Origin of the sequence: Planktothrix prolifica NIVA-CYA 540 (genome assembly GCF_963864145.1) — a bacterium.
GTDB classification, from domain to species: Bacteria; Cyanobacteriota; Cyanobacteriia; order Cyanobacteriales; family Microcoleaceae; genus Planktothrix; species Planktothrix agardhii.
The window spans coordinates 603,540-660,276 of record NZ_CAWLTW010000001.1 but is presented as its reverse complement, the minus strand read 5'-3'; the positions used below and the strand labels follow the sequence as shown (position 1 = coordinate 660,276).

Genomic DNA, 56,737 nt, shown 5'->3' with positions numbered 1-56,737 from the left:
ATTCAACCCGGACAACACCTAATTTTGCGTCAGGTGAGTTGGAAGGAATTTGAAGCCATTTTAGAGGAAATGGGAGAACATCGCGCTTCACGGGTCGCTTACTATCAAGGAGTGTTAGAAATTCGGATGCCATTACCAGAACATGAAACAAAAAAAGAATTAATTAGCGATTTTGTAAAAATTCTATTGGATGAATTAGAGTTAGATTCACAAACTTTTGGATCGACAACTTTTAAGCGACCAGAAATGGCAGCAGGTATCGAACCAGATAACTGTTTTTATATTCAAAATGCTGCTTTAATGATCGGAAAGCAACGAATTAATTTATCTGTTGATCCTCCTCCTGATTTAGCTATTGAAGTCGATGTTACCTCAAAAACTAAACTCGATGCTTATTTAACTTTAGCTGTACCCGAATTGTGGATTTATACAGAAGGAAAACTACAAATTTTTGTTCTACGACAAGGAGAATACTTGTCAATAGAAACTAGCCCTATCTTTGGAAATTTGCCAGTTATAGACAGAATTTTACAGTTTTTACAGGAAAGTGAAATTAGAGGAGATAGTGCAGCAAGGCGAGGATTTCGGCAGTGGGTGCGATCGCAATTCAATCGTTAATTTTAGACTTGCTATAAATATATTATTGTCAAAAAAATAATTAACCTAATCTTAAATCCAGTAGAGACGTTCCATGGAACATCTCTACATTTAGATTTCGTTTAAACTTAAGATTTTTCTGAAGAAACTTTAGCCCGTTTTTTACGAAAAATTCCCGTCATATTAATTCCGGTGACAATCATGGCAATTAATCCTACACCAATTAAAGCAACGTAAATTGGTTTTCCCACCGAGCCAAAATAAGCACCTTGATGAATTGTGAGTAAAAATTCAGCCGATTCATCTGACACACCCAACCAATTTGTACCGATTGCATATAGAATCCCTGTTGAAGCACTTAAAAACAAAGGTAATAATAAAATGGGTGCTAAAATTTGATGAACTTTTCTAGCATTCAATGGAGAATCTTTAGCAGGATTTTTACGTTTTTTTTGCGTTAACCGAACCATTGTCAATCCCGTGACCAGCATGGCTATTAGCCCTAAACCTACCGATAATACATAAATAGGAACTAAGGGTTCTCCTAAAAATTCTCCTTGATGAATGATCAGCAAAATATCCGCTTTTTCTTCTGATAATCCCATCCAACTCCTTCCCAGGCGATAAGCCATTCCTGTGAAAGCAGTTAAAAATAAAGGAATAAATATAATCGGTGCAATTTTACGATGCAGTTTCCAAAGTTGATGGGATTTAAAAAACTGTAGATTTGCCATTATTATTAACCTAAATAATTATATACTTGTAGAGATGTAAAGTTTCTACGTCTCTACAGTTAGGGACAGGAGAAAGGGAATGCCTCTTAATATAACAGCAGAAAGACGATTATCCTAGCCCTGGGTTTTAGAATAAACCTAAAAAGTGACAAACTGGTGACAAATTTAGATACTACCCATTAAATTGTATGGTTTTAATTGGGTATTAGCTGTGGGCTAGAGTGGGAAAACGCACAGAAAAACAGCTACCCTTTCCTAACTGACTGGTGGCTGTGATTTCTGCTTGATGATTTTGGGCTAAAGTTTGAGCGATCGCTAACCCTAACCCAGACCCTCCTTTTCTGCGATTTCGAGCTTGATCAGCACGCCACAACCGATCAAAAACAAAAGGTAATTGTTCAGAAGAAATTCCGATTCCGGTGTCTTCTATTCGTACCCAAACCCATTTCTCTTGCTGCTCTAAATATACTGTTACTTTCCCCCCGGTATCAGTATAATAAATTGCATTTTCTATTAAGTTTAAAAATAATCGCCAAAGTTGATTTCCCTCCCCTTTTATTTTAATTTCATTATTCATATCTAAGATTAATTGCACCCCCTTTTCTTCAGCTTGATACAGGAGAAATTCCACCAAATCTTCTAATAGTTCATTCATGGGAATAATTACTAAATTCGTTGTTATCGGAATAGAATCTTGATCTGTGCGAGCCAAAAGTAATAAATCTTCTACTAAGCTGGTCATTTGATTGACGCCACTGGCGATCGCTTTTAATTTATCAATATCAGCAGGATGAATTCGTTCTGGATGACTCTGCATAACTTCCACACAAGTCCTAATTCCCGCTAAAGGATTTCTCAATTCATGAGAAGCATCGGCGGTAAATTGTTTGAGTTTTTCAAAACTTTGTTCAATCGGTTTTAAAGATTGTTTTGTTAACCACATTCCTCCAAAAGCAGTTAATCCTGATACTAATATTCCCCCTAACATCATTCCTAATCTTAATTTTATCAACACCCTTTCCACGGGTTTTGTAGACTCACTGACCCGTACATAACCGATAATCTGTTTTTGTAATTCTGATTCTTTATTAATCTGTAAAGTTAGAGTACGAATTTTTTTGCCGTCAACTATATAAGTCCAATGATAATGGGATAAATCAATAGGAGGAAACACTTTTCCAGTTTTAGCAATCAGTTGGCGGTTTTGATCAAACCATTCAATTCCTTGACTGGCTTGCTGAATATTTTGCCAAGGAATATCTAGATCACCATCATCATCTAATCCTCTAAAATCATCGGTTTCAAATGCTTCTTTATGTTCTTTAACCTCTGATAAACTATGGGTAGCTGCATCTGCTAATATTAACAATTGACGATCTAATTGTTGATATAAACTCAGGGAAAAAAACTCATAAACGGTAATCATTGATATTCCTGAAATTGCCATCATCACTCCTAAATAGGAAAGCAATAACCGCCAACTTAAATATCTAAATTGAGGGTTAATTTCCTTGCGTTTTGAGCCGATATCCCAAACCATAAACTGTTTCAATTAATGTAGAGGGTACACCAACTATTTTAAGTTTTTGTCTTAATCTTTTGATATGGGTTTTCACCGTATCATCACCCGGAATATCCTCAAAAGACCAGAGATGCTCTAAAATTATTTCCCTAGAAAGCACTCGTCCGTGGCTGCGTAAAAATAACTCTAATAAACCATACTCTTTAGGTGTTAAAGATAAAAGTTTTTCTGCATAAGTGACTTCACAACTATTCGGATCTAAACGAAGACTTCCCCATTCTAACACCGGAGGTAAGGCCGAATTTCCCCGTCTTAATAAAGCCCGAACTCTTGCTAATAACTCCTGTAAATCAAAGGGTTTAATCACATAATCATCCGCTCCCACATCTAAGCCTAAAACTTTATCAGCACTGGTATCTTTTGCCGTTAACATCAATACGGGTGTAGTTTTCCCCTGTTGTCTTAATCGTTGGCAAAACTGAATCCCACTCAGTCCGGGTAACATCACATCTAATATAATTACATCATAAGCAGCCGATTCTGCAAACTCCCACCCCATCTGACCATCATGAACGACATCCACCACATAATGATGATCCATTAACGCTTCTGCTAAGGCTTTCGTAATCCGTTCATCATCTTCAACTAATAAAATTCTCATCTTTCCCCATTTTAATTTTAGATAAAATTAAAACTATTTTTTTATAGTATAGCAAAACTTCACCGAAAATGTTGATCAAAAATATCCTAGCTGAAAGTTTAATTCAGATTATTAGAGATTAATTATTATGAACATCAGTCAAAAGTTAACACATTTTTAAATTAACAACTGAACCAATTACAGCGATCGCCGGAGCTTCAAAACCCGTTTCTGCTACTTTTTGAACAATCGTTTTTAAGGTGGCAATTAACTCCTCCTGCTCCGGTCGAGTTCCCCAACGAATTAAGGCGATCGGAGTCTCTAGGGGCTGTCCAGCATTAGTTAACTGTTGAATAATATAGGGTAAATTGTGAACCCCCATATAAATTACAATAGTTTCTGAACCCTTGGCGATCGCTTCCCAATTCACCTGCGGGCGATATTTTCCGGCGGTTTCATGACCCGTTACAAAGGTAACTGACGAACTATGATCTCGATGGGTTAAAGGAATTCCCGCATAAGCAGGCGCCGCAATTCCCGAAGTAATTCCGGGGACAACTTCCACAGAAACTCCGGCTTGAATTAAGTCTTGCATTTCCTCCCCACCGCGACCAAAAATAAACGGATCTCCTCCTTTAAGTCGCACAACAACATCGTGAGTTTGAGCCTTCTCAATTAACAGTTGAGTTGTTTCTTCTTGCAATAATGAATGTTTCCCTCGCCGTTTTCCGGCATTAATTTTTTCAGCTTTAATATTAATTAAATTCAAGATTTGATCACTAACTAAGGCATCATAAATTACCACATCTGCTAATTCTAATAAAGTTTTTCCTTTAACGGTTAACAGACCGGGATCTCCCGGCCCAGCACCAACTAAATATACTTTACCTAAACTTTTTTTAGATTGATTCATTTTACTCAAATTTTAGTTAGTTAGCAATTTTTGGGAAATAGAAGAGGATAAGTATAGAATAATACGAAACGGTTGAATTTTTAGGAGAAAATGATTTAGATTTAGACATTGATATTGATTTTATATTTTACCGAGAAAACTTCATGGATTCCATCAATTCAGCATCAAGAGGACAACGGACTTGATAAAAGTTGGGAACAGGAGGTAGAATCGGAGTTGGAGCAGTCATCGAGGAGTTAGGACTTTTACAAATTCCTCCCACCAGTACGACAGAGTTATTTGTTTTAATCTTAAATAAAGCTCCAGAGTAACTAACCCGACGCCAAATAATCGGAATGGCTTCAAAAAATACCTGATCCGATTCTACCGTCATTTTAAATTTATAAGTTCCGATTCCTTTTGAAGTCCCCCGATATAAGTTTTCTAGGTTAGGTGTAAATTTACCATGGGTTTTAAATTGTTGATCTTGATTTTTAATCAAAGTTTTTAAAATCGATCTACCTTGGGCTTGATGACCACGGCGAATTTTATTGTCGAACCGGAATAAACCCAAGATAAATAGGATTAAAAGCACACCAAAAAAAGATAAATACATCCATTTTTTTGGGGGATTTAAAAAAGTGAATTTAGACATATTTTTAATTATTAACTCAATATAAACAGATAGTCAATCTCATTTAATGATTCAAAGTTTACACTAGAGATTTTGAGTGAAAAAATTACTGATAGTCACTATAATATAATTTACAGCAACTCAAGTTAAAATTTTCTCGGTGAGTATAGAAGCTCATAGCGAGTCGCTAACAGTTAAAAGCAAGATGAATATTGATCAACTTGAAATTTTACTAGCGGTAGCAGAACAAGGAAGCTTTTCAGAAGCAGCATTGAGTTTAAGTACCTCTCAATCCTCCGTCAGTCGGGCGATCGCAGCTTTAGAAGATGAACTCGGCATTCCCTTACTACTGCGAGGACGCTTTGGCGCTCGTCCTACCCTGATCGGAGAACGGGTGATCTTACACGCCAGTAAAATCCTAGAACTGCGTGAAAAAATCGATCATGAAGTCAATTTAGAAAAAGGTTTACATCGAGGGAAAATTCGAGTTGCCTCCTTTCGTAGTGCAGCAACCCATATCCTTCCCTCAAAAGTGGCCCAGTTTCGCAGTCGTTTTCCTGACATAGAAATCACCATTACCGAAACCGATCCCCTAGGGATTGAACAAAGTTTACGCACAGGCCAAGTAGATATTGGGTTACTTCCCTTACCCCGTTCGGAAGAATTTGAAACTTGGGAAATTGCTAGAGATGAATATGTAGTTTTACTTCCCAACCTCCCTAGCTCCCCGTCTACAGCAGGTTTGGGGGGAGCGGGTCAAATTCCCGAAATCCTAAGCTGGGAAGAACTCTCGACCTACTCTTTTATTTTATTCAATTATGCCGAATGTACTTCTGCGGTGCGGGAACATTGGTCAAAATGGGGACAATCGTTAAAAGTCGCCTATCAAATTAAAGAAGATTCAACGATTGTCAGTATGGTAGCTCAGGGATTAGGGGCCGCCATTTTACCCCGTTTAGCTGCTTTACCCATTCCTACCCAAGTCCAAGTCAGAGCCTTACCTGTTCCCCTAGAAAGAGTCATCGGAGCCGCCCTCTGGTCAAATGGCTTCCATGTCCCTGCGGTTTTTGCTTTTCTGGACGTCCTCAGAGGAACCGGAATATTTTCCAAGTAGACTAAGGCTCGTCCACCGACTGATAACTGATTACTGTTAACTGAATACTGTTAAGTAGATTTCCGCTTTGAGCCAATCATACGTTCAATACTCATCGCCCCCACACCCAAAATTACTAAGGCCATCCCATAGATTTGTTGTTGCTTAATCGCCTCACCAATAATCCAGAAGGCAAACAACGCGGTTAATGCTGGCCCGGTTGTCCCAATAATGGAGGCTAAGGAAGCTCCCGCCGAGCGAATAGCGAAATTATTTAATAAATAACTCGATAGAGTGAGAACACCTAAAACCACACCCCCAATCATTAATCCATTCCAAACTCCCGGTTCAATATTAACCCCCAAACTATCGGGTAGTATCATTAAACTCACAGAAGAAAAGACAAAAATTGATGCAAAGTTCACCAAACTAAAGGGAATAGGATGGAGTTTTCCCGCAGCCACCTGAGTTAGCAAAACATACCCGGCAAAAGCCACACCCGCACAGATCGCAGCAATCACTCCCACCTGTACATTGCCCATGGCAATATTAGGATTTCGGGCTGGTAAACAGAGAATCCCTCCAGCCAGAATAATAATCATGGCAATCACCCGAATTAGGGTCGGTCGATCTCCAAATAAACCCCAAGAGGCAATTACCGTCACAATCGGATAGATAAAGAAAATCGTAATCGCAATTCCGGTAGGAATCTGACCAATGGCTACATAGATAGCGACTTGAGATAAAAACAAGAAAAATCCACTACCAATTACCGTCAACATTAAGCGACGATCACCGGACTGAAGAAAACGTCGCAGATCGCCCCACACCGGAGGATAAAGGAACGTTGCCACAATCGGCATTAGTGCCATGACCACAATCATGCGGAGTAACAAGATTAATAAAGAATTCCCGATCCCCGGAGAAATAATTCCTTCTAAGGAAAATATGCCAAAGATTTCTCGGGGTTGTGGCCCTTTGAGAATAATCTTTAAACAAACGTTAAACAACGATAGAGATACCGCCGAAAGTAACGCCAAAAATAAACCCACTTGCACTGGAGAAGACTTAGGTTTAGGACTAGCAACGGATTCCGCGCGATTTGTGAGTCCCGTATTTCCAGGGGGAAGGGCCTGATGACCGTCGCCCGGAAGTTCCCGTCTGGAATTATCCCCCCTTATGGTGGGTTGTTCCACCTGTTCTTGCAAACGATGAACCAGGGTTTCCAGCAAGGCTTCAACCTGCTGTTCCAAGGTTTGCATATTGTTCAACCGTTGAGACAGGTTACTTTGATAGTGACCTAACTCCTCCTGTAAACTTTGAAAAGTTTGGTTCAGACTGGTTTCCAAAACCGCTTCCAACTCTCGATTATTGAAGTTTTCTGCATCGAGATCCTCACCTGGAAGCCGTCCACTCGAATCAGCCGCTAATAAAGGCGGATCACTGGCTGCTTTAATTTGATTAATGCGTGCGATCAAAGATTGCTCCACATCACGCGCCACAATTTGAGTCAGTTGTTTAAGCCAAGCTCGATTGGGAGGAACGCGATCGGACAGTGTTTGTAACTGCTGGGATTGCAATCGCCGATATTCCGTTTGTAGATTTTCAATATCCTCAACTAAGCGAACTTTATCCGTTTCCAGTCGTTGGATATCCGACAGATATCTTTCCTTAATCTGGTGATGGAATGTTTCTAATTCCTGTATCACCGAACTTAGGATTATTTCTGCGGATGTGCTTTCTCCCGATCCTAAAGGTGGCGGTTGATTGTCCTGTGTCCCCATTCGTGATTAACCTCTTATTGATCTGCTGATTCAGCTATGACGCCACTCATACCAACGCTGCATACCGGGTTTCACAATTTACAGACTAGAAATCCTAGTCTCTACCGATAAAGGCACAACGGGAAAAATGGCAAAGCCAGGGAAGAATTATCCCCAAAAACCTAAACTAAACAATAGCTCACTGAGCGTCTAAAGACACGCTAGTTTCCAATGTGCCACATTTTATTTATAGTCTATTGAATATTTTAAATAGAATCCCACTAATTATAGCGGCACTAGGAACAGTAATCACCCAGGCTAAGGCAATAGAACGAACGGTATCCAAGCGTACCTCTTTTCCCCCCTGTACCAATCCAATTCCCACCACACCCCCCACCAACGCATGGGAGGTAGAAGCGGGTAATCCTAAACGGGATGCCAATAATACGGTGGTAGCCGTGGCCAATTCCGCACAAAATCCCTGACTCGGAACGAGGGAAATAATATTTTCTCCGACAGTTTTAATCACATTTTTACCCCAAATGGCGAGTCCGGTAACAATCCCACTCCCCCCCAACAGTAAAATCCAAATCGGGATTTCAATATCGTCTAGGGGAACTGAACCCGTTTTAATTACGGCTAAAATCGCGGCTAAGGGAGCGATAGTATTTCCTACATCATTTGACCCGTGGGCAAAAGCTACAAAACAGGCACTAATTACCTGAAATCCCGCCATTTGTTTTTCGATCCCAGGGAATTTTTCCGGTATGGAATTAGAACTAGAATCCTGCTGCTGTTGATCTAATTGTCGCCAACTAACCCAAGTTAAACTGATTGCAGCGATCACCCCAATCCCCACAGGAATATCATGAACGGGTAACGTCCACCCCCATTGGGTTAAGATTTTTTGCAAGGGCGAACTCAAAATTGGGAAGACAATCACCCCAAAAATTCCGATTAAGATACTACTTAACCAGGGAATCCATTCTTGAATTTGGCGCTCGGGATCGGGTTGGTCTAAAATCCAATATTTGATCAGTTTGTAAAATAACGCTGCAATTAAACCACTGATCACCGGAGTGACTAACCAAGTCAGGGAAATTAAACCGATAGTTTGCCAGTTTACCGCCTTGACCCCAGCAGCAATACAACTAAATCCAGCGATCGCTCCCACCACCGCATGGGACGAAGATACGGGTAATCCCTGACGGGTGGCAATTTGTAACCATAATCCCGCCGAAAGCAATACCGATACCATCCCGATCACAAAGACTTGAGGGGTGGAGCTAAAAACTTCCGGGTTAATAACCCCCGTGGCTAAGGTTTTAGAGACTCGCTCTCCAAAAAATACCGCCCCGCTAAACTCTAAAATCCCGGCGACGATAATTGCTTGTTTCAGGGTCAACGCCTTGGAACCCACCGACGTCCCCATCGAGTTTGCCACATCATTAGCCCCTAGATTACAGGCAACATAGAAGGCTAACCCGCACAGCAACACAATTTCAACGATGATTGGAATGGATTGTTCTAACATCTTTGTGAATCCAGGTGAATGCTATGGATTTTACAGTCCTTTTCGATCTATAATCAGATCTTGTGAGTTTTGGAAAATTATCATGAAAGCGGGAGAAATTATCCGTTCTATTGAAACGGAAGAAATCGAAAGCCTCCGACAGCAACTCAATAAACCCGATCTTCCCGATATTTATGTCGGTGATACGATCAAGGTTGCGGTGAAAATTCAAGAGGGTGGCAAAGAGCGAATTCAGCCCTATGAGGGGGTTGTGATTGCTAAACGTCATGGCGGAATTAACGCCACCATCACTGTGCGGAAGATTTTTCAAGGAGTAGGAGTTGAGAGAGTTTTCTTAATCCATTCTCCGAGAATTGCGGATATTAAAGTTATCCGTCGAGGTAAAGTCCGACGGGCGAAACTATTCTATCTCCGCGATCGCATTGGTAAAGCCACTCGCGTTAAACAACGGTTTGATCGGAGTCTGTAATTTGGGCAATGCCAGAGATTCCATGATTCCCCTGGTGATGATCGGAAAAAAAGTTTAACTAAAGTCTGTAATTTGTGTTAAGCTAAATAAGGTGGAAGATCAGCCACTCCGCTATGCGCTCTTAGTTCAGTTGGTAGAACGCAGGTCTCCAAAACCTGATGTCGGGGGTTCAAGTCCTCCAGGGCGCGCTGGATACCTCCAATGCCCAGACGCAAGATTACTTTCGTCTGGGCATTGTTCCGAAAAGCAACAAATCGGGACATTGTGTTGATGGGTTCAGTATGATAGTTTTAAAAGTTTGGGCGGCTGTGTGACCCTCTTCCAGCTAAGATCAGGATCAGATACCGTAAGATCGCAAGGGGAGTTCATGGTGGTCAACAAGAAAGAAGAAGTTGCAATTGAAGGAACGACTTCTGGCTTTAACGCTTCTACGTTCCTCAAAGAAACGAAAGAGGAATTAGACAAAGTGGTCTGGCCTGGCCGACAGCAACTACTGAGTGAGTCGGCAGGGGTATTGTTGATGATCACTCTCTCGGCTAGCTTGATCTATTTAGCAGACAACTTCCTTCGTTGGGCGTCGGGGCAAATCTTCGGATGACTTTTACATCAGACGAATCACAACATTCAGACCTCATGGCAGATACGGACGAACGTTCCCAGGAGTTTTCACCCGGAGAGCGACGTTGGTATGCTGTTCAGGTAGCTTCTGGCTGTGAAAAACGAGTCAAAGCGAACCTGGAACAACGGGTACAAACCCTAGATGTTGCGGAACGAATTTTGAAGGTGGAAATTCCCCACACCCCAATGATTAAACTGCGGAAAGATGGCAGTCGTCAACATGGTGAGGAGAAAGTGTTTCCAGGTTATGTTCTCATCCAGATGAGACTAAAATGGAATAACGAACTCAATCGCTGGGAAATTGACGATGAAGCTTGGCAGGTGGTCAAGAACACACCGCACGTTATCAACTTCGTTGGGGCGGAACAAAAACGGCATTCCGGTCGGGGTCGAGGTCACGTTAAACCTCTACCACTGAGCAATGCTGAGGTGGAACGAATCTTCAGACAAGCGCAACAACAGGAACCGATTGTCAAGGCAGCAATGGCGATTGGGGATCATATCACCGTGCTTTCAGGGCCTTTTAAAGACTTTGAAGGAGATGTGATTGAAGTTAGTCCAGAGCGGAGTAAGCTTAAAGCTCTACTTTCGATTTTTGGACGGGATACTCCAGTAGAATTAGAGTTTAATCAGGTTGAAAAACAAGGCTAAGGAATGGCAAAGAAAGTTGTAGCAGTTATTAAGTTGGCAATTACTGCGGGCAAAGCCAACCCTGCACCCCCAATTGGCCCAGCCTTGGGTCAACATGGGGTGAATATTATGGCGTTTTGCAAAGAGTATAACGCCAGAACCGCAGATAAAGTAGGTCTTGTAGTTCCGGTAGAAATTTCGGTTTTTGAAGACCGGAGTTTTACCTTTGTTCTCAAGACTCCTCCGGCTTCGGTATTAATTCGTAAAGCCGCTGGAGTTGAACGGGGATCGGGAGAACCGAACCGCAAGAAAGTCGGCCAAATTACGCAAGCTCAGTTACGAGAAATTGCAGAAACCAAAATGCCCGACTTAAATGCGAATGATGTGGAAGCGGCCATGAAAATTGTGGCTGGAACCGCCCGCAATATGGGTGTGACCGTTGTTGATTAAGCTTATTTGTGACTGATCACCAAAAAACGAGCGAGAAGCCCCTGGCTTTAGACATGGGGAGGAAAGTGGCTGCGGTTTCAACCGCCTTCAATATTTCCTGATCTAACTGATTGAAAAGTTGAGTTAGAATAGATCGTAAGTAAAACAACCATCTGCGTGTTGAAACACTCTAGTATCGGAGAAATCCCGGCACAGTGAGCCACCACACTCCTTGAGGAGTAGTAAGCCTGTATAACTGACAAGTAATGGCAGAGTGTGAAGCGTACCTATCTGGCGTTGTGATGGTCTATGAAAACAAACACAATTTAAAAGTAAGCGCAATTGCAATATCTTTTATAAGGGTAGTTGTTTTGAGCGTGTAGAGGTGATTTGATAGCGCCTTTGAGAGTTTTCGGATTCATTCAAGAATCCCCGTGGCTTCAGCCCTGGGGAGTATCAAGGCATTCAAACTGTTGGTGGTCTCAATAAGCAGCCTATTGGCAACAAGTCAATTAATTCCTAGTAGTTTAGGGAATTTCCGTTAACCCTTTATTGGGGGAGAGGTACATCTTCGTTATCACCCCAGGAGATATAGAATAGAATGGCAAGACAAGAATCCCGTCGATTACGAGAACTAAGAAAAAAGGTTGAAGACCGACCTTACGAACCTTTAGAGGCGATTAATCTGTTGAAGGAAACCGCTACAGCTAAGTTTCCTGAATCAGCCGAAGCCCATATTCGTTTAGGTATTGACCCCAAATATACCGACCAACAACTCCGAACAACGGTAAGCTTACCCAAAGGTACGGGTCAAGTGATACGGGTGGCGGTATTAGCAAAAGGGGAAAAAGTCACCGAAGCTCAAGCAGCCGGGGCTGATCTGGTTGGATCTGAAGATTTAATTAATGATATCCAGAAGGGAATGCTGGATTTTGATTGCTTAATTGCCACACCGGATATGATGCCTCAAGTGGCTAAACTGGGGCGTTTATTGGGGCCGAAGGGCTTAATGCCTTCTCCTAAAGGGGGAACGGTGACAACGGATGTGGCAAAGGCGATCGCCGAATTTAAGGCTGGGAAGTTAGAATTCCGGGCTGATCGTACCGGGATCGTTCACGTTATGTTTGGGAAAACTGCATTCTCCGCAGCAGATTTGCTGGTGAACCTATCTACCCTACAAGACTGTATTGACCGCAACCGTCCCTCTGGGGCTAAAGGTCGTTACTGGCGCAGTGTGTTTGTCGCATCCACCATGGGGCCGTCTATTGAAGTAGATATTACGGCACTGCGGGAACTGAAAATTGCGGACATTGTTTAATCAAAGGATTTCAGCCATCCTGTAGGTGTAATTCGCCTAGAGGATGTTCTGATTTCCTTGGTGATCTAGTCGGAATTGGGGGTTGACAAATCCAATAAAATATGCAATGATTAAAGACTGCGTATTTAAACCAATAAACGACTAACTCACCGCAGACAGCAGGAGCGAAACGCTTAATTTCCTGCCGAGGTTCAATAAGTTTAAAGCTAAACAATCAGGTTACAGACCTAACTAATCTGTCTGTGTTGATGATTTATGTTTAAGTTTTAAGTTTTGACCTCGGTGAAAAAACCGAGGTTTTTTATGGCGAAATCGCTGCTGTTTTATCGGGGAAGGAGTCAACCGTTGTGGATCATTACATCGCCTTGAGGAGATGAAAATGGGCTGCAATGCTACACGGAGGTTCAACAAGAATGGGAAGAACCCTAGAAAATAAACAAGAAATTGTTGCTGAACTTAAGGAAACCCTTAAAGATTCACAACTGGCTATTGTGATTGACTATAACGGTCTGTCCGTTGCAGAAATCACTAATTTACGGCAACAGTTGCGTCCTTCAGGTAGTGTTTGCAAGGTAACAAAAAATACCTTAATGCGAATTGCCATTCAAGGTCAAAGCAACTGGGAGCCGTTGAATGGGTTGCTCAAGGGTTCTAACGCCTTTTTATTAATCAAGGAAGATTTCGGTAGTGCCATCAAAGCCTACCAAGCCTTCCAAAAGGCTTCTAAAAAGACGGAAGTTCGCGGCGGCGTCATGGAAGGCAGGCTGCTGAGTGAAAGTGACGTTAAAGCATTAGGAGATTTACCCTCCAAAGAGCAACTTATGGCTCAAATTGCTGGGGCTATCAATGGTGTGGCGACTCAACTGGCCGTCGGTATCAACGAGGTTCCGGGATCTTTGGCACGGGCACTTAACGCCTATGTCGAAAAAGATCAAGATAGCTCAAACGACGAAGCTGCTTAGTTTTTATCTGGCTTTGGCAACAAGTCTCAAATACAAACCGTTACATTGTCTAGGAGTTTAAGAAATGTCTGCAACTACTGATCAAATTCTGGAACAACTGAAATCTTTAACGCTGTTAGAAGCGTCTGAATTAGTCAAACAAATTGAAGAAGCTTTTGGTGTGAGCGCGGCGGCTCCTGTGGGTGTTGCGATGGTTGCTCCTGGTGCAGCAGCCCCTGTGGAAGAAGTTGAAGAAAAAACTGAATTTGATGTCATCTTGGAAGAATTCCCTGCTGATAAGAAAATTGCCATTCTGAAAGTGGTGCGTGAACTGACTGGTTTAGGTCTGAAAGAAGCTAAAGATTTAGTGGAAGCAGCACCCAAAGCGGTTAAACAAGCTACTAATAAAGATGACGCTGAAAATACCAAGAAAAAACTTGAAGAAGCTGGTGCTAAAGCTTCCATTAAATAGTTTTAACGGAGTTTTGTTTTAGTTTTTTATTCATCCCTAACCTGGTTTCTGATTCAGAAATCAGGTTTTTTTGCTTGATGAAAAATAGAAAAAGAGACGCGCCGTGGCCCGTCTCTACAATCAATTAAAATTAATCCTTTTAATCTTCAGGTTGCTGTACAACTAATACGGAACATTTGACATGGTGAACCACATAATTACTCACACTTCCTAAAAACAATTCTGCCAATTCTGAACGGTTACGTCTGCCCACAATCACTAAATCAGCACCCCATTTTTTGGTCATTTCTCGTATCCAATATCCCGCTTCTCCCACTTGATATTCCGTTTCAATAGAAACTCCCTGCTGTTGAGCATAACTAACAAAGGTGGCTAACCACCCAGAGACTTGATTAATTTCTTTTTCAATTAATTCATGTTGAATTTGTGCGACTTGGTTTAACCGTTGACCATATAAATCCCCCGGAGAACCCAAAATCATCGGTGATACACTAATACAATGAAACAGTTTTAACTGACTTTCGTACAGTTTGGCTAGTTGTAAAGCTTGATCAAAAACAAACTCTGCTTGGGGAGTTCGATCAATTGATACTAAAATTTTTTGATAAGCCATATTCTTGTCCTCCTTAACTGGTTTAATTCCGTTATTGGTCGAGTTCTAAAATCTCTTGTCTAAAAATGTTTAATTTCCCACTTCCTATTTTAAACTAAACATGATATTTTTTCGTAAAAGAATGCTATATTTGAAGGTTGGGCGATCGCTAACCCGGTTCACCCTCGTCTAAACTAATCTGTTTTGTTTTCTTAGGATTATGAGTCAAAACTACCGCATTACTCTCCTTCCTGGCGATGGAATCGGCCCTGAAATTATAGCGGTGGCGGTCGATGCGTTAAAAGTCGTTGGCAACCAACTGAATATTACTTTCGATTTTCACCAAGCATTGATGGGAGGGGCTGCCATTGACGCCACCGGAGAACCCCTTCCCCCAGAAACCTTAGAACATTGTCTCAAGAGTGATGCGGTGCTGTTAGCGGCGATTGGCGGATACAAATGGGACAATTTACCCCGCCATCAACGGCCAGAAACCGGGTTATTAGGGTTACGGGCGGGATTAAAATTATTTGCTAATTTGCGTCCCGCTACCATTTTACCTCATTTAATTGATGCTTCTTCTTTGAAAAAAGAAATAGTAGAAGGGGTGGATATTATGGTTGTCCGCGAACTTACTGGGGGGATTTATTTTGGACAACCCAAGGGCATTTTTCAGACGGAAACCGGAGAAAAACGGGGTGTTAATACGATGGCCTATACCGAATCTGAGATTGATCGGATTGGCCGTGTCGGATTTGAAACCGCCCGGAAACGTCGGGGGAGACTTTGTTCTGTGGATAAGGCAAATGTCTTAGATGTGTCTCAGTTATGGCGGGATCGAATTATCCTACTTGCCTCTGAATACCCCGACGTTGAATTATCTCATTTATATGTTGACAACGCGGCTATGCAGTTAGTTCGCGCCCCGAAACAGTTTGATACGATTGTTACGGGGAATTTATTTGGTGATATTCTCTCCGATGCTGCGGCTATGTTAACCGGAAGTATCGGGATGTTACCGTCTGCCAGTTTGGGGGAATCTGGCCCTGGGGTATTTGAACCCGTTCATGGTTCAGCCCCCGATATTGCGGGACAGGATAAGGCTAATCCCCTTGCCCAAGTCCTGAGTGCGGCGATGATGTTACGCTATGGTTTAGATCAACCCGTGGCGGCGGATAAACTAGAAAATGCGGTTTTAAAAGTCTTAGATTGGGGATATCGGACTGGTGATATTATGTCTGAGGGGATGAAATTAGTCGGTTGTCAGCAAATAGGAGAAATATTGTTAAAAGCCCTAGAAGAAAACTATAGCAATTAAAAATAATAAAGAGCGCTCTCCCCCTTTCAGTTCAACAGAGCGCTCAGTCCCCAAAATTTCATCACAAAAGTATTTTATCATAGCGGCCTCGAAAACGATACTCCCCTAGGGTAGAAAATTTTAGATAGCATCCATTTCATGAGTACAATAGCAGGCGCGTCCCTGCTGTTTAGCTAGATACAAGGCTTGATCCGCAGCCCCAATTAAAGCAGAGGGGGAGATTTCATCGGAAGGGATGGTACAAGCTATTCCTAAACTCAAAGTTAGCCATTGACTGACCCTGGAATTGGCATGGGGCAATTGCAGTTGTAGCATAGAATTTTGAATGTGTTGCGCCAGCTTAATCGCCTGATTCCAAGAAGTATGCGGCAAAATAATTGCAAATTCTTCGCCACCATATCGAGCAACCAAATCCACAGGATCTCGTAGAATATTCTCAAGGGCTTGAGCGACTTTTTTCAAACAGCTATCTCCGGTAAGATGTCCATAGTAATCATTGTATTGTTTGAAATAGTCAATATCACATAAAATCAAAGCTAAAGAACTTTTTTCCGCCTGTAAATCTTGCCATTGTTGTTCCAAATATTGATCAAAACGGCGACGATTGGCAACTTGAGTTAAACCGTCAATGGTAGCTAGGCGTAGTAATTGTTGGTTAGCAATTTGTAATTCTTGATAGATTTTAGACTGTTGAATTGCGATCGCTAATTGTTCTGAAATTGCACAGGTTAACTCGATTTCCGATTCTTTCCAACCATTCAGATTTTGATATTTAAGTAATCCCAAACAGCCCCAAATTTCAGAGCCAACCCGCAAAGGAATCGGCAACCAATTTCCTAAAATTCCGGTTAAATGTTGAATTTCCTCGGAAGTAAGAACATTAAAATCATCACTTTCTAAACAATATGTTTGTTGCATCGGAGAAAAAACTGGAGGAATAATAGAGTGATGATCACCAAAGCAAGCCACCTCTTGCCATTGTTTTTGCTGGGGAAGATATTGCAAAATACAAGCCCTATCCAAGCCTAATACACTAACAATTTCAGTAATAGCCATTGAAAAAATTGTATCCAAGTCTAAGGATTGACGAATTACTTGAATCACCTGATTTAAAATTTGGGCGCGATGAGCTTGATCTTGAATTTCTTGATAGAGGTGACCTTGTTGAATTGCAATTCCCACCTGTTCTGATATTTGTCGCAATAAGTTGGCTTCCCATTTTAACCAATGGCGTAAACCCTGATTTTTATCAACTTCTCTTAACAATATAGCAACATCATATCCTAATAAGGTTTTAACATTATTACTGATAAATGTTATTGGATATTTGGGTTGTGGTTGACAACTAAAAATCACCACTTGGCTATTTTCAAGGAGTTGTTTAACCCGTTCCTGAGTTTGGAAAGAACGATTCAGGAGCTTATGATTGTTTGACTTTGGTTCAATTAGATCTGCTGTTTCATTTTGAGAATCTGGGTATTTCATAAAATTAATTTGACGGATAATCCACCCGGTTAATGTTTTAATCAAACTCAGACATTTATGAACTAATATTGATCAACCCAAAGTGATTACTGTCATTTAGATTTAAAAATGTCAGTATTTTACAGAGTAATCAATGTTAGCTTTAATTTTCTGGGTTTTTCCTCTATCTAGGGCTAGGAAAATGGGCTTATTTTTGGGAAAAAATAAATTTTCAGATGAAGACTATTACCCCAGAGTCAAACCTGGAGGAAAATTGGTTGCTATAGAAAAAAGAATAGATGTGACAGGCACTATTATGATCAAACTTCAAGCTGGACTTGATTGGCGTTGATCCTAGCATACCAACGAGAATAATGGAGAATAGGGGATTCGAACCCCTGACCTCTGCGGTGCGATCGCAGCACTCTACCAACTGAGCTAATTCCCCCCGTGCGAGTCAAAGGATCAAAGTGTGAGGAATGATCTCTGACTCCAATTTACTATTGTAACACAACTAAACTTGAGATTGCAAAGGTTCCTATAAAAAATTTTTTTGCATCCGCTCCAATTCCAGATCACTGAACCGATCAACGGCCCAATTTGCCCAGCGTTGCAGGATATGGAGGGGATAGGTATGGGCGACACCGATAACTTGCATTCCGGCTCGCCTCGCCGCCATGATCCCCACGCAGGTATCCTCTACGGCTAGAGATTCCGATGGCTGTAAATTTAGGTGAGGGTAGGCTTGATTTAATCGTTGTAGACCAAATAAATAGCCTTGGGGTTCGGGTTTGCTCAGGGTAATCTCATCCCCGGCCACAATAATGGGAAAATAATCTTTCAGGCCACTACGAGTTAACACCAGTTCCACTTCCGCCCGTAACGCCCCGGTAACAATTGCTAATTTCAGATCCGCCGCTTGCAACTGTTGAAGCAATTTCTCCAGACCTGGATAGAGGGGCAGTTGTGCTAATTGTTCTAAATAATTTCGATAGCTAATAGATTTACGTTGAATTAATTGATCTAAATAGGCATTAGTAACGGCGCGACCTCGATAGGTTAATAGGTCAGTTAAACAGGCGCGATCGCTTCTTCCTAAAGAAAATTTGCGAATTTCTTCGGGTTGAGAACGGAGGTTTTCTGTCAACAAAAGTTCTGCTATGAGTCGTTCATGGATGGACTCATCGTTAATAATAATTCCATTAAAATCAAATAGAACTGCCTTTAAACCCATGGTTTTCCACTACCCTTGATCTAACGTTCTGTGGCTAACCAAGCCCGGAGAATTTCTCCCACCGACCAGGCTTGGGCAATACAACCCCGGGGGTGCATCGGGGCGTTACCATCAAAAATTTCGCTAATTGTTCCCAGTCCCCCCGTGGTCAGGTGGTTGATCATGGGCTCTAGGAAACTGCGGGCAAGATTGGGATTTTGAAACACCCGTAAATGGGCGATGACAAAAGGCCCTAAAAGCCAAGCCCAAACCGTTCCTTGATGATAGGCACTATCTCGTTGTACCGGATTTCCTTCATAATATCCCCGATAGTTCAAATGATTTGGGGCCAGCGATCGCAATCCTGATGATGTTAACAAAAACCGTCCGCAGGTTTCAACGATGGCTTTTTGTTGTTCGTGGGATAGGGCACTATGGGGGAGGGAAACGGCAAAAATTTGATTGGGGCGTAGGGAAGCATCATCGCCATAAATCCCATCAATGACATCGTAACAATAGCCCAGTTCAGGACTCCAGAAGCGTTCAAACCGAGCTAAGGCGCGATCGGCCAGGGCATCATATTCTTGATAGGGTCTACCAATTTGACGGGCAAATTTCCCCATAATTCGTAGGGCGTTATACCAAAGGGCGTTAATTTCCACGGGTTTCCCGATGCGGGGAGTTACAACCCAGTCGCCGATTTTGGCATCCATCCAGGTTAACTGCGATCCCTGTTCCCCCGCGTATAGTAAACCATCGGCGGGATCGAGGTGGATATTGTAGCGAGTTCCGCGACAGTGATATTGAATAATATCGGCTAGAACAGGAAATAAATTTTCGACAATATCAATATCTTCGGTGAGGTCATAATATTGACGAATCGCCTCAAAATACCACAGGGTCGCATCAACGGTATTATAGTCCGGGGTTTCTCCCTCGTCGGGGAAACGGTTGGGCAACATTCCTTCCTTCACATACTTGGAGTAGGTATAGAGGATGGCACGGGTAATTTGGAGGCGTCCGGTGGTGATGGTAATACCGGGTAAGCTAATCATGGTGTCCCGTCCCCAATCCCCAAACCAGGGATATCCAGCAATAATGGTTTTACCGATCGGATTTTCAGGAATACCCCGATTAACTACAAATTGATCGGCCGCAAATACTAACTGTTGTAACCCTTCGGGTACTTCCCTAATATTGACTGGACAGCTATCTTGCCAAAATCCTAATAATTTGCGTTCGTAGCTACGACGGACTTCTAGGGCGGCTTCCCCGTTTAAACTGGGGTTAGCTTCGGTACTTGCGACAAAAATTATGGATTCCCCAGGATGCAAGGTGGCGGTAAAGGTGGCAATATGGAGGTGATCTTCGTGATCCATGAGGCCGCGATCGCGTTCCCTAGATAAATCAAAGTTATAACACCATTGATGGGTAGGTTGTACCGTCGCCCGATCCGTTAATAAATAGAAGGGAGTAGCCTGGGGAAAGGCGGTGACACAAACCCCGTTTTCCACCGCTTCCACTTGCATTTTCCAATTCCCAGCATGGGTATCGCTATGATAATCTCGATGATTGACTAGGGTTTTGAGTCTAAGGGTGATTGGCCCAGAGGCGCGAGTTAAGTTATAGCGAACATAAGTAATATTAGCCTCGGGCTGCATCCAAATTCGTTTTTCTAGGATGGCATCGGCGCAGGCAAATTTCCAGGTGGGTATGGTACGTTCTAGGTAAAATTTTTCAATATGATAATGTCCATAACCATTAATTGCACCGCCTCTCCAACGATTTGTATAAAGGGGATAAGTTTGTTCGTGATATTCTACAATTTCGTCTATTTTTGTGACTAATAAAGTCCGTCCTAATGGGGGGTTTAAAGCCGCTACTAATAAACCATGATAACGGCGTGTCAGTAAGCCTGCTATTGTTCCCGAAGCATAGCCGCCGATGCCATTGGTAACTAACCATTCTCGTGTTTCTGAACTCGGTAAATCACCGCAAATTTCTCGTCCAAAATTAATAGTCATACCCAATCAGTAATCAGTAATCAGTTAAAGAGTATACAGTTAATTTATTAATTCTTAAACTGGTAACTGATAACTGGTGATTTAATTATAACGTTTTATTGTCAAAATTAAAACCCCCACTTTGTGAAATCGAATACGGATTAAACAGATTACTCAAGTCTGACGGAATATTGCAGAGTATCAAAAGTTTTTTTAGGATCTGTGTTCCAGAGTATAATTAAATTTGTATTTTTATTGTCTGGCAATTGCTCAAGATTTAGTTTTATGACAAAATCTAACCTTTTGGCTCCTTTACCTATTTTAGAAGACTTGCGTTCTGGTCTTCCTAATTTTTGTGGCTGGGAAGCTGAAATTCAAGCCTTAGTTAATCATAATCATCCTATATTTTTGTCTCAAACTAATTTAAAGTTAGATCAAATTAAAGCGGGTTTTGCCTGTGGGTTACATTTTCATCAACCCACTATTCCAGGGGGCGTTAATGGGGAATTAATCAGCAATCTACAATATATGTTTGAACATCCCCAAGAGGGAGATAATCATAATGCGGAAGTTTTTGCTTGGTGTTATCGTCGGATGGGAGAGTTTATTCCTCAATTAATATCCCAAGGGTGTAATCCTCGAATTATGTTGGATTATTCGGGGAATTTGTTATGGGGATTACGCCAAATGGGCCGGGATGATATTCTCAATGATCTGAAAAAAATTACCTGTGATCCAAAATATCAACCCTATGTAGAATGGTTGGGAACTATGTGGAGTCATGGGGTAATTCCTTCGACTCCTATTCCTGATATTTTACTCCAAATTCAAGCTTGGCAACATCATTTTGCCAGTATTTTTGGAGAAGATGCTTTAAAGCGAGTTAAGGGTTTTTCCCCTCCAGAAATGCACTTACCCAATCATCCTGATACCTTATATGAGTATATTAAAGCCTTGAAAGCCTGCGGTTATCGTTGGTTATTGGTTCAGGAACATTCTGTCGAAACTTTAGAGGGTTTGGGATTACCCCACGACCAAAAATATATTCCTAATCGTTTAATTGCCCGCAATTCTAAGGGGGAAACCTTGAGTATGATTGCTTTAATTAAAACTCAGGGATCGGATACTAAATTAGTTGCCCAAATGCAGCCCTATTTTGAAGCGAAAACCAAGGAAAAACAATCTATTTCTGGGGTTAATATTCCGCCGTTAGTTTCACAAATTGCTGATGGAGAAAATGGCGGGGTGATGATGAATGAATATCCTCGTGATTTCTTGCGGATTTTCTATGAATTGCGGGATCAAAATAATGGGGTGGTGGCAATGAATGGAACCGAATATTTAGAAATATTAGAAGCGGCGGGGGTGAACCCAGAAGATTATCCGACTTGTCAAGCGGTTCAGCAGCATAAAATTTGGCAAAAAGTTGATCCAGTTGTTGGGCTTAAGCCCCTCTTAAATCATCAAGAATCTGTGGAAGAAGCGATCGCAATTTTAAAACAAACCGATCACCAATTTCAAATGGAAGGTGCATCTTGGACAAATAATTTAAGTTGGGTTCAAGGTTATGAAAATGTGTTAGAACCGATGAAACAATTAAGTATTGCCTTTCATCAAAAGTATGATTCTCTAGTTAAAGAAAACCCAAATATTACTAAGGAATCTCACTATCAACAAGCACTATTGTACAATTTGTTATTACAAACCAGTTGTTTTCGCTATTGGGGACAGGGAACCTGGACAGATTATGCTAAGGAAATCTATCGTCGGGGGATAATCAGTAATCAGTAATCAGTAATCAGTTATCAGTCATCAGTCATCAGTCATCAGTTATTAGTTATTAGTTATTAGTTATCAGTGTAAGAGTTAAGGCTTGCATTTTTTATTTACTAAGATAATAGGTAAAGACGCGCTAATCGCTGCGCCCTTGCCACGTCTAACCACTGATAACTGATAACTGTTTACTGATAACTATTTACTCCGGATGGGTTTTTCCAATCATAATCATTAGGAAATTTAAAATTAATAAAAGAAACGGAAATACTCATTTCTAAACCTTTAACATAATGCCACCATCCCACAGGAAGAAAAATCACTTCCCCAGGGTGTAAGATCACATCAATAGATCGAACATTTCGATATAATGGATAACGATTATAGTCAGGATTTGCCGGATCAATGGGACTAAATACCCCGATATTATTATAAATAAATGGGGTCTGTTCAGGGGAAATCATTTTAATTAATTTTCGCCCAGAAACTTGAGCTAAAAAGATATTAATGGTATCATGATGTAAGGGGGTAACAGTTCCGGCTGAACCAAACCAGAAAAAGGTTTTTCCCACTGTTTGTGCTGGGTCTAAATATTCGGGAAATACCTCCATATCCTCAAAAAGTCCCTGCATTTCTTCACGATTCAGGGTATTATTGTTGGCAACCATATAGTAATCATTGGTTTCTCCAGCCCGCACTACCCAATCAATATAATCTCCAAATAACATCGTTTTTCGATGCTGTTCTAAATTAATTTCATAATTCGGGTCGGAGTCACGATTTCCCTGGACTTGAATACTAACATTGCCATAGTTTTCTTTTAAATAGTCTGGTGTCCATCGTTCCATTGCTTCCCAATTTTTCATGATACCTGTTAAAATAACGGGTTTATTTTGGGAATAATATTGGTCTAAAAATTCATCTTTGGATAGAAACGGAATCCGAGGAATACTATTATAATTAGATCCTAAAGCTGATAATTGGTTTTGAATTTGTAGAATAGATTCTAATTTTTCTAGCTTTTGTAAAACCTCCTGTGCGGCTTGAAAATAGGGTTGGTTAGCGAGGTTTGTGACTTCCTCAACGGCTAACTTAACATCAATCCCATTTTTAACCATACATTCAATTAAGGCATCATCGGATTTATGCAGAAACTTATTAGCTGCAATCCATTTTTTCCAACCATCAGGAAGCGGAGGAGGTTCAGGAATTTCCGGGGGTTGAGGATGTTGAGGAGACTCTGTTACAGGGGATTGAGGAAGCCATTGCAAGCTGACTTGTTGGCCATCATTTAAGGTGATTTGTAAGGGGGGAAGGGTGATTTTTAAGGGTTGAATATCGGTCATATTAATAATAAGAGATTTTAATAAAAATCTGACTCGTGAAAACCGGAAGTAAGAATATATTTTAATTATATCCTAATTATTCTCAGTTGTCTACAAGAATTAGTGATTATTTAAGCATTCAATCCATTTTCTAGTACCGAAATGTAGGCAAGATTGAGATGCAATTTGGGCAGATTGAGTCAAAGCGGTGGGGAAGTTTTCAGATAGAATAAAATGGCAAAATGCTCCATGAAAAATATCTCCCGCACCTAAAGTATCAACTGATTGAATCGTGGGAATGGGGATACTACCGTTTCCTGCTTTGAGACTAATATATTGAATCGGTTTTTCTCCTTGGGTAATGGCAATATTAGGAATATTCATAGCTTGAAGATAGGCAAAAACATCTTCAGAGGTTTGACAATCGGGCGGATAAAAATTATTAGAACAAATGGCATAGTCAATATCTGGTAAAATAGTTTCTAAGCCTGTTTTCCAACTTCCGCCATCTAAAATAATAGGAATTTGTTTGATTTTTGCCTGTTGAATTAAACTTTGGCTGATGGGAATTTGATGACCGTCGATTAAAATAATATCAATATTGTCTAAATATTGGGATAAATTTGAGTGGTTTGAGATTTGAGATTTTGTAGCATTAATTGAGATAACGGTGCGCTCTCCGGTGGTATTATTTACCATAATAGATGAAACAGGAGGTGCTTCTAAACGAGTTGAATCTAAGTCTATAATATTAACAGAATATTGTTGTAAATCTTTTCTAATTAGTTGAGTTAGGTCATGGCTTCCTAATCCACCTAATAGTATGGATTGGTTGCCTAAACTATTAAAAGTAACGGCGGCATTAGTCGCTGGCCCTCCGGCTGCAACGGTATAATCAGAAGCAACAATTTTTTGATTTTCCTGGGGATATTGAGTAATGGAATAAATCAAATCGAGTGTAATCAATCCAACAAATAAACCTTTAACCATGGGATTATTTAAACCAAATTCAAATCAAAACTCTAAGAAATTATATGTTTTCTTGTATTTTTAAATAAAGGGCATAACAACTATAAAGTAGTTGTGTCAATTCTCAAGGATATCTGATATTATCCTTGAATAAGTGTATTTTATATCACATTTATATTTCTGTAGAGCCTTAAATTTAAGATGACCAATCAAGCTGGAACCCTTTATATTGTAGGAACTCCCATTGGGAACCTAGAAGATATCACCTTGCGGGCGATAAAAATTTTACAAAGTGTCGATTGGATTGCCGCCGAAGATACCCGTCATACGGGCAAGCTATTACACCATTTTGAGATTAAAACTCCCCAACTCAGTTACCATGAACATAATCAACAACGCCGGATTCCGAGTTTGGTGGAATCTCTGAGTCAGGGACATACAATTGCCTTGGTTACGGATGCGGGAATGCCAGGAATTTCTGACCCCGGATATGAACTAATTAAGGCTTGTATTGAAGCAAATATTGCTGTAATTCCGATTCCGGGAGTTAGTGCTAGTATAACAGCTTTAAGTGCGGCGGGACTTCCCACAGATCGATTTATTTTTGAAGGGTTTTTACCCACCAAAAACAAAGAACGTCAACAGCGTTTAAGCGCTTTACAAACCGAATCTCGCACCCTGATTTTATATGAAGCACCCCATCGTCTTGTGGAAACCTTAGAAGATTTAGCTCTAATTTTAGGCTCAAAACGGTCTATTGTAATTGCACGGGAATTAACAAAAATCCATGAACAATTTTGGCGAGGAACCTTGGAAAATGCCGTACAATACTATCAAGATCACAACCCCAAAGGTGAACTAACATTAGTTATTGCGGGTGTCACCGAAACCCCAACCGTGATCACCGAAGATCAAATTAAGGCCGAACTCCAATGTCTACTCCAACAAGGGATTACCCGTTCTCAAGCCAGTCGCCAACTCGCAGACGCTACCTCCTTACCCCGTCGTCAAATCTATCAAATTGCTTTAACTTTACCCGATGTGGAGGAATAAATATGTTGGTATAATTATCGTTAACTTAAAAAACTTCGTTGTTGGGATGAATGCCCACTTCTGCTATCCTAGATTTATTTTCCTATTGTCTCTAATATGGCTTATATTACCCAACGTCGTCGTTCCGTTAGAAATTCTACTGTTCCTAATCGTTCTTTAAGGCGATCGCCTGTTAGAGTTAGGACTAGAACACCTCATAGATTAGCCAAATTAAACTACCCTCGAATTATATTTTTAATTGCCCTATTACTAACCGTTAATTGGACAGTCGGAGCACTGTCAAAGCTATTATTTCCACCTGCAAAACCGCAACCCCAAACTCAGAATATTACCATTTCTGCCCCAGCGGCGACCGAAACCGATAAAACCGTAGTTTATAATATTAAAACTCCTCCTAATTTAGCCCCCAATCAAGACTTACAAACTATTATTGATGGTGCAGTTGATATTGCCAAAAACCAAGGATTACCCACAGAATCCCTATCTATTACATTAATTGATGTTAGTAAACCTGCTACCCATAACATCGCCGGATATAACAATACTAAACTCAGATTTCCCGCCAGTGTTGCCAAATTATTTTGGATGGTTCAATTTTTTGGCTATGCAGAAAAAGGATATATTCCCAAGGAATCCCCCTTTTATACCGACCTATCCCAGATGTTGCGAATTTCCGATAATGATTCAGCCAGCCGCATTGTTGATGCGATTACCCAAACCGAATCAGGAGAAAAATTAGACAAATCCGAATTAGATAAATGGGTAGAAAAACGCAGTCAAGTTAATCAATTCTTTGAGAAATCCGGTTATACTGGAATTAATTTAACCACTAAAAATTATCCAATTACCGGAATAGGAGAAGAACCCACAGGTCGAGATTTACAATTACGAGAAAATCCCGCCTATTCCCAAGGAAATCGCGTCACCACCGACCAAACAGCCCGATTAATGTATGAAATCTACACAAAACAATCTATTTCTCCCTTAGCTAGTACCAAAATGGCATATTTATTAACCCGTGATTTAAACCCAAAAGCTTGGAAAAATATTGATTCTAACTCCGTTGCTGGATTTTTAGGAGAATCCTTACCTCCCGATATTTACTATGCTTCTAAAGTCGGTTATACCAGTCGTTCTCGTCAAGAAGTCGCCTTTGTTAGAACCTTAAACGATAAAGCAATTTATGTCTTAACCGTATTTGGAGATGATCCCGCCTATTCAAAAAATGAACAGGTTTTCCCCGACATTTCTCGTTATATTTTTAATCGTTTAAATCAAACCCCCTTAAAATCCACTTCCGAAAAAATAACTCAATTCAATCAATTATCCTTTCCCATGGTAGGAATGAATAATTAAACCGTAGTAAGCCCTTCAGGGCTTAATCACAATCATTGTAGTAAGCCCTTCAGGGCTTAATCTTATGAAAAAAAACAAAATCATTGATCAAATCTGTCCCCATTGTCAGGGAAAAGGCTATATAGAAATTCGAGATTGTTCCGGGGAAATTCAACGGGAAGAAACCTGTGTTTTTTGTACAGGAACAGGGAATAGGGAACAGGGAACAGGGAATAAACTGATAACTGATGATGCGGATACTTGATCACTGATTAAGTGGTGTATTCAGCATTAATTTTTACATAGTCATAACTTAAATCACATCCCCAGGCTTTACCAACACCGGAGCCATTGCCAATTTTAACTGAAATTAATACCGTGTCTTCTTTGAGATATTCTCCTGTTTTGGCTTGCTTTAAATACTCATTAGCCGCATTCCGATCAAAAGGTAAGGGTTGACCCTGCTGCATTAAGACAAAATCCCCTAATTTGATTTCTAAATCATTCTGATCAAAATGGACTCCCGCCCGGCCAGCAGCCGCCGCAATTCTTCCCCAGTTAGGATCATGACCAAAAATGGCGGACTTCACCAAAGAAGAACCTACAATGGTTTTAGCCACTTTACAAGCCGAGGCTTCATCTTCTGCCCCCGAAACTTGAACTTCAATTAAACAGGTGGCCCCTTCCCCATCCCGGGCGATCGCTTTGGCCAAATATTCACAAACGGCCGTTAACATTCCTTCTAATTTTTCCGCTTCTGGCCCCATAGCCGTAATCGCTGGAGTCCGAGACGCCCCATTTGCCAAAGCAATTAAACAATCATTCGTACTCGTATCGCCATCCACAGTAACTTGATTAAAACTCCGGTTAGCCGCACGACTTAACATTTCTTGCCAGAGGGCAGGAGAAACCACCGCATCGCAGGTGACAAAAGCTAACATAGTTGCCATATTGGGGTGAATCATCCCCGAACCTTTACAAATTCCCCCCACTCTCACGGGACGATCCCCAAACATGGTTTCTAAGGCAATGGTTTTCGGGACTAAATCCGTAGTCATGATCGCCTTAGCCACGGCCGCGTTACCATTCTCTGACAATTCCTCAACTAACTTGGGAATCCCAGCCTTGAGGATATCCATTTTAATCCGTTGACCGATGACTCCAGTAGAAGCCAGTAAAATCGTTTCCGGTGCAATATTCAGGACTTGGGCTAGGGCTTGGGCCGAGTCTACCGCATCCGTCCAACCCGCGGCTCCTGTAGCGGCATTCGCCTGTCCTGAATTGCATAAAATGGCTTTGGCGCTGGGTTTTGCTTGTAGTTGTTGACGACAATAATCAACACAGGCGGCTCTAACTTGACTGGTGGTAAATACCCCGGCTGCGATCGCATCTACATCAGAGACAATTAAAGCCAGATCCGGTAATCCCGATGCTTTCAATCCCGCAGTAATTCCCGAAGCCCGATACCCTCTAGGGGCAGTCACCCCACCCTCAATAACTTTCCAATCTGACATGATTTCCCTTTCCGTTTCCAATATTACTGAGAAGGGATTATATCAAGAACAAGGGTGAGAAAACTTAAATTGATTATCATAGCTTGGGAGGGACGCTACCCCTATAAATAAAATCAACTATAAATATTTCTTCATTACTTGTTGTTTGAGATTAGCAGATTCATCTACAATCTTCTGATTTTTAGTAATTTCTCCCTCTAATTTCTCTACTTCTGAAACTAATTTTTCTTGAATTGATAAAGGTGGAAGTTTTACTTTAATTTCTTTTATTTTACTTTGTGAAAGATTATCTCTTGCTATTCCAGTTCTCAAACTTAAAAGATACTCATACATAGTTTGTAACTGTAAATAGAGAAATTTCGACAAATATTTATTATTTGGCATAATACCACAGATAGCTTGATTGGAACAAGCTTCGATTTTTAAAATACCTACTTTACCTGCCGTTGCTCCATACATAGCTAGTAAAACTGTTTCTTTAGGAAATATTTTAGCGTTGGAATTTTTTAAGCCTAACTCAGTAATGAAATTATCGGCAATCCAAATTTCTCCTTTAGAAACCTCACCACTATTGATCCAAGGAATTGTACCTCCTGTATAATATTCATTTACAGTTGACAAAGGTGTACCGCCTGATGAAGTTTCAGTTAGACTACCAATCTTAATGTCCTCATATTCAGAATTTTTAATAACCTTATTAACTCTGTCACTAATTTTTTGTTTAGCGTACTGAATCGCCTCTTTCGCCTTAATTACAGATTGTTCAATCGCTTCACATTCATCTACTATCTGCTGCTGTACTTCTAAAGGTGGTAAGGAAATTTTAGTCACTCTCACTCTTTCAGTATTCAGATTTTGCACGACTCCACCAGCCGCACTTTCTGAAAATTGCTGTTGAGTATCTTTATAAGATAGAATCTCGTATAAATAATCCTTATTTAGTTTTTCGCTAAACTTAGATAGCAGTAGCCAACCATCATGAATACAACCAGATATTTTCATAATATAAGGTCTGCCAAAGCTCATAGAATTAGACAAAATAAAGTCTCCTTCATTTACTTTTCTTGATTTTTCAGAGCCTTCTAAAGTTATTTTTTCTGCTGTTTGAGTAACATATTTTGAACCTTCACTAACATCACCTATTTTAATCCAATTTATACCGTTTATATCTGTTGTAATATATTTATCAATTGGTCTAGGTGATGCACCTCTAACAATTTCACAAACATTCTCTAACTTCACTAACTCCCATTGAGTTTCAATTTTTATATTCTTTTTAGGAGTAAGTGAAAAAGCCTTATTAAAATCCTTACGAGAAAAGTCTAATAAATCTACCAAACTAGCATAAGTAATATATTCAAGATTTGGCGATTCAGCATCTTCACCATTACCGTTAAAATTTTGTTGAATCCAATAATTAATCTTTTCAGGATTATAGCGATTATCAGGATCAAAAAGTGGTGTAATATGACTACCAGTAAGAAATTTTAAACCTTCATTACCCTTAGCATTACTCCACTCATAACCAAGAAATTGTTTTTGTTCCTTATTATCCGCAGGACTTTTAACAATAAGCACTTTTTGAGGATTATTAAAAGCCAAAATGAAATAATATAACTTATCTTTTTCAATCCCTTGCAGATATTCCAAAAACCGCTTATTCAGTTCAACATCTTGTTCTTGAACCGAACAATCCTTAAAAGACTTTCTTTTTTTAAAATTAACAATATCGGTATTTTTATCAAAATCATTTTTGTATTCCTTAAACAAATCATATTCTAATAACCGTTCTGAAGGAACCCCCAATAAAAGCGTTTGATAATCTTCAAAATCCACTTCAATATGCTCACAATACTTTTTAACAGAATCAATATCTAAATACATTCCTCCGCCAGATTTTAACTCCTCTTCCCAATTTTCAAAGAAATCTAAAACCCGATTTTCGTATTGTTCCGCAGGTTCAGGACGTTGAGACTTTCTTCGCAAAAACAACACAACCGTATTTGTCCCAGTCTTGCTAAATGTATTACTACCTAATTCTACAATTGAAACAATATCAAAATATTTCAATAAAATTTCTCTAGTAGCAATATGGGTATTATCAGAATTGGAAAGCACCGATGAAGGTACAATAATCCCCGCCACTCCATTAGGTGCAAGTAGTTGTTTAGCCCGTTCAATAAAAAAGCATTGAATATTTTTATTACCTAAATCAGAAATAGTTTCAAAAAGTTCATACTTTTGTCTTTGTTCTTCAGATAAAGTATCTAAAAAATCTTCCACAGCAAAAGGTGGATTAGCTACTAAAATATCAAAACTTTCTAGCTTAATTTCCGATATATTATCAAGAGCATCATGGGGCAGAATATTAATCCCTTCCTGTCCATACATAAAGGCTGATACCTTAGCAACTTTAGAAAGACGAGATTCCTTTTCTATCCCATAAATATTTTTGAAAAAAGTAGATGGTTCTATTTGTCGGTATTTCTGAATAAAAGGTTTTGTTTGAATTGCTAACTCAGTCAAAAAATGTCCTGCACCGCAAGCAAAATCTAGCACCATAGGTAATTCAGACTTTTCTCTAATTACACTTTCTAAAGGCAAAGCCATACAAATAAACCGAGTAATCGGAATCGGTGTAAAAAACTGTCCTTCAGATTGTTTAATGCCATTATCTAAAAAGAATTCAAACATATCCCCTAAAAACTGATTCTGTTCTTGATTTTTTAGACGTAAATCTTGCCACATTTGGACAATTTCTAGCAATACTTTAATATTTTTATCAAATAACTTCTTATTATAGACATCAATAAAAGCGAAATCATTATTAGTAAAAAACTTTAGTTGGCGAAAGTAATCTTTAATTTGCTTTTTAATCGCATTGCGCTTTTGTTTTGCTGCCCAAAAAGCACCTTCAATTTCTTCATTACTAATATAAGTAATTTCTTCGCCTAAATATTTTTCCATGCCATATTTATACAGCCCTTGCAAACGGTCTATAAAATCATAATAATTATCATAAGCTATTCCTTTCCAATAAAATTTGAGTTCTTGAGGATGTTGAGTTTCATCGACAATTTTACACAGGAAAAGATTAACCAAAATATCAAAAGCGTTTTCTCGACCAGAAACATTATGCTTTCTAAGAATAGTTCGGAAAACGTGATATTTTCCTTCTTTATCTTTGGCATTAATTGGTGCAAGATCATCAATTGTGTATTTATCTTTACCAATCTGATAGGCAGGAATATTGTCCTCAAAAATTCCCTTAGTAGTTGCTTCTAATTGATAGGTTTCTTGCCAAACTTTGAAACGTCCTCTGACATCTTTTGCTTTCTCAAAGCTCAGTAATTTAATGTCATCTGCTAAAATTTTAGGGTTATCTTTGTGAGATATAACGTAATGTTCAAAAATACAATTATTATCGAGCAAATCCGAAGTATAGAGACATAAAAATTCAGTTTCTTGAATTTGTTGAGCGTAGGAAAATAATTGTCCGCCATCAGTTTGAGTATCTTTCCAAGCTTTCTCAAACTCTTTACCTGCGGTTTTGCACTCTATAATCAACATCGGTTTATCTTGTTGATTTTTAACTAAAATATCCGCACGTCCTCCACTAGCACCATGTCCAACTTTCCATTTAGGTTCAAGTTCTAAGTGTTCAGGTTTATAACCCTTTACTAAAAGGCGATGTACGCATTCAAAGACCACAAAATTTTCATTTTGAGAGAAATTACAAGTCTGACGCTCATTAACCGTTAATCCTTGATCTTCAGGATAAATTAGTTCTTTTTTATCAAAATTAACCTTAAGAATCCCGTCTGTGTGAGGGAAATACTTTGATAATACATTTTTATTCTGTTCAAATCCTAGCGATATTAAAAGGAATTTAAAGTTATCTTGATTAATCATTGTTTAATATTGACCGTGATTGTCTCATTATATATTCGTTTGTACCAAAAGATTTCTGATCAAATATTTGGCTAAGGTAGCGAAGACTGAAATCCCTGACTTGTTTAAAAAGTCTACGTTTTACCAGATAGATGTTAAATTTAAGATAAATCTAGCCTGAACGTAATTCCACCAAAAAATACTGATCCTCAGTTAAATCAATCGTTAATTGCAGAGGAGTCGATAACTCTAACAATTACCTTTCTTTTTTGATGGCTTGCTGCACACCATATATAGTGTACCTGCCTAAGTCCCCTAGGATAATATAAATATTCAGAATACTTGTGCCGATTTTAACAGAAAAACTAAAATTTTTTAGTCGATAATGGGGATCAGTGTAAACAATCATGACAAAATAGGGAAAATTTATTTTCCACATCTTAGGAATATGTACGACAAAATCACTCCACCGACCACAGGCGAGAAAGTTACCTTCAAAAATGGTGAACCCATTGTCCCGAATAATCCGATTATTCCCTTCATTCGGGGAGATGGTACAGGGATTGACCTCTGGCCAGCTACCGAGAAAGTTTTAGACGCGGCTATTGCAGCCTCCTACGGAGATCAACGTAAAATTAGTTGGTTTAAAGTCTACGCCGGGGACGAAGCCTGCGAACTCTACGGCACTTATCAATATTTACCGGAAGACACCACTAACGCCATCAGGGAATATGGTGTCGCCATTAAAGGGCCCTTAACCACTCCCATCGGAGGCGGGATTCGGTCTTTAAATGTGGCATTACGACAAATTCATGATCTGTATGCCTGTGTACGTCCGTGTAAATATTATACTGGAACCCCTTCCCCCCACAAAACCCCAGAAAAATTAGATGTGATTATCTATCGGGAAAATACCGAAGATATTTATTTAGGAATTGAATGGCGTGAGGGAACCGAAATTGCAGAAAAATTAATTAATTTTCTGAATACGGAGTTAATTCCGGCGACTCCTGAACATGGGAAAAAACAAATTCGCCTTGATTCTGGAATTGGAATTAAACCCATTAGTAAAACCGGGTCTCAACGGTTAGTTCGTCGGGCTATTTATCAAGCATTGCGTCTACCTAAAAATAAACAAATGGTGACGCTGGTGCATAAAGGTAATATTATGAAATATACCGAAGGAGCCTTCCGAGATTGGGGTTATGAACTGGCAACTACGGAATTTCGCAATGAATGTGTCACCGAACGGGAATCTTGGATTTTAGGGAATAAAGAAAAAAATCCCGATCTTTCCATTGAAGATAATGCCAAGATGATTGACCCAGGTTACGATTCCCTAACTCCCGAGAAAAAAGCGGAGATTTCTCAAGAAGTGGAAGGAGTTCTTAATACCATTTGGGAAACTCACGGTAATGGAAAATGGAAGGAAAAAATCATGGTCAATGACCGGATTGCCGATAGTATTTTCCAACAGATTCAAACCCGTCCCGATGAATATTCTATCCTGGCTACGATGAATTTAAACGGGGATTATTTATCCGATGCGGCTGCCGCCATGGTCGGGGGTTTAGGCATGGGCCCAGGGGCAAATATTGGCGATGAATGTGCTATTTTTGAGGCAACCCATGGCACTGCACCCAAACACGCCGGGTTAGACAAAGTTAACCCTGGTTCTCTGATTTTATCGGGGGTGATGATGTTAGAATATATGGGTTGGCAAGAAGCCGCTGATTTGATTAAAAAAGGTTTAAGTGGAGCGATCGCTAATCAAGAAGTCACTTATGATTTAGCTCGGTTAATCGAACCCCCGGTTGAAGCCTTGAAATGTTCAGAATTTGCTGATGCAATTATTAAGCACTTCAATGATTAATTTGGTAGTGAGTCCTTTAGGACTCTGATTAATCCCTGAAGGGCTTACTACTTTGTAGTGAGTCCTTTAGGACTCTAAGTTGAGCGATCGCAACCCCACACCCTAACCTTAGACCGCAGAGCAATTATTCTATCTTGCTTCCAGATGACATTTGTACATTCTAATAAGCAAAATTCAGGGATATAAAACTGATCTCCTTCCAAGAGGCGATTAAAAAGTATTCGGGTTTGTGCAGTGTATTCTTGCTGAATAAATCGCTGAATCACAATACTAGCATCAATAATATAATGATTCATTATTTATTGCGATCCTCCTGTAAAAGTTTTAAGGTAGAAGGAACAGAGTTAGGAGGATTCCAAATATGAGAATCAATAGATTTAAAGATTTCCGTCAACTGGTGTTGATTAGAAGATTGTTTGATAATTTTTTGTTCTCTAAGTCTTTCATCAACAATTGAAACAATTAGGGTTTTTAATTCTTCAAAGTTGAGATTAGATAACGGTTGTTTTAACATAATTTTTAGCTCGTCCAGTTATTTATCATTGAGACACTTTCTATTTTATCCATAAATTACGTTTAATAATATCCCAAGAAACTCTTTCTTGATTTTCAGGATTATTTTCAGCTTGAATAGCATCCTTTAAATCCAGAAAATCTTCTAATTCTTCAGGATCAATTACCGTTAATTTCCCTTGGCTAATTCGTTCTAATAATTCATTAACAGATAAGTTAAACTGTTGAGCAACAGTTTCTATTCCGGTTGCAATCTCTGGAGATATTGTTAATGGATTTATCATCGGCTTTACATTTAGCAATATTATTGATTATTTTAGCATAAATTTTGACGGAATTTTTTAGAACTGTAAAAATTATGATTGTCAGCCCCATCTTTAGGTAATTGACTTAAAACTTCTTCAGGAATATCCTTAATAATATCATCAGCGACTTCCCAAATCGGTTTATAGGGTTTGTCTCTGGGTTGGAATGTTGGCTTGAGAGAACGGATAAAATCTACTGTGAGATACAAACCAGAAACCCAGTTTCTGGTTTGTATCTCATTTGATCGCACATCGTCGATATAAGTACATCCTTGAATTGTCCATCTGTATCGAGCAACCATTTTTTAAAAGATGCTCTCAAATAACCTGTTATCTGGTATAATAGTATTTAACGCGGTTAGTTTTACTTTCTGAATCCTGAAGCGTTTCTACGTTAAACATTTTTATCACAAGAGGTCAAAGGAGGTTGTCTTAATGACTCCGAAATTATTTCGTAACATTGTGACGATTGCTGCTCTAGCTTTCCCATCGGTTTCGCTGAATACCCAAACAGCCTTAGCCGACAGACGTGACTTTACTATTCAGAATAACAATGAATTGGCTATTGTCAGTATATATGTGTCATCTGGAAATTCTCAATATTGGGGGAGAGATATATTAGAGGGAAGTATTCTGCCCAGTGGCGGATCAACCGAAATAACTTTCAATAATTCCTCTAGTCAATGTATTTATGATTTCAAAGCTGTCTATGAAAATGACACTTATGATGTGGGAAAAGCAAATCTTTGTGAAACTTTCACCGTAAATTTCTATGGTGATGGAGGTGATTACCGTTGATATTTACGATTAATTGCGATCGCACCTTCCCCCTGTAGCTGGAGTTGAACGCAGTGAAACCCAACATTTTTTTATCTCAATCATAAAGTTGGGTTTCGTATTCACAATGGCTATACCTACAAGCCAGGCTAAATTTAATTGGCTAATTCCTGAAAATTTTGGGTGTATTACCTAGAAAATATAGATTATTTTTGTGATTAATATTCAACATCAATAATCTTTTGAATCGCATCCTTTAAATCCAGAAAATCTTCTAATTCTTCAGGATTAATAACCGTTAATTTCCCTTGACTAATTCGTTCTAATAATTCGGTAACAGATAAATCAAACTGTTGAGCAACGGTTTCCATTGCGGTTGCAATCTCTGGAGATATTGTTAATGGATTAATCATCGGCTTTACATTTAGCAATATTATTGATAATTACTATATTATTATAGCATAATATCAATTTTATAAAGTGCGATCGCATTTCAATACCTGAACTGAGTTAGAAAAGCAATCGCACATCCAACTCCCCAAAAGAGCGATCGCCCCTCCAACTTCCCTACAAAAATAATAAAATGTTATAATCTGATCGAACTGTTTTATCAAAAACTTGAAATAATATTTTATGGCTATGAACATTGAACAAATTGAAAAGGCAATTTTAAATCTTTCTGAACAAGATTTTAGTAAATTACGCAATTGGTTATTAGACTTAGATTATCAAGAATGGGATAAACAGTTAGAACAAGATATCATAAAGGGTAAACTTGATGATATAGCATCTGAAGCACTTGCTGAATTTGAAGCCGGAGATTATCAAGAAATGTAATGCACTATACTAATCGCAAATTTTGGTTATTTTATAATCAGCTACCTGAAGATATACAAAAGATAGCAGATGCTTCTTATGAATTATTAAAAACTAATCCTAATCATCCTTCGTTACATTTTAAGAAAGTTAATAAATATTGGTCTGTAAGAGTAGGTAAAGCTTATCGTGCGTTAGGAATTGAGGTTAAAAATGGAATTTTATGGTTTTGGATTGGTACTCATGATGAATATGATAGATTAATCAGTAAATAAAAGCGATCGCACCCTAAATCCCAGAAAGAGCGATCGCATTTCAACACCTGAACTGAGTTAGAAAAGCAAAGGGATCTTCTCCTGTAGCCAGTTAATATTAGATTGTGATAAAATCAGTTAAATTGTACTAATAAAAAATCAAAATATGAAAATTAAAGTTATTGTTTGGCAAGAAGATAACGTTTGGTGTGCGAGTGTTCCTGCATTACCTGGTTGTCATACTTGGGGTGAGAGTTACGAACATTTAATGGAAATGGTGAAAGATGCGATCGAAGGTTGGTTAGAAGTTGCAAGTGAACAACAATCTCCCACTGAAAAACAGCAATTAGTGGAGATTTCTCTATGAAGTCAGTTTCAGGGAAAGTGCTGTGCAAAATTGTTGAAAAGGTGGGATGGAAATTAAACAGGGTAAAGGGAAGTCATCATATTTATAGTAAAGAAAATAGTTCAGTTATTCTTGTGATTCCTGTTCATGGGAATAGAGATTTACCCATCGGAACATTAAAAGCGATTCTGAAGGATGCGGGTTTAACTGAAGATGATCTTAATTTATAATTGATTGTTTTTCTTGTTCCCAGGCTGGAGCCTGGGAATACTTTCTATGAGGCTCTGCCTCAATTCTTCAGTTTTTTTAGTCACCAAAACCCAATGAAACCCAACCTATAAAACTAATTTTATTCATTAAGATAGCTAGATTCTAACGTTTCCTCTAAACTAAACGGTGACTCCTTGGGGAAAAAATTCAATTTAATCCCTTCTCTTTTGTTCTTCAACAACTTTTAAGGAAGTTTGCCGTTGATAAATTGCTAATTCACGCTGAAAATCTTGATTTAATTGTATAATTTACAATTGTAATGACTTTTCTTGTTCAAAACGCCATCTTTGAAAATCAAGATTTTTGTCATTAATTACCAATTCAAAACCATAATCAAACCTCCATGAATTGTACTAAATTTTAAAGTTTGTAGTTGGGCTTTAGCCCTATCTTAACTTTAATTAAACTAAAGTTAATACTTGATCATATTCTTGTTGATGAATTTGCCAAGCATTCCAAACATCAACTTTTTGCTGAAGATTTAACCAAAGTCTATGACCATTACCAAAAGCTTTACCAATTCTAATAGCTAAATCAACAGTAATCGGTTGTTCACCTTGAATAATCTCATTAACAACTTGATTAGAGACTCCTAAAATTTCGGCAAATTGTGTCGGAGTAATTGCTAAATCTTCTAAAATATCTGCAATAACTTCGCCAGGATGTACTGGTTTTTCGGGTCTGTCTTGGATCAAATTGTCTCTTTTCTGTATCATAATTTAACCTTCCTGATGAATTACATACTTTACTATTTTAATGATAATCTTCGAGGTTGACATCATAAACCTCACCATCCTCAAAGCTAAAGGTAATTCGCCAATTTCCTGATACTTTAATTGACCAAGTTCCTTGGCGATCGCCTTTAAGTTCATGTAAATCATAACCTGGTAATCTAATATCTTCTAACATTAATGCTGAATCTATGACCTCTAATCTAATTCTTATTTTCTTTTCTAAATTATGAGGTACTCCTTTATTAATATTTTCTTGAAAGAGTTTTTCAAGAGCTTTATTTTTAAAGGTTTGAATCATTCATCAAATCTCCTTTATCCTATTAAATTTAGTAAATAATGAGCCGCATTCGCTCTTAATAATTTCCGTCTAATTTCATAATCTATAATTTCGGGTAAAATTACTTGATAACCTCTTTGAGAAAGACTTAAAAACCATTGTTGACATTGTACTGCTAAAGGTATCGCTTTAGGATTAGTAATGAATCCCAACGGTGCAGAATCTAATAAAATAACTTTACTCATTAAATTGAAACATTCTCCAGAGATTGAATAATTTGGGCAACGATCACCATATATTCCTTGATCTTTTTAGGCTTATCCGTAAAATTATACTATTTTATTGTCGCAGGAGCAATAGCTAAAGTATAGCAGGGAGTAGGAAAACAGTCAAAACAGATGTTACTCATTAACATAACTAGATTCTAAAGTTTCCTCTAAACTAAACGGTGACTCCTTTGGAAAGAAATTTAACTTAATCCCTGTTTCATCCGATGCTTTTAGACGTGCCTTTTGATAACAGTCCTCAAATACTTCTGAAAGCAAAGGTTTCAAACTAGGACTATCTTCTAATAACCCTTCAATACAAATCCGTTGTTCTGTGATGGTACTGCGCCAACTTTCACTGCGTTTTTCCGGTTGATAGTGCCATTTTAATAGGTGCATTAATAACACAATTAAACGACTTTTTAATTCCCGTTTTTCACTTCTTCCCATACTTTCAATTTCTTCAATTAAATTCGGAATATCAATTTCATTGAATTTATTTTCTTTTAACTGTTGAACAGTGGTTTCTATCCAGAGATAAAAGTCTTGTTCATAAAGAGTATTAGGTTTTGTCGTGGATGAGTTAATCATGGTTAATCGCCTTTAATTTATCATTTATGATTAAATATGTATCCTATTTTTATAAGAAGTTACAAAAAACCTATAATTTGTTGTAAAACCCCCCTGTAAATTTTGTCTGATCTCTTGATTTTTAATTCTAAATATTTTTAATCCTCTAGCAGTTAAAATAGCATCCCGTTCTTGATCTGACTCAACCTGTAGGTCATGAATTTCTCCATCCATCTCTATAACTAATTGAGCTTGATGGCAGTAAAAATCTACGATAAAACCATCAATAATCTGCTGACGGCGGAAGTGTAATCCATTTAAGTTATTTCTTCTTAACTGTTCCCAGAGGATTTTTTCTTCTGGAGTCATTTCCCGACGCAGTTGTTTAGAACGCTGGTATTTTTCAGATGTTATCTTTTGTCCGACAACAATATTCTTAGGTTCCATCTTGATATGTTTTATAGCATTAAAATTTTATATTGTGTGCGATCGCTTGTTTGACCTCTCCCCCAACCCCTCTCCTATAAGGAGAGGGGAGTAAGAGTATTGTTTATGCTCACAACAAAAGTCTACCAGATCATCCCCCCATTCCCTCGCACCAGAAGGGGGGTTACGGGGGTTAGGTCAACCCTTGCGACCTCTCCCCCAACCCCTCTCCTACAAGGAGAGGGGAGGAAGATTAGTATTTGTGATCACAACAAAAGTCTACCAGATTATCCCCCCATTCCCTTGCACCGGAAGGGGGGTTAGGTCAACGCCGGAATACCCAAAATATCTTCAATTTTTGGCATTTCTTCCAACGGAATTACCCGACCCTCATCTTCAAATCCCGCAATTTGATCAAAGTTCAAATAACGGTATAAATCCGCCGCAAACGGGTCAACTTTCTTAGTCACAATTTCCCGATATTCTTCAACCGTTGGAATGCGTCCTAATAACGCACAAACCGCCGCTAATTCTGCCGAACCTAAATAGACTCGTGCATCTTTCCCCATGCGGTTATTAAAGTTGCGAGTAGAGGTTGAAAACACCGTTACCCCATCAGCAACTCGGGCTTGATTTCCCATACATAAGCTGCATCCCGGCATCTCCGTTCTCGCCCCAACAGCATCAAAAACCTCATAAATTCCTTCATCCCGCAATTGCTTTTCATCCATGCGAGTTGGGGGACAAATCCACAGACGAACATTGGTTTTTGGCGCCCCTTCTAATATCTTAGCAGCCGCGCGATAATGGCCAATATTCGTCATACAAGAACCGATGAATACCTCATCAATTTTGTCTCCCACACATTCCGACATTAACTTAATATTATCAGGGTCATTAGGAGCCGCCACAATCGGCTCTTTGATCTCGTTCAAATCCACTTCAATAATATCAGCATATTCGGCATCTTCATCCCCTGCCATTAACACCGGATTTGCTAACCATTGTTCCATTTTTGCCACCCGTCGCATCATCGTTTTGGCGTCTTGATAACCCCGTGCCACCATATTAGTCATTAGGGCAACATTAGAACGTAAATACTCAGCAATGGTTTCTTGACTGAGCTTAATCGTAGATCCAGCACAGGAACGTTCTGCCGTTGCGTCGGTTAATTCAAAGGCTTGTTCCACCTTTAAATCTGGTAAACCTTCCATTTCCATAATCCGACCATTGAAAACATTTTTCTTGTTTTCCTTAGCCGTAGTTAACTTTCCTTGCTGCATGGCAACGTAGGGAATGGCGTTAACAATATCCCGCAACGTCACACCCGGTTGTAATTCTCCTTTAAATCGGACTAACACAGATTCCGGCATATCCAATGGCATCACACCGAGTGCTGCGGCAAATGCTACCAACCCCGAACCCGCCGGGAAGGAAATCCCCAGGGGAAAACGGGTGTGGGAGTCGCCGCCAGTTCCTACCGTATCGGGTAACAACATCCGATTTAACCAAGAGTGAATAATTCCATCCCCCGGATGCAACGCCACACCGCCCCGAGTGGAGAAGAAATCGGGTAATTGTTGATGGGTTTTGATATCAACGGGCTTGGGGTATGCTGCGGTGTGACAGAAACTCTGCATCACCAAATCGGCGGAAAATCCCAAACAGGCGAGTTCCTTGAGTTCGTCCCTGGTCATCGGGCCAGTGGTATCCTGGGAACCTACGGTGGTCATCAACGGTTCGCAGGATGTCCCTGGACGTACACCCGCCAACCCGCAGGCTTTTCCGACCATTTTCTGGGCGAGGGTAAAGCCTTTTCCGGTTTGATCCCCCCTTGATCCTCCCTTACTAAGGGGGGTTGGACGTACAAATAAATTAGAAAGTTCTAAACCCAAGGCGAGACGGGTCTTATCGGTTAAGCTGCGACCAATTAATAAGGGAATCCGACCCCCAGCCCGGACTTCATCTAAAATAGTATCGGGTTTGAGGGTAAAGGTAGAAATTACGTCTCCGGCTTCGTTGGTGATTTCTTCTTTATAGGGATAAATGGTAATCACATCCCCTGTATTAAGTTGACTCACATCACACTCAATCGGTAAAGCACCGGAGTCTTCGGCGGTATTAAAGAAAATCGGGGCAATTTTTCCACCTAAAATATAACCCCCAGAGCGTTTATTGGGGACGTAGGGAATATCATTACCAATATACCACAACACTGAGTTAATCGCCGATTTACGAGATGAACCCGTACCAACCACATCTCCGACATAAGCGACAGGATGCCCTTTTTTCTTCAGTTCGGCAATGGTTTCTAACCCTCCAGGTATCCGACTTTCCAACATAGCTAAGGCGTGTAACGGAATGTCAGGGCGGGTAGTGGCATGGGTAGCGGGGGAAAGGTCATCGGTGTTCGTTTCCCCTGGTACTTTAAATACAGTTACGGTAATGGTTTTAGGTAGTTTCGGACGTCCGATAAACCAATCTGCTTCGGCCCAAGCGTCAATGACTTGTTTAGCAAAGGGGTTAACCTCTGATAAATGCAGAACATCATGGAAGGCGTCGAAGACTAATAGGGTTTTACTGAGGGCGGTAGCGGCGGCGGTGGCAATATTCTCATCCCGGGCTTTAAGTAAGTCGATTAAAGATTGGACGTTATAGCCTCCCACCATTGTACCTAAAAGGGAAACCGCGCCTTGATGGGAAATCAGGGGGCTGGTGATTTCGTCTTTGGCAATAGCGGTTAAAAAGGCGGCTTTGACATAAGCGGCTTCATCGACACCGGGGGGGATACGGTCTCTGAGCAATGTCATCAAGAATTCTTTTTCCTCCTCCGGCGGGTTTTTCAAGAGTTCGCAGAGTGCGGCGGTTTGTTCGGCGTTGAGGGGAAGGGGCGGAATACCCAGTTGGGCGCGTTCTTCGGCGTGTTGACGATAGGCTTGTAGCATGGGTGGGGGTGTTCTCCTGTAATACCTTAATTTTGTTATTGTATTGTAATAGGAAGTTTACGGGAGTTACTGGTAAACGAATTGATCAGAAAAGATGATTTATAGATTATGATCAAGAATAGAATCTTTATTTTAGGTAGGTGACTATGGTTACAAAACAAATAATTCAAGAAAAATTAGAAAATTTAACAGAAGAACAACTTAATGAAGTTTATGGCATGATTGAACAATTAAGTAGTTCAGAAAAACCTGTTAAAAAGCCTAGTTTAATGTCTCAATTACAGGAAATTTCTATTGATGCTCCTGAAGATTTCTCTGTTCAAGTTGCTATTCGTTTAGGGAGAGATATGGGTTAAAAATATTTTTTGTTGTTTCGATACTTTTTATGTAATATTAATAATTTTAAAAAATAAAATGAAAATTTATAAGCTAGATAATTTGCCATCAAAAGAAGAATATATTCAGGGATTTAAGGATATAAAAGAACGCATAAGCAAGAATCAATTATGCTTACTACAAAAACAATATTATTCTCCTAATAAAATAGTTACAGCTACACAACTTGCAGAATTAGCAGAGATCAATGGAGGTCGTTCAGTTGTTAATTCTCTTTATGGCCGTTTGGGACATTTATTATCAGATTCAATTGGATTAAAACCTAATCAAAGGAAATCAGGGGATTATGAGTGGTGGAGTATTTTATCCAGTGGTTATGCCAATAAAAATTATTTTTACTGGCAAATGTATGAAGTAGTTGCTCTAGCTTTAGAAGCATTAGGTTGGGTTAATCAAAAATCCGATATAAACAGCACAAATTATATTGAAAGAGAGATTGATAATTTATTGGCTTATAATACACTAAATAACATATTTTTTACATTGCCTGATGAATTATCAGATGAAACTGAAATCATAAATCTTTATGAAGGGGCTAAACAAAGTATAACTGTAAATCGTTATGAAAGAAATAATCAAGCTCGGAAAAAATGTATTGAATATTATGGAACAGGTTGTTATGTTTGTGCATTTAATTTTGAGAACATTTTTGGAGAAATAGGAAAAGATTTTATTCATGTTCATCATTTAATACCTTTATCTGAAATTAATCAAGAATATGAAGTTGATCCTATTCAAGATTTACGTCCAGTTTGTCCAAATTGTCATGCAATGATACATAGAAAAAATCCTCCTTTTACTATAGAAGAAATTAAAAATTTACTTAATATAAATAATTAAAGTTATTGCTTGTTAAGGGAGTTAGAAGTGAGATCGCTTGTTATTTATTGCTTAATTTACCATTGTTCAATAGATAAACCATCTACATAGGTAAAATCACTATCACAAGTTGCTAAAATCCAAATATTGATTACCGTTTAAATAGCGAATAACCACTGATGTATCTAAAGCAATACTACCATTCATCTTTATTTACTTGATTAAATTCTTGATTAATAATAGTTTCAAGTTCTTGAGCTTCTTGATCACTAAGAATACCAGCAAATTGTAATAATGGATGAGATGAATTTAGATTACTCTCAATAACAAGATTAACTTGACTATTTTCTGGTAAATTAGGATTATGCAAAGGACGCAATAACCCATTTTCATAAATTGCTGACACTTGTTGAATCATAATAAATTAGACTTTGAGTTTAACTAATTAATTCTTATTATAACCTAATCAACAAGATTTAGTTAACAGTGCGATCGCTTCTTAGAAACCAGGTTTCTAATGCACGTTTATTCATTCCCATAAAATTCATCTAAAATCAAATTAATCTCATTAATGCTAATATCTTCCTGTTCAGATTTACTGTAAATCGTTAACAATAAAACAGAAGTTGGAGATTCAACACAATAAATTAACCGATAACCTCCACTTTTGCCTTTTTGAATATTACTATTTTTAACCCTGACTTTGTAAATAAAATAACTGATCCCAAATCCTTGCAAGCGATCGCCAATAAAATTGCCTTTTTGCAGTTCTATAATAACAGACTGAGTATCAGAACGAATATTTCGGTATTTTTTGGCTAAATCTCTTAAATTTCGTTTATACTCAGGTGTTAAATCAATGTTAACGAATGATGAATTATTCTGCATCTATCCCCTCCCACATTTTTTCTAAAGGAATTCTTTGTCCTGTTTTCATTTCATGTAACGCCCGTCTTAAACTCGCTTTAATTTCTTCCACAGGGGTATCATCAGGATCAGATTCTAATTCATCTTGGGGAGAAACTAAAACAATCACTTTCACCCGACTCGGTGTATTAATATCAAGGTGATGATCTAAAATTAATTGCCCTTTTTCATCCACTGTTCCCATGACTTCAAATGCTTGCATAATTTCATCTTTTATAACAGTTTACTCAATATTATTATAACAAATTTTATGAAATTAGGATAGGGTATAAAGTGCGATTGCTCAGAAACCCTGTTTCTATTATGTGCAACTGTGGATTTAGGAAGATTCTTCACGATAGCCAATTAGTCTTTTATTTTCTAATATTGCTCCTTTTTCCAACCATTTTACAGATTCAGATTCTTTGTCAGGATTTAACCATAGAATTAATTTAACTTCAGGGATATTTTCAGAAACTTCTACTAAATAATCTCTAACTTTATCATCTAATGATACAATAATTTTATCGGTAGCGATCGCTGCTTCTACAAGACAAATATCTTTCCAAATTGCTTCTCTGGTTTTATGTTCCATCTTTAACTGTTCAAGTTTATTCCTTAATTCACTTAACGTTACACTTTTACAAAATTTATACTTTCTTTTAGCTATCATACTAACTCGCCATTTTCGAGCAAATGTTGATTCATGTTTATTCCATTCTGCTTGTAATTCATCAGTCATTACCATAGAATGACATATTTTTAAAACCGCCTTTAAAAAATCACGGCAATTTTTTGAAGTTGGATGTTTAGCGTCTTCTCCGCCACAAGAACGAGCAACAGAAGCATCAATAACTAAATATTTTGATTGTTTATTCTTCATTAAAGCTAATTAGATTCATTCATAAGTTTTAATTCTGCCGCATCTAAATAGCGACTTTCTTCTTGTAAATCAACTTCGCTAAAATCTTCGGGCCAATCTCCAAATGTACCTGCTTTATCTAAATCAGCCGTTGTTATATTTGTACAACCTTCTTGATCACGAGTAAACCAATGTAACTTAACTTTATCAGGTTTAATTCTATCTTCTGCAACTAACGATTGAATTCGTTTTAAAATCAAGTCACTGTGAGTTTCTATCACAACTCTTACCCCTCTATTCGCCGATTCAATTAATATATCAGCTAAGGCAGCTTGAGCGCGAGGATGTAAATGAATTTCTGGTTGTTCTAGGTAAACTAATTGTTCAGGTTCAGCAACTAATAACGCAACCAGAGCAGGTAAAGTTTGAGAAACGCCAAAACCGACATCAGCAATGCTAACCATCTCTGTAGATTTAGTTTTAGGATTAAAATTACAAGGAAGTCGAGCTACTCTAATTTCAACTTGAGTATCATTAATCTGTTTAGTGTCAACTTTACCTGTTAATCCTAAAATCCTTAAATATCTAGCTAAGTCTTTAAGTTTAGAAGATTTCGTAGTTTGCCAATTATTAATCACACTAGCGACATAATGCTCAAAAGTACCTGGAAATTGTTCCCCAATTGCTGTTACTGGATAAGTCCGTTCTGGATTTCCCCTTAAACCTGGTACATGAATAATACTACGAATATATTCTTCTAATACTCTTAAGTCATTAAAGCCAAAAAATGTTGACAATAAAGAGTCTATATCTGGAACTAAAATCATTGTAAAATCTAAAAAACATCTAATTCTTTTCACGCTTAAAATATTTTTTTTTTGTAATTCATGATCATTATTATTTTTCAATAATTCTTGGTAAACTTTTGATACTTCTTGATAAAAACTTTTGGCTTCTTTTGGTAAATACTTTTCAATTTCTTCTTGATTCATATTTTTATGTAAAACTATTTCTGGCTCGTTTTTTTCTTGATAAACCATTTGTTTTATGTCAATATTTTTAGTCGTTTTATAAAAATCAAGTCTAATAGAACGAGATTGATTTATTTCGGTTTCAATAGAAAAATCTTTATATTTTTTAGAAGATAGTTTAGAAAAAACTTGTTCTGTAGATGTAAATTTAACATTAGAACCATTTAACAATAAAGCTCCTGGATCATAAGTTGCTTCCAAGGTTTGTTTGAGCAGGAGCAAGGGTTGTATCATACTAGATTTACCTGAACTATTGGCTCCTGAAAGTATTGTTAAATTTTGAATTTCTATAGAGCAGGGATTGGCAATAGATTTATAGCCACCAACAGATATTTTAGTAATTCCTTCAAATTTTTCATTTTTTGATTTTGTGGAATTACTTTTTTGAACTGATTTAACCATAATTTAATCTTTTATAACAGTTTACTCAATATTATTGTAGCGGATTTTATTAAATTAGGATAGGGTATAAAGTGCGATCACTCAGAAACCCGGTTTCTCAAAGAAGTTTCTAATGCACGTTTATTCATTCCCATAAAATTCATTTAAAATCAAATTAATCTAATTAATGCTAATATCTTGCTGTTCAGATTTACTGTAAATCGTTAACAATAAAACTGAAGTCAGAGATTCAACACAATAAATTAGTCGATAACCTCCGCTTTTTCATACCCCCCAAGCCTGAAAACTCAATTTTCTATACAGAGCTACGCTAGGCATAGCGCATCTGCGTAAGTCCTGATAAAGTTAAATTCAAAACAATATTATAGCCAAACTGTTCTAACTGACCTTGAATTTCTCGAACCTTAGCCCCGGGTTCACCGCCTTTTAAAATCATGTTTAATTCCTTTGATTAAAGTTCCGGTTTTGTGCTATATTATAGGAATAATAAACAACCCTTAAGATTATCTTTTATATATTAAACCATTCTCCTAACTTGATTAACACAATTTACCCCGATTTCTACTCTTATCAATGAGGTTAACAGAATGGATAGACGGCAATTTTTAAAATTTGTAGGAATTTCAGGCACATCAGCGATTGCAACTTTAGGTACTCACGGATGGATTGCTAAAAGTTTAGCGGCTTCCCCCGGCTCAAAACGCTTAATTGTGGTTTTTCTCCGAGGTGGAATTGATGGTTTAAATGTGGTAGTTCCTTATGCTGAACCCGGATATTATGCCGCTCGTCCGGTGATTGCCATTCCCAAACCTGGAGCCGAAAAAGGAGCGTTAGATTTAGATGGGTTTTTTGGGGTGCATCCGGCTTTATCTCCCGTCATTCCTCTTTGGAAACAAAGCAGTTTGGCTTTTGTTCATGCCGTTGGTTCTCCGATTTCCAACCGTTCCCACTTTGAAGCCCAAGACCAGATGGAAACCGGAACCCCCAACAATCAAAAAACCCCCGATGGCTGGATGAACCGTTTATTGGGTGTTTTGCCCGGAAAAACTCCCGTTGAGGCTGTCAGCGTGGGTACGGTGATTCCCCGTATTTTATCAGGTTCCCAATCGGTAGCTAATATTACCCTCAATTCCAATAGTACCCGGGAACTCCCCATTGATCGAGATCAAGTCAAAACCGCCTTTGATCAACTTTATGCCAGTAACGATGCCCTCAGTTTAGCCTACCGAGAAGGGAGAAGCGCCAGGGAACAACTCCTGAAGGAATTGGACGCGGAAATGCAAGCCGCCAACCAAGGAGCACCCTTACCCAAGGGATTTGCGGGGGAAGCTCGACAACTGGCGAGTTTGTTAGTGCGAGATCCTAGTATTCAACTGGCGTTCATGAATCTAGGGGGCTGGGATACCCACGTTGGTCAGGGGGGAGCAACCGGACTGTTAGCGAATCGGTTGGCTTTTTTATCAGAGGGATTGATGGCGTTAGTGGAACGGTTGGGGGATGTTTATTCGGATACAACGATTGTGGTGATGTCGGAATTTGGCCGCACGGTTCAGGAAAATGGTAATGGCGGGACGGATCACGGCTATGGGAATGTGATGTGGCTCTTGGGCGGGGCAATTCAAGGGGGAAAAGTTTATGGAAAATGGCCGGGTTTAGCCAAATCGGAGTTATTTGAACAACGGGATTTAAAGGTGACAACGGATTTTAGAGAGGTAATTGCTCAGATTTTAGCGAGTCAATTTAAACTCAATTCTCAGCAGATGGGTCGAGTTTTCCCCGACTTTACTCCGACTCAAACCGTAAGTTTACTCTGAAATTGAGATTTTCTGTTAGAAAGTCAGTAAAATTTGGTAAATTATTAAAATATTCTAAAAATACAGGGTTATCTGCTAAATTGATGATTCCTGTTTTAAACTTATACACTTGGGTTTCATGGCGAAAAATTCGTGGCGATATGGTCTTTCAAAAGGCACAAAACAAATACTTAAATCAATTTCTCTGATGATTTTGGGGCTGGGATTAATAGTTTTATTATCTGCTCACCCTGGTATTGCAAATACTCCCAAAATATTTCCAGAAATTCGAGGAGTTTGGGTAACTACTAATGATACAGATATTGTTAGAGATCATGCTAAATTACAGGAAGCAGTTAATCAACTAGCAAGACTCAATTTTAATACGATTTATCCGGTGGTTTGGAATTCTGGTTATGTATTTTATCCCAGTGGAGTTGCTCAAGCGGGAGGTTTTCAACCATTTATTCGTAAAGGATTACAGGGACAAGATATTTTAGCAGATTTAATTAATCTAAGTCATCAAAAAGGATTATTAGTAATTCCTTGGTTTGAATTTGGATTTATGACCTCACCGTCTTCGGAATTAGCTTTAAATCATCCCCAGTGGTTAACCAGCCGTCAAGATGGAATTCAAACCTGGGAAGGCGCCGCCGGAGAGGTAGTTTGGTTAAATCCTTTTCATCCAGAAGTACAACAATTAATTACCAATTTAGTTTTGGAAGTCATGACTCAATATCAAGGGGATGGTATTCAATTTGATGATCACTTGAGTTTACCGATTGAATTTGGTTATGATCCCTATACGGTTAAGTTGTATCAGCAACAAACAAATTCACTCCCTCCAAAAGACCCAAAAGACCCAACTTGGGTGCGTTGGCGTGCGAATAAAATTACAGAATTTGTGGAAAAATTGAATAAAACCGTGAAAGCGAAAAATCCTAAAGCGATTTTTTCCGTTGCTCCCAATCCCTATCATACTGCTTATAATAGTCATCTGCAAGATTGGGTTAGTTGGGTGAAAAAAAATCTAGTTGATGAGTTAATTGTACAGATTTATCGACCCGATTTACCGAGTTTTACTAGAGAATTAATTAAGCCAGAAATTCAAGAGGCGCGGGGAAAAATTCCGACTGGAGTAGGAATTTTAACGGGTTTAAGAAATCGACCGATCTCGATGCAACAAATTCAAGCTAAGATACAAGCGGCGCGTCAAAATGGCTTAGGGTTTTCGTTCTTTTTCTATGAAAGTTTATGGGATGAAGCGCCTGAGCCTGCTAATGAAAGACAAGCAAAATTTCAATCCCTATTCTATTATCCAGCTTCGCGGGCATTTATGAGATAATCTTTAAAATTCGTTAAAACTCGTTGTTGGGCTTTAGCCCTAAAAAGGGGTTTAAGGGAAAGTCTCCAAACCCAAGCACAAAGAGGGTTGGGAGACCCAATCCCTACTTAATAATTCAACAATTGAGCAATAACAGAAGGCATCGGTAGGATAATTAATAATAATAATCCCAAGGTTGATAACCCAATAATATCTCGAATATTATTGAGTTCACTGACATCATTCAAGGCGGGTTCATCTTGTAAAGGAAAAAAGAATAATAATAGGGCAAAGATCAAAAATTCACTGTGAATTAATCCTAAAATTAAGATTAAGAATCGTGCCACTTGACCGATAATTAGACTGGTTTTTTGACCCAACATAGCATGAACAATATGACCGCCATCTAGTTGTCCGATTGGGATTAAATTAAATGCTGTGATCATTAATCCCAAATATCCAGCGATCGCCACTGGATGTAAATTAATCGCGTGTTCAGAAGTTAACCCAGCACCTAATATCAACTTACTTAATACTGTTAACAAAAATGAAAAACTAGGATTCAAGGATTCAAAATTTAAAAATCCTGAAATTTTCGGATCAAAAGGAACAACCGTTGACTGACTTAACCCCAAAATTAATAGCGGTAAGCTGATGATAAATCCAGATAAAACTCTAACAATACTAATATCAAATAATGCTTGACGATGGGGAAAAGGCGATCGCATTTGAATAAAAGCACCCACAGTTCCTAACCAAAAAGGAATCGGGATAAAATAAGGTAAAGTCGCCTTAATTTTATACCAGCGAGCCATCAAATAATGAGCCGATACATGAATTCCTAAAATTCCCATTAAAGCGATACTATAGGGTAATCCTGTCAATAATAAACTTGGGTTATCTTGCCAAGCATCCAGGGGAATATCTGCCATTTCGACACCCGCCACCGTGGTTGTAAATAGAGTAATTAAAAATAAACATAAAGCTAAAATAGGACGAGTTAAGGGTTCAGATTGAAGGAGATTATCAGCCTTTTCTTGATAGGGATTAGGGACTAAAGCAAAGAACGGTTTATCTTGAAGATCCTGTTGAAAAGCAATTAAAAAGCGATCGCTAAATTTAGCCTTAATATTGTCTCTAATTGTCTGATAAGCCCGATCAGGATTAGACCGTAACTGACCCCGACAAATCACCGATTGTAAACGATATTCAATATTATGTAAGGGAAACACCGTCCAAGGAAAACAACTGCGAAGAATGTCTTCTTCCTGTTGATCTAGGGGGCGTGGTAAACTGGGTTTTTCCAGGGGAAGAATCGAGTTTTTTGGAGTAGCAATATCTGATTCCGGTGATGGCGGAGGAAGACGCCCCCACTGCACCAAAAACCAATATAAACAGGGACAAACAATAAAGGGAATAATCACTAACTCGGCGGGAATCGGTTTTTGATCGTAGATCCAAATCCAAGTCCCCCAAATGAACGCCGGAGTCATCATCACCAACCAAAGTAACCAAACCGGAGTCCGGGTAATTTGAGCCACACCCCTTTGTAGAAGCCAGTAGGTCATCAACCCCAAAATTATTAACCAAAATAACATGATCATCGGTAGTTTTAATTAAGTTAAAATCGACAATTACACCCTAAAAATTAATCTAATAATATGTTACAGGAGCGTTCTGTACCCAAAACCCCCCGGCTTGTGCTGGAAAATATTTATGCTTTCCCACCCAACCGGGAAACCTTGGGCGGAACAGCCTATTTCATTGTAGAGAACCAGGGGAATATCCTAATTGATGCTCCCCCTTGGAATCCGACTAATCAGCAGTTTATCGAGCAGCTAGGGGGCCTTCAGTGGTTATTTATTACCCATCGGGCGGCTATTGGCTCATCGCGCGAAATTCAAAAATCCACCGGATGCAATATTCTGATCCAAGAGCAAGAAGCCTATTTACTACCTGAGTCCAACGTCACCACTTTTGAGACTGAGTTAAAGTTGAGTTCCCAGAGTTCGGTTTTTTGGACACCAGGACATTCTCCGGGTTCATCCTGCCTCTATTTTAGTGGACATGGGGGGGTATTGTTCACCGGACGTCATCTATTACCAAATCTCCATGGCCAACCTGTTCCCCTCCGCACCGCCAAAACCTTCCATTGGCCACGACAATTAAACAGTATTCGATTAATATTAGAGGGCTTTAATTCCGATACCTTGCACCATATTTGTCCGGGGGCCAATACCGGAGCCTTACGGGGAGAACGTTTGATTAATCAGGCTTACAACCAATTGGCCACCCTGGATTTAGAAGCCTGTTTGCTGACAGCAGCGATTTTTTAGCCCAGAGGACTTTTAATAGATGCTGACTCCCCTGACTCGCAGTAAAAATTAACAAAAACTAAACTCCCCCAAATGAAAACCGCATCCCCCCTCTGATAGACTAAAACACTGGGAGTGTCTAATAATTCGGCAATCTCAGTTCTTGGGAGGAAAAAATTCTGTGGATAATGTTATTGGGTTAGAGATTATTGAAGTCGTCGAGCAAGCTGCGATCGCATCGGCTCGTTTAATGGGGAAAGGCGACAAAAATGGGGCCGACCATGTGGCCGTGGAAGCCATGCGTAAACGCATGAACCAAATTCACATGAGAGGACGGATCGTAATTGGGGAAGGGGAAAGAGACGAAGCCCCCATGCTTTATATTGGTGAGGAAGTTGGGATCTGTACCCAAGAGGATGCAGCCAAATTCTGTAACCCCGACGAACTGCTAGAAATTGATATCGCTGTTGACCCCTGCGAAGGAACTAACTTAGTCGCCTATGGTCAAAATGGCTCCATGGCCGTCTTAGCAATTTCTGAAAAAGGCGGTCTATTTGCGGCTCCTGATTTCTACATGAAGAAATTAGCGGCTCCTGCGGTGGCTAAGAATCACGTTGATATTAACAAATCTGCCACCGAAAACCTGAAAATTCTCTCCGACTGCATGAATCGCTCCATTGAGGATTTAGTGGTGGTGGTTATGGATCGTCCCCGCCACAAAGACTTGATCAATGAAATTCGCACAGCCGGCTCTCGGGTGCGTTTGATCAGTGATGGAGACGTTTCTGCTGCCATTTCCTGTGCCTTTTCGGGAACCAATATTCACGCACTGATGGGAATTGGGGCGGCACCAGAAGGGGTGATTTCGGCCGCAGCAATGCGGGCTTTGGGCGGTCACTTCCAAGGTCAGTTAATCTATGATCCAGAAGTGGTGAAAACCGGATTGATTGGGGAAAGCAGAGAAGGTAATCTAAATCGCCTCGAAGAAATGGGAATCAATGATGCTGATAAGGTCTATGATGCCCATGAATTAGCCTCTGGTGAAACGGTGTTGTTTGCGGCTTGTGGGATCACACCCGGGACTTTGATGCAAGGGGTACGCTTCTTTAGTGGTGGCGCTCGGACTCAAAGTTTGGTCATTTCTTCTCTGTCTAAAACTGCTCGTTTTGTTGATACTGTTCATATGTTTGGCGCACCCAAAAATATTCAGTTGCACTAATTTTTAAGCAGTCAGTAATCAGTTTTTGGTTTTTGGTTTTTGATTTTTGGTTTTTAGCTAACAATTGATAACTGATAACTGGTACGGGCAGGTTCTTTTAGATCTTTGTTAATCACCTAAATCTCGATGAACCCGCCCCTAAAACTGATCACTGGTCACTGATTTTTTAACCCCAATTTATAACAACTGTTTTATGAATATTGCTGTTGTAGGTCTAAGTCACAAGACCGCACCCGTTGAAGTTCGTGAAAAATTGAGTATTCCCGAACCTCAACTGGATGCTGCGATCGCTCATTTATTAAGTTATCCCCATATCGAAGAAGTTGCAATTCTTAGCACCTGTAACCGCTTAGAAATTTATTTAGTAGCAACAGAAACTCAACCGGGAATTCGGGAAGTTACTCAATTTTTATCGGAAAAAAGTAAATTACCTTTAAATCAATTACGGCCCCATTTATTTACCCTGATTCATGATGATGCCATCATGCACTTAATGCGAGTAGCCTCCGGGTTAGATAGTTTAGTTTTAGGGGAAGGACAAATTTTATCTCAAGTTAAACAAACCCATAAATTAAGTCAACAACATAAAGGGATTAGTCGCATTCTAAACCGTTTATTTACCCAAGCATTAACAGCCGGAAAACGGGTCAGAACCGAGACCAGTATTGGTACAGGAGCAGTTTCTATTAGTTCGGCTGCGGTCGAATTAGTGCAGATGAAAGTCCAGAACTTAAGTAATTATCGAGTTGCCATTTTAGGTGCGGGCAAAATGTCTCGCCTATTGGTTCAGCATTTAATCTCTAAAGGTGCAAACCAAATCTCTATTCTCAATCGGACATTAGGACGGGCTAAAGAATTAGCTAATCAATTTCCCGATGCTGATTTACGAATTTATACCATGTCGGAAATGATGTCTGTAATGGCAAATTCTGATATTGTATTTACCAGTACCTCGGCGACCGAACCCATTATAGACCGAGCTAAATTAGAAACGATTTTAACCCAATCTCAACCCCTAATGTTAGTCGATATTTCTGTTCCTCGGAATGTCGCTACTGATGTGAATGAGTTAGCCCATATTCAAGCTTATAATGTGGATGATTTAAAAGCGGTTGTCGCGCAAAACCATGAAAGTCGCCGTCAAATGGCTCAGGAAGCGGAAGTTTTATTGGAAGAGGAAGTACAAGCCTTTGATGTTTGGTGGCGCAGTTTAGAAACAGTACCCGTGATTAACTGTTTACGCGATAAAATCGAAACGATTCGAGAACAGGAATTAGAAAAAGCTTTATCTCGCTTAGGGACAGAATTTGCTGATAAACATCAAGAAGTGATTGAAGCTTTAACGCGAGGAATTGTTAATAAAATTCTTCATGATCCAATGGTACAACTTCGCGCTCAACAGGATATTGAAGCTCGACGTCGGGCGATGCAAACTTTACAAACTTTGTTTAATTTAGAACCTGAAAAAAATTCTAGTCAACAATACAGTTAGGTTGACTGTTTTTTCTCAAGACTGACTCCTGATCTTAAAGCCATCAACAAGAGTTTTGATGGCTTTAAGATTTTATAAACCTCTGTGACCTAACCCCCCAGCCCCCTTCCCTGCAAGGGAAGGGGGAGCAATTAATATTTTAAAATCTCTCAGAGATTTCATATTAGGAATTTTTCTCCCCTCTCCTTGCAGGAGAGGGGTTGGGGGAGAGGTCACACAGGAATCTGTCTCCAGAATGAAACAGCCCTGGTCTACAGGGGGGGTTTGTAGCAAACATTTAGGAATTTCATATAAACTCTGAATCACAATTGTCAAAAAATCTTGCCGATTCTCAAAAACGAGGTTAAATTGATACTAATACCCGACGTATCTACCCCAGTACCATGAACTCACGTCTAGGATTAATCGCTTTATTCACTTTATTAACCAGTTTAACCTTAACAATTCCCTCTCCACTCCTATTGGGGAAAAAATTTGAGAGGGGTAATAGAGTATTCGCCCAAACGGTTACAGAACGAAAAGCCGAAGCAGACCGATTATTAGAGCAGGGAAGACAACAAAATACAACTAGCCAATACCAAGCCGCAATTCAGTCTTTAGAAACTGCATTAAACATTTATCGTGAAATCGGCGATCGCAATGGAGAAGGAAAAGCTCTCAATAATTTGGGTATTGCTTACAGTGACTTAGGACAATATCAAAAAGCAATTGAGTTTTATCAACAGTCTTTAACTATTACCCGTGAAATCGGCGATCGCAATGGAGAAGGATTTGCTCTCGGTAATTTGGGTATTGCTTACAATCGCTTAGGACAATATCAAAAAGCAATTGAGTTTTTTCAACAGTCTTTAACTATTTTCCGTGAAATCGGCAATCGCAATGGAGAAGGATTTGCTCTCGGTAATTTGGGTATTGCTTACAATAGCTTAGGACAATATCAAAAAGCAATAGAGTTTTATCAACAGTCTTTAACTATTGTCCGTGAAATCGGCAATCGCAATGGAGAAGGATTTGCTCTCAATAATTTGGGTCTTGCTTACAATCGCTTAGGACAATATCAAAAAGCAATT

Annotated in this window: 62 protein-coding genes, 2 tRNA genes and 1 other annotated feature (1 of these 65 running past the window's edge); of the genes, 30 read left to right on the top strand and 34 right to left on the bottom strand. The window is 39.1% G+C overall.

All coding sequences use genetic code 11. The features are described 5' to 3' along the window. A protein-coding gene (locus tag AC559H_RS03025) for a Uma2 family endonuclease (RefSeq protein ID WP_026798434.1) crosses the window boundary here: on the top strand, positions 1-618 show its 3' portion. 33 nt of this gene lie to the left of the window's left edge; 618 of the gene's 651 nt are visible here — the last part of the coding sequence; its start codon lies beyond the left edge, outside the window; the stop codon is at positions 616-618. Positions 619-725: 107 nt separating this feature from the next. Here the strand turns inward: AC559H_RS03025 and AC559H_RS03020 are convergent, their stop codons facing one another. The 5 genes from AC559H_RS03020 to AC559H_RS03000 all read right to left on the bottom strand — a co-directional run bounded on the left by AC559H_RS03020 (position 726) and on the right by AC559H_RS03000 (position 5,040). Continuing rightward, positions 726-1,331, bottom strand: coding sequence for a PepSY-associated TM helix domain-containing protein (locus AC559H_RS03020; RefSeq protein ID WP_036833402.1), 606 nt, complete (start codon positions 1,329-1,331; stop codon positions 726-728). A 205-nt stretch (positions 1,332-1,536) separates the two neighbouring features. Beyond that, complete coding sequence (locus AC559H_RS03015) at positions 1,537-2,871, bottom strand: sensor histidine kinase (RefSeq protein WP_036833405.1); 1,335 nt, start codon at positions 2,869-2,871, stop codon at positions 1,537-1,539. Further along, entirely contained in the window at positions 2,834-3,514 is a 681-nt protein-coding gene (locus AC559H_RS03010) for a response regulator transcription factor (protein WP_026793497.1), read from the bottom strand. The genes AC559H_RS03015 and AC559H_RS03010 overlap by 38 nt, the downstream gene beginning before the upstream one ends. Before the next feature lie 145 nt (positions 3,515-3,659). Further along, positions 3,660-4,406, bottom strand: coding sequence for a uroporphyrinogen-III C-methyltransferase (gene cobA, locus AC559H_RS03005; protein ID WP_193372514.1), 747 nt, complete (start codon positions 4,404-4,406; stop codon positions 3,660-3,662). A gap of 127 nt (positions 4,407-4,533) precedes the next feature. Beyond that, entirely contained in the window at positions 4,534-5,040 is a 507-nt protein-coding gene (locus AC559H_RS03000) for a type IV pilin-like G/H family protein (protein ID WP_026793499.1), read from the bottom strand. Positions 5,041-5,224: 184 nt separating this feature from the next. On the opposite strand from AC559H_RS03000, the gene AC559H_RS02995 reads away from it, so the two are divergent. Further along, positions 5,225-6,133 carry a LysR family transcriptional regulator gene (locus AC559H_RS02995; RefSeq protein ID WP_026787417.1) on the top strand — a complete coding sequence of 303 codons (909 nt, stop codon included), beginning with the start codon at positions 5,225-5,227 and terminating at the stop codon, positions 6,131-6,133. A 50-nt stretch (positions 6,134-6,183) separates the two neighbouring features. On the opposite strand, the gene AC559H_RS02990 is transcribed toward AC559H_RS02995, so the two are convergent. Both AC559H_RS02990 and AC559H_RS02985 read right to left on the bottom strand, forming a co-directional pair. After that, positions 6,184-7,896, bottom strand: a complete 1,713-nt coding sequence (locus AC559H_RS02990) for a DMT family transporter (protein ID WP_026793500.1) — start codon at positions 7,894-7,896, stop codon at positions 6,184-6,186. 226 nt (positions 7,897-8,122) lie between these two features. Continuing rightward, positions 8,123-9,409 carry an inorganic phosphate transporter gene (locus AC559H_RS02985; protein WP_173400999.1) on the bottom strand — a complete coding sequence of 429 codons (1,287 nt, stop codon included), beginning with the start codon at positions 9,407-9,409 and terminating at the stop codon, positions 8,123-8,125. A gap of 82 nt (positions 9,410-9,491) precedes the next feature. Here AC559H_RS02985 and rplS point away from each other — a divergent pair, with 82 nt between their 5' ends. The 8 genes from rplS to rplL all read left to right on the top strand — a co-directional run bounded on the left by rplS (position 9,492) and on the right by rplL (position 14,286). Further along, positions 9,492-9,878 carry a 50S ribosomal protein L19 gene (rplS, locus tag AC559H_RS02980; RefSeq protein ID WP_026787414.1) on the top strand — a complete coding sequence of 129 codons (387 nt, stop codon included), beginning with the start codon at positions 9,492-9,494 and terminating at the stop codon, positions 9,876-9,878. A 115-nt stretch (positions 9,879-9,993) separates the two neighbouring features. Continuing rightward, positions 9,994-10,066: transfer RNA gene (locus AC559H_RS02975), tRNA-Trp, on the top strand. A 179-nt stretch (positions 10,067-10,245) separates the two neighbouring features. Beyond that, positions 10,246-10,476 (top strand): preprotein translocase subunit SecE, encoded by a 231-nt coding sequence (secE, locus tag AC559H_RS02970; RefSeq protein ID WP_026787413.1) that lies wholly within the window; start codon positions 10,246-10,248, stop codon positions 10,474-10,476. Then, entirely contained in the window at positions 10,473-11,147 is a 675-nt protein-coding gene (gene nusG / locus AC559H_RS02965) for a transcription termination/antitermination protein NusG (RefSeq protein WP_026787412.1), read from the top strand. The genes secE and nusG overlap by 4 nt, the downstream gene beginning before the upstream one ends. Positions 11,148-11,150: 3 nt before the next feature. Then, positions 11,151-11,576, top strand: coding sequence for a 50S ribosomal protein L11 (rplK, locus tag AC559H_RS02960; protein WP_026787411.1), 426 nt, complete (start codon positions 11,151-11,153; stop codon positions 11,574-11,576). Between the two features lie 580 nt (positions 11,577-12,156). Next, positions 12,157-12,873 (top strand): 50S ribosomal protein L1, encoded by a 717-nt coding sequence (rplA, locus tag AC559H_RS02955; RefSeq protein WP_026793502.1) that lies wholly within the window; start codon positions 12,157-12,159, stop codon positions 12,871-12,873. Between the two features lie 131 nt (positions 12,874-13,004). After that, positions 13,005-13,186: a sequence feature (ribosomal protein L10 leader region), on the top strand. 100 nt (positions 13,187-13,286) lie between these two features. Beyond that, on the top strand, positions 13,287-13,835 hold the full coding sequence (gene rplJ, locus AC559H_RS02950) for a 50S ribosomal protein L10 (protein WP_026793503.1): 549 nt from the start codon (positions 13,287-13,289) through the stop codon (positions 13,833-13,835). A 64-nt stretch (positions 13,836-13,899) separates the two neighbouring features. Then, a complete protein-coding gene (gene rplL / locus AC559H_RS02945; protein WP_026793504.1) occupies positions 13,900-14,286 on the top strand; it encodes a 50S ribosomal protein L7/L12 in 387 nt (128 codons plus the stop codon). Between the two features lie 139 nt (positions 14,287-14,425). Here the strand turns inward: rplL and AC559H_RS02940 are convergent, their stop codons facing one another. Next, a complete protein-coding gene (locus tag AC559H_RS02940) occupies positions 14,426-14,899 on the bottom strand; it encodes a universal stress protein (RefSeq protein WP_026787407.1) in 474 nt (157 codons plus the stop codon). Between the two features lie 199 nt (positions 14,900-15,098). On the opposite strand from AC559H_RS02940, the gene leuB reads away from it, so the two are divergent. Next, complete coding sequence (gene leuB, locus AC559H_RS02935) at positions 15,099-16,196, top strand: 3-isopropylmalate dehydrogenase (protein ID WP_026793505.1); 1,098 nt, start codon at positions 15,099-15,101, stop codon at positions 16,194-16,196. 120 nt (positions 16,197-16,316) lie between these two features. Here the strand turns inward: leuB and AC559H_RS02930 are convergent, their stop codons facing one another. After that, a complete protein-coding gene (locus tag AC559H_RS02930) occupies positions 16,317-17,681 on the bottom strand; it encodes a diguanylate cyclase domain-containing protein (RefSeq protein ID WP_148292188.1) in 1,365 nt (454 codons plus the stop codon). Positions 17,682-17,814: 133 nt separating this feature from the next. Here AC559H_RS02930 and AC559H_RS02925 point away from each other — a divergent pair, with 133 nt between their 5' ends. Continuing rightward, complete coding sequence (locus AC559H_RS02925; protein WP_026793506.1) at positions 17,815-18,012, top strand: hypothetical protein; 198 nt, start codon at positions 17,815-17,817, stop codon at positions 18,010-18,012. 23 nt (positions 18,013-18,035) lie between these two features. Here the strand turns inward: AC559H_RS02925 and AC559H_RS02920 are convergent. From AC559H_RS02920 to AC559H_RS02910, 3 genes are all read right to left on the bottom strand, one after another. Next, positions 18,036-18,108, bottom strand: a tRNA-Ala gene (locus AC559H_RS02920). 90 nt (positions 18,109-18,198) lie between these two features. Next, the gene (locus AC559H_RS02915) at positions 18,199-18,894 is read right to left on the bottom strand and encodes an HAD family hydrolase (RefSeq protein ID WP_026793507.1); all 696 of its coding nucleotides are present in this window, start codon (positions 18,892-18,894) and stop codon (positions 18,199-18,201) included. Between the two features lie 20 nt (positions 18,895-18,914). Continuing rightward, a complete protein-coding gene (locus tag AC559H_RS02910) occupies positions 18,915-20,897 on the bottom strand; it encodes an amylo-alpha-1,6-glucosidase (protein WP_026793508.1) in 1,983 nt (660 codons plus the stop codon). A 264-nt stretch (positions 20,898-21,161) separates the two neighbouring features. Here AC559H_RS02910 and AC559H_RS02905 point away from each other — a divergent pair, with 264 nt between their 5' ends. Next, positions 21,162-22,667, top strand: coding sequence for a polysaccharide deacetylase family protein (locus tag AC559H_RS02905; RefSeq protein WP_026798433.1), 1,506 nt, complete (start codon positions 21,162-21,164; stop codon positions 22,665-22,667). Positions 22,668-22,837: 170 nt separating this feature from the next. Here the strand turns inward: AC559H_RS02905 and AC559H_RS02900 are convergent, their stop codons facing one another. Together AC559H_RS02900 and AC559H_RS02895 are read right to left on the bottom strand one after the other, a co-directional pair. Beyond that, the gene (locus AC559H_RS02900) at positions 22,838-23,995 is read right to left on the bottom strand and encodes a cupin-like domain-containing protein (protein ID WP_026787400.1); all 1,158 of its coding nucleotides are present in this window, start codon (positions 23,993-23,995) and stop codon (positions 22,838-22,840) included. 99 nt (positions 23,996-24,094) lie between these two features. Beyond that, a complete protein-coding gene (locus AC559H_RS02895) occupies positions 24,095-24,964 on the bottom strand; it encodes a sugar kinase (RefSeq protein ID WP_026793510.1) in 870 nt (289 codons plus the stop codon). Between the two features lie 180 nt (positions 24,965-25,144). On the opposite strand from AC559H_RS02895, the gene rsmI reads away from it, so the two are divergent. The 3 genes from rsmI (at position 25,145) to AC559H_RS02880 (ending at position 27,596) form a co-directional block, all read left to right on the top strand. Beyond that, on the top strand, positions 25,145-25,996 hold the full coding sequence (gene rsmI, locus AC559H_RS02890; protein WP_026787398.1) for a 16S rRNA (cytidine(1402)-2'-O)-methyltransferase: 852 nt from the start codon (positions 25,145-25,147) through the stop codon (positions 25,994-25,996). 96 nt (positions 25,997-26,092) lie between these two features. Then, positions 26,093-27,352, top strand: coding sequence for a serine hydrolase (locus AC559H_RS02885; protein WP_051319687.1), 1,260 nt, complete (start codon positions 26,093-26,095; stop codon positions 27,350-27,352). A gap of 64 nt (positions 27,353-27,416) precedes the next feature. After that, the gene (locus tag AC559H_RS02880; RefSeq protein ID WP_026798432.1) at positions 27,417-27,596 is read left to right on the top strand and encodes a hypothetical protein; all 180 of its coding nucleotides are present in this window, start codon (positions 27,417-27,419) and stop codon (positions 27,594-27,596) included. Between the two features lie 7 nt (positions 27,597-27,603). Here AC559H_RS02880 and argJ read toward each other — a convergent pair whose 3' ends face one another. Together argJ and AC559H_RS02870 are read right to left on the bottom strand one after the other, a co-directional pair. Next, a complete protein-coding gene (argJ, locus tag AC559H_RS02875; protein ID WP_026793511.1) occupies positions 27,604-28,845 on the bottom strand; it encodes a bifunctional ornithine acetyltransferase/N-acetylglutamate synthase in 1,242 nt (413 codons plus the stop codon). A 117-nt stretch (positions 28,846-28,962) separates the two neighbouring features. Next, entirely contained in the window at positions 28,963-32,757 is a 3,795-nt protein-coding gene (locus tag AC559H_RS02870) for a restriction endonuclease subunit S (RefSeq protein ID WP_026793512.1), read from the bottom strand. Between the two features lie 427 nt (positions 32,758-33,184). Here AC559H_RS02870 and AC559H_RS02865 point away from each other — a divergent pair, with 427 nt between their 5' ends. Beyond that, positions 33,185-34,609 (top strand): NADP-dependent isocitrate dehydrogenase, encoded by a 1,425-nt coding sequence (locus tag AC559H_RS02865; protein ID WP_026793513.1) that lies wholly within the window; start codon positions 33,185-33,187, stop codon positions 34,607-34,609. Positions 34,610-34,683: 74 nt separating this feature from the next. Here the strand turns inward: AC559H_RS02865 and AC559H_RS02860 are convergent, their stop codons facing one another. From AC559H_RS02860 to AC559H_RS02845, 4 genes are read right to left on the bottom strand one after another with little or no spacing between them, the layout of a single operon-like run. Next, positions 34,684-34,905, bottom strand: a complete 222-nt coding sequence (locus AC559H_RS02860) for a PIN domain-containing protein (RefSeq protein WP_026787394.1) — start codon at positions 34,903-34,905, stop codon at positions 34,684-34,686. Continuing rightward, a complete protein-coding gene (locus AC559H_RS02855) occupies positions 34,905-35,123 on the bottom strand; it encodes a hypothetical protein (protein WP_026787393.1) in 219 nt (72 codons plus the stop codon). Before AC559H_RS02855 ends, AC559H_RS02860 begins: the two co-directional genes overlap by 1 nt. A 40-nt stretch (positions 35,124-35,163) precedes the next feature. Then, positions 35,164-35,406, bottom strand: a complete 243-nt coding sequence (locus tag AC559H_RS02850; protein WP_036833090.1) for a hypothetical protein — start codon at positions 35,404-35,406, stop codon at positions 35,164-35,166. Positions 35,407-35,438: 32 nt separating this feature from the next. Continuing rightward, positions 35,439-35,729: a hypothetical protein gene (locus tag AC559H_RS02845; RefSeq protein ID WP_051319688.1), complete on the bottom strand. Its 291-nt coding sequence runs from the start codon at positions 35,727-35,729 to the stop codon at positions 35,439-35,441. 133 nt (positions 35,730-35,862) lie between these two features. Between AC559H_RS02845 and AC559H_RS02840 the strand changes: the two genes are divergently transcribed. After that, positions 35,863-36,225 carry a hypothetical protein gene (locus tag AC559H_RS02840; protein ID WP_026793515.1) on the top strand — a complete coding sequence of 121 codons (363 nt, stop codon included), beginning with the start codon at positions 35,863-35,865 and terminating at the stop codon, positions 36,223-36,225. Positions 36,226-36,422: 197 nt separating this feature from the next. On the opposite strand, the gene AC559H_RS02835 is transcribed toward AC559H_RS02840, so the two are convergent. Then, positions 36,423-36,617, bottom strand: coding sequence for a hypothetical protein (locus AC559H_RS02835; RefSeq protein ID WP_036833092.1), 195 nt, complete (start codon positions 36,615-36,617; stop codon positions 36,423-36,425). Positions 36,618-36,837: 220 nt separating this feature from the next. Between AC559H_RS02835 and AC559H_RS02830 the strand changes: the two genes are divergently transcribed. From AC559H_RS02830 to AC559H_RS02815, 4 genes are all read left to right on the top strand, one after another. Then, positions 36,838-37,041, top strand: coding sequence for a hypothetical protein (locus tag AC559H_RS02830; protein WP_237745587.1), 204 nt, complete (start codon positions 36,838-36,840; stop codon positions 37,039-37,041). Then, on the top strand, positions 37,041-37,295 hold the full coding sequence (locus AC559H_RS02825; protein ID WP_026793516.1) for a ParE family toxin-like protein: 255 nt from the start codon (positions 37,041-37,043) through the stop codon (positions 37,293-37,295). The genes AC559H_RS02830 and AC559H_RS02825 overlap by 1 nt, the downstream gene beginning before the upstream one ends. A 145-nt stretch (positions 37,296-37,440) precedes the next feature. After that, a complete protein-coding gene (locus tag AC559H_RS02820) occupies positions 37,441-37,641 on the top strand; it encodes a type II toxin-antitoxin system HicB family antitoxin (RefSeq protein ID WP_026787389.1) in 201 nt (66 codons plus the stop codon). Next, positions 37,638-37,850 (top strand): type II toxin-antitoxin system HicA family toxin, encoded by a 213-nt coding sequence (locus AC559H_RS02815; protein ID WP_026787388.1) that lies wholly within the window; start codon positions 37,638-37,640, stop codon positions 37,848-37,850. The genes AC559H_RS02820 and AC559H_RS02815 overlap by 4 nt, the downstream gene beginning before the upstream one ends. 441 nt (positions 37,851-38,291) lie before the next feature. Here AC559H_RS02815 and AC559H_RS02810 read toward each other — a convergent pair whose 3' ends face one another. The 6 genes from AC559H_RS02810 to acnB all read right to left on the bottom strand — a co-directional run bounded on the left by AC559H_RS02810 (position 38,292) and on the right by acnB (position 43,108). Next, complete coding sequence (locus AC559H_RS02810) at positions 38,292-38,606, bottom strand: HigA family addiction module antitoxin (protein ID WP_036833094.1); 315 nt, start codon at positions 38,604-38,606, stop codon at positions 38,292-38,294. A 37-nt stretch (positions 38,607-38,643) separates the two neighbouring features. Beyond that, on the bottom strand, positions 38,644-38,922 hold the full coding sequence (locus tag AC559H_RS02805) for a type II toxin-antitoxin system RelE/ParE family toxin (protein WP_026787386.1): 279 nt from the start codon (positions 38,920-38,922) through the stop codon (positions 38,644-38,646). Between the two features lie 14 nt (positions 38,923-38,936). Beyond that, the gene (locus AC559H_RS02800) at positions 38,937-39,146 is read right to left on the bottom strand and encodes a hypothetical protein (protein WP_051319689.1); all 210 of its coding nucleotides are present in this window, start codon (positions 39,144-39,146) and stop codon (positions 38,937-38,939) included. Between the two features lie 156 nt (positions 39,147-39,302). Then, positions 39,303-39,758: a DUF29 domain-containing protein gene (locus AC559H_RS02795; protein WP_026793518.1), complete on the bottom strand. Its 456-nt coding sequence runs from the start codon at positions 39,756-39,758 to the stop codon at positions 39,303-39,305. Between the two features lie 30 nt (positions 39,759-39,788). Continuing rightward, positions 39,789-40,184: an endonuclease domain-containing protein gene (locus AC559H_RS02790; protein WP_051319690.1), complete on the bottom strand. Its 396-nt coding sequence runs from the start codon at positions 40,182-40,184 to the stop codon at positions 39,789-39,791. Positions 40,185-40,483: 299 nt separating this feature from the next. Beyond that, complete coding sequence (acnB, locus tag AC559H_RS02785) at positions 40,484-43,108, bottom strand: bifunctional aconitate hydratase 2/2-methylisocitrate dehydratase (RefSeq protein WP_026793520.1); 2,625 nt, start codon at positions 43,106-43,108, stop codon at positions 40,484-40,486. Between the two features lie 146 nt (positions 43,109-43,254). Between acnB and AC559H_RS02780 the strand changes: the two genes are divergently transcribed. Next, a complete protein-coding gene (locus tag AC559H_RS02780) occupies positions 43,255-43,464 on the top strand; it encodes a hypothetical protein (protein WP_026793521.1) in 210 nt (69 codons plus the stop codon). A 58-nt stretch (positions 43,465-43,522) separates the two neighbouring features. Further along, positions 43,523-44,344, top strand: a complete 822-nt coding sequence (locus AC559H_RS02775) for an HNH endonuclease (protein WP_237745588.1) — start codon at positions 43,523-43,525, stop codon at positions 44,342-44,344. Between the two features lie 175 nt (positions 44,345-44,519). Here AC559H_RS02775 and AC559H_RS02770 read toward each other — a convergent pair whose 3' ends face one another. The 6 genes from AC559H_RS02770 to AC559H_RS02745 all read right to left on the bottom strand — a co-directional run bounded on the left by AC559H_RS02770 (position 44,520) and on the right by AC559H_RS02745 (position 47,960). Then, positions 44,520-44,741, bottom strand: a complete 222-nt coding sequence (locus tag AC559H_RS02770) for an antitoxin family protein (protein ID WP_036833099.1) — start codon at positions 44,739-44,741, stop codon at positions 44,520-44,522. A 107-nt stretch (positions 44,742-44,848) separates the two neighbouring features. Beyond that, positions 44,849-45,211 (bottom strand): type II toxin-antitoxin system RelE/ParE family toxin, encoded by a 363-nt coding sequence (locus tag AC559H_RS02765; protein ID WP_026787379.1) that lies wholly within the window; start codon positions 45,209-45,211, stop codon positions 44,849-44,851. Beyond that, a complete protein-coding gene (locus tag AC559H_RS02760; protein WP_026793523.1) occupies positions 45,201-45,452 on the bottom strand; it encodes a type II toxin-antitoxin system RelN family antitoxin in 252 nt (83 codons plus the stop codon). Before AC559H_RS02760 ends, AC559H_RS02765 begins: the two co-directional genes overlap by 11 nt. 117 nt (positions 45,453-45,569) lie before the next feature. Then, complete coding sequence (locus AC559H_RS02755; RefSeq protein ID WP_026793524.1) at positions 45,570-46,112, bottom strand: hypothetical protein; 543 nt, start codon at positions 46,110-46,112, stop codon at positions 45,570-45,572. Positions 46,113-46,117: 5 nt separating this feature from the next. Continuing rightward, entirely contained in the window at positions 46,118-47,524 is a 1,407-nt protein-coding gene (locus AC559H_RS02750; protein WP_026793525.1) for an AAA family ATPase, read from the bottom strand. Between the two features lie 310 nt (positions 47,525-47,834). Beyond that, complete coding sequence (locus AC559H_RS02745; protein WP_267879836.1) at positions 47,835-47,960, bottom strand: hypothetical protein; 126 nt, start codon at positions 47,958-47,960, stop codon at positions 47,835-47,837. A 151-nt stretch (positions 47,961-48,111) separates the two neighbouring features. Between AC559H_RS02745 and AC559H_RS02740 the strand changes: the two genes are divergently transcribed. Both AC559H_RS02740 and AC559H_RS02735 read left to right on the top strand, forming a co-directional pair. Then, the gene (locus tag AC559H_RS02740; RefSeq protein ID WP_026787375.1) at positions 48,112-49,338 is read left to right on the top strand and encodes a DUF1501 domain-containing protein; all 1,227 of its coding nucleotides are present in this window, start codon (positions 48,112-48,114) and stop codon (positions 49,336-49,338) included. A gap of 118 nt (positions 49,339-49,456) precedes the next feature. Further along, positions 49,457-50,662 (top strand): glycoside hydrolase family 10-like protein, encoded by a 1,206-nt coding sequence (locus AC559H_RS02735; protein ID WP_043937179.1) that lies wholly within the window; start codon positions 49,457-49,459, stop codon positions 50,660-50,662. Positions 50,663-50,769: 107 nt separating this feature from the next. Here the strand turns inward: AC559H_RS02735 and AC559H_RS02730 are convergent, their stop codons facing one another. Then, positions 50,770-52,245, bottom strand: coding sequence for a site-2 protease family protein (locus AC559H_RS02730; protein WP_026793526.1), 1,476 nt, complete (start codon positions 52,243-52,245; stop codon positions 50,770-50,772). Positions 52,246-52,302: 57 nt separating this feature from the next. Here AC559H_RS02730 and AC559H_RS02725 point away from each other — a divergent pair, with 57 nt between their 5' ends. From AC559H_RS02725 to AC559H_RS02710, 4 genes are all read left to right on the top strand, one after another. Further along, positions 52,303-52,977, top strand: coding sequence for an MBL fold metallo-hydrolase (locus AC559H_RS02725; protein ID WP_026787373.1), 675 nt, complete (start codon positions 52,303-52,305; stop codon positions 52,975-52,977). Positions 52,978-53,137: 160 nt separating this feature from the next. Beyond that, positions 53,138-54,175: a class II fructose-bisphosphatase gene (gene glpX / locus AC559H_RS02720; protein ID WP_026793527.1), complete on the top strand. Its 1,038-nt coding sequence runs from the start codon at positions 53,138-53,140 to the stop codon at positions 54,173-54,175. Between the two features lie 193 nt (positions 54,176-54,368). Continuing rightward, positions 54,369-55,667 (top strand): glutamyl-tRNA reductase, encoded by a 1,299-nt coding sequence (locus AC559H_RS02715; protein WP_026793528.1) that lies wholly within the window; start codon positions 54,369-54,371, stop codon positions 55,665-55,667. Positions 55,668-56,050: 383 nt separating this feature from the next. Continuing rightward, on the top strand, positions 56,051-56,737 hold a 687-nt coding region (locus tag AC559H_RS02710; RefSeq protein ID WP_026798429.1), incomplete at its 3' end, for a tetratricopeptide repeat protein.

Coding starts and splice junctions, on each gene's coding strand:
- rplS (WP_026787414.1), top strand. CDS start 9,492: ATGAAAGCGGGAGAAATTATCCGTTCTATTGAAACGGAAGAAATCGAA.
- AC559H_RS02745 (WP_267879836.1), bottom strand. CDS start 47,960: ATGATTTTAAAAGGCGGTGAACCCGGGGCTAAGGTTCGAGAAATTCAA.
- rplJ (WP_026793503.1), top strand. CDS start 13,287: ATGGGAAGAACCCTAGAAAATAAACAAGAAATTGTTGCTGAACTTAAG.
- AC559H_RS02870 (WP_026793512.1), bottom strand. CDS start 32,757: ATGATTAATCAAGATAACTTTAAATTCCTTTTAATATCGCTAGGATTT.
- AC559H_RS02835 (WP_036833092.1), bottom strand. CDS start 36,617: ATGATTAATCCATTAACAATATCTCCAGAGATTGCAACCGCAATGGAA.
- AC559H_RS02910 (WP_026793508.1), bottom strand. CDS start 20,897: ATGACTATTAATTTTGGACGAGAAATTTGCGGTGATTTACCGAGTTCA.
- AC559H_RS02830 (WP_237745587.1), top strand. CDS start 36,838: ATGGCTATGAACATTGAACAAATTGAAAAGGCAATTTTAAATCTTTCT.
- AC559H_RS02860 (WP_026787394.1), bottom strand. CDS start 34,905: ATGAATCATTATATTATTGATGCTAGTATTGTGATTCAGCGATTTATT.
- rplL (WP_026793504.1), top strand. CDS start 13,900: ATGTCTGCAACTACTGATCAAATTCTGGAACAACTGAAATCTTTAACG.
- AC559H_RS02930 (WP_148292188.1), bottom strand. CDS start 17,681: ATGAAATACCCAGATTCTCAAAATGAAACAGCAGATCTAATTGAACCA.
- AC559H_RS02845 (WP_051319688.1), bottom strand. CDS start 35,729: ATGGTTGCTCGATACAGATGGACAATTCAAGGATGTACTTATATCGAC.
- nusG (WP_026787412.1), top strand. CDS start 10,473: ATGACTTTTACATCAGACGAATCACAACATTCAGACCTCATGGCAGAT.
- AC559H_RS02905 (WP_026798433.1), top strand. CDS start 21,162: ATGACAAAATCTAACCTTTTGGCTCCTTTACCTATTTTAGAAGACTTG.
- argJ (WP_026793511.1), bottom strand. CDS start 28,845: ATGTCAGATTGGAAAGTTATTGAGGGTGGGGTGACTGCCCCTAGAGGG.
- AC559H_RS02850 (WP_036833090.1), bottom strand. CDS start 35,406: ATGATAAATCCATTAACAATATCTCCAGAGATTGCAACCGGAATAGAA.
- secE (WP_026787413.1), top strand. CDS start 10,246: ATGGTGGTCAACAAGAAAGAAGAAGTTGCAATTGAAGGAACGACTTCT.
- AC559H_RS02740 (WP_026787375.1), top strand. CDS start 48,112: ATGGATAGACGGCAATTTTTAAAATTTGTAGGAATTTCAGGCACATCA.
- AC559H_RS02885 (WP_051319687.1), top strand. CDS start 26,093: ATGGCTTATATTACCCAACGTCGTCGTTCCGTTAGAAATTCTACTGTT.
- AC559H_RS03000 (WP_026793499.1), bottom strand. CDS start 5,040: ATGTCTAAATTCACTTTTTTAAATCCCCCAAAAAAATGGATGTATTTA.
- AC559H_RS02730 (WP_026793526.1), bottom strand. CDS start 52,245: ATGATCATGTTATTTTGGTTAATAATTTTGGGGTTGATGACCTACTGG.
- AC559H_RS02815 (WP_026787388.1), top strand. CDS start 37,638: ATGAAGTCAGTTTCAGGGAAAGTGCTGTGCAAAATTGTTGAAAAGGTG.
- AC559H_RS02770 (WP_036833099.1), bottom strand. CDS start 44,741: ATGATTCAACAAGTGTCAGCAATTTATGAAAATGGGTTATTGCGTCCT.
- AC559H_RS02810 (WP_036833094.1), bottom strand. CDS start 38,606: ATGATACAGAAAAGAGACAATTTGATCCAAGACAGACCCGAAAAACCA.
- AC559H_RS02735 (WP_043937179.1), top strand. CDS start 49,457: ATGGCGAAAAATTCGTGGCGATATGGTCTTTCAAAAGGCACAAAACAA.
- AC559H_RS02915 (WP_026793507.1), bottom strand. CDS start 18,894: ATGGGTTTAAAGGCAGTTCTATTTGATTTTAATGGAATTATTATTAAC.
- AC559H_RS02820 (WP_026787389.1), top strand. CDS start 37,441: ATGAAAATTAAAGTTATTGTTTGGCAAGAAGATAACGTTTGGTGTGCG.
- AC559H_RS02900 (WP_026787400.1), bottom strand. CDS start 23,995: ATGACCGATATTCAACCCTTAAAAATCACCCTTCCCCCCTTACAAATC.
- AC559H_RS02990 (WP_026793500.1), bottom strand. CDS start 7,896: ATGGGGACACAGGACAATCAACCGCCACCTTTAGGATCGGGAGAAAGC.
- AC559H_RS03020 (WP_036833402.1), bottom strand. CDS start 1,331: ATGGCAAATCTACAGTTTTTTAAATCCCATCAACTTTGGAAACTGCAT.
- AC559H_RS02840 (WP_026793515.1), top strand. CDS start 35,863: ATGACTCCGAAATTATTTCGTAACATTGTGACGATTGCTGCTCTAGCT.
- rplA (WP_026793502.1), top strand. CDS start 12,157: ATGGCAAGACAAGAATCCCGTCGATTACGAGAACTAAGAAAAAAGGTT.
- AC559H_RS02725 (WP_026787373.1), top strand. CDS start 52,303: ATGTTACAGGAGCGTTCTGTACCCAAAACCCCCCGGCTTGTGCTGGAA.
- rplK (WP_026787411.1), top strand. CDS start 11,151: ATGGCAAAGAAAGTTGTAGCAGTTATTAAGTTGGCAATTACTGCGGGC.
- AC559H_RS02855 (WP_026787393.1), bottom strand. CDS start 35,123: ATGTTAAAACAACCGTTATCTAATCTCAACTTTGAAGAATTAAAAACC.
- AC559H_RS02775 (WP_237745588.1), top strand. CDS start 43,523: ATGAAAATTTATAAGCTAGATAATTTGCCATCAAAAGAAGAATATATT.
- AC559H_RS02760 (WP_026793523.1), bottom strand. CDS start 45,452: ATGCAAGCATTTGAAGTCATGGGAACAGTGGATGAAAAAGGGCAATTA.
- AC559H_RS02805 (WP_026787386.1), bottom strand. CDS start 38,922: ATGATTCAAACCTTTAAAAATAAAGCTCTTGAAAAACTCTTTCAAGAA.
- AC559H_RS02940 (WP_026787407.1), bottom strand. CDS start 14,899: ATGGCTTATCAAAAAATTTTAGTATCAATTGATCGAACTCCCCAAGCA.
- AC559H_RS02985 (WP_173400999.1), bottom strand. CDS start 9,409: ATGTTAGAACAATCCATTCCAATCATCGTTGAAATTGTGTTGCTGTGC.
- AC559H_RS02780 (WP_026793521.1), top strand. CDS start 43,255: ATGGTTACAAAACAAATAATTCAAGAAAAATTAGAAAATTTAACAGAA.
- AC559H_RS02790 (WP_051319690.1), bottom strand. CDS start 40,184: ATGGAACCTAAGAATATTGTTGTCGGACAAAAGATAACATCTGAAAAA.
- AC559H_RS02925 (WP_026793506.1), top strand. CDS start 17,815: ATGTTAGCTTTAATTTTCTGGGTTTTTCCTCTATCTAGGGCTAGGAAA.
- AC559H_RS02865 (WP_026793513.1), top strand. CDS start 33,185: ATGTACGACAAAATCACTCCACCGACCACAGGCGAGAAAGTTACCTTC.
- AC559H_RS02895 (WP_026793510.1), bottom strand. CDS start 24,964: ATGGTTAAAGGTTTATTTGTTGGATTGATTACACTCGATTTGATTTAT.
- acnB (WP_026793520.1), bottom strand. CDS start 43,108: ATGCTACAAGCCTATCGTCAACACGCCGAAGAACGCGCCCAACTGGGT.
- AC559H_RS02800 (WP_051319689.1), bottom strand. CDS start 39,146: ATGAGTAAAGTTATTTTATTAGATTCTGCACCGTTGGGATTCATTACT.
- AC559H_RS02765 (WP_026787379.1), bottom strand. CDS start 45,211: ATGCAGAATAATTCATCATTCGTTAACATTGATTTAACACCTGAGTAT.
- AC559H_RS02795 (WP_026793518.1), bottom strand. CDS start 39,758: ATGATTAACTCATCCACGACAAAACCTAATACTCTTTATGAACAAGAC.
- leuB (WP_026793505.1), top strand. CDS start 15,099: ATGAGTCAAAACTACCGCATTACTCTCCTTCCTGGCGATGGAATCGGC.
- AC559H_RS03010 (WP_026793497.1), bottom strand. CDS start 3,514: ATGAGAATTTTATTAGTTGAAGATGATGAACGGATTACGAAAGCCTTA.
- cobA (WP_193372514.1), bottom strand. CDS start 4,406: ATGAATCAATCTAAAAAAAGTTTAGGTAAAGTATATTTAGTTGGTGCT.
- AC559H_RS02755 (WP_026793524.1), bottom strand. CDS start 46,112: ATGAAGAATAAACAATCAAAATATTTAGTTATTGATGCTTCTGTTGCT.
- rsmI (WP_026787398.1), top strand. CDS start 25,145: ATGACCAATCAAGCTGGAACCCTTTATATTGTAGGAACTCCCATTGGG.
- AC559H_RS02825 (WP_026793516.1), top strand. CDS start 37,041: ATGCACTATACTAATCGCAAATTTTGGTTATTTTATAATCAGCTACCT.
- AC559H_RS02880 (WP_026798432.1), top strand. CDS start 27,417: ATGAAAAAAAACAAAATCATTGATCAAATCTGTCCCCATTGTCAGGGA.
- AC559H_RS03015 (WP_036833405.1), bottom strand. CDS start 2,871: ATGGTTTGGGATATCGGCTCAAAACGCAAGGAAATTAACCCTCAATTT.
- AC559H_RS02750 (WP_026793525.1), bottom strand. CDS start 47,524: ATGGTTAAATCAGTTCAAAAAAGTAATTCCACAAAATCAAAAAATGAA.
- AC559H_RS02715 (WP_026793528.1), top strand. CDS start 54,369: ATGAATATTGCTGTTGTAGGTCTAAGTCACAAGACCGCACCCGTTGAA.
- AC559H_RS02995 (WP_026787417.1), top strand. CDS start 5,225: ATGAATATTGATCAACTTGAAATTTTACTAGCGGTAGCAGAACAAGGA.